The organism is Desulfosarcina sp., from assembly GCF_046496365.1.
Taxonomy (GTDB): domain Bacteria; phylum Desulfobacterota; class Desulfobacteria; order Desulfobacterales; family Desulfosarcinaceae; genus Desulfosarcina.
Genome location: NZ_JAWOHB010000108.1, coordinates 1 through 57671, shown reverse-complemented (window position 1 = coordinate 57671; position 57671 = coordinate 1). Strand labels below are relative to the sequence as shown.

Annotated in this window: 55 protein-coding genes and 1 tRNA gene (1 of these 56 running past the window's edge); 27 read left to right on the top strand and 29 right to left on the bottom strand. The window is 55.8% G+C overall.

Annotated features, from left to right (window positions below; translation table 11 throughout):
• The 5 genes from R6V78_RS09415 to R6V78_RS09395 all read left to right on the top strand — a co-directional run.
• On the top strand, positions 1-2411 hold the 3' portion of the coding sequence (locus R6V78_RS09415) for a response regulator (protein ID WP_410289095.1). Its footprint begins 805 nt before the window's first position; the window shows 2411 of its 3216 coding nt (coding positions 806-3216); the start codon falls outside the window, past its left edge; it ends in the stop codon at positions 2409-2411.
• A 171-nt stretch (positions 2412-2582) separates the two neighbouring features.
• Positions 2583-3440 (top strand): TRAP transporter large permease subunit, encoded by an 858-nt coding sequence (locus tag R6V78_RS09410; protein WP_410289099.1) that lies wholly within the window; start codon positions 2583-2585, stop codon positions 3438-3440.
• 137 nt (positions 3441-3577) lie between these two features.
• Entirely contained in the window at positions 3578-3844 is a 267-nt protein-coding gene (locus R6V78_RS09405) for a CoA transferase (RefSeq protein ID WP_410289098.1), read from the top strand.
• A gap of 4 nt (positions 3845-3848) precedes the next feature.
• Complete coding sequence (locus R6V78_RS09400; protein ID WP_410289097.1) at positions 3849-4253, top strand: CoA transferase; 405 nt, start codon at positions 3849-3851, stop codon at positions 4251-4253.
• Between the two features lie 137 nt (positions 4254-4390).
• Positions 4391-5215: a nuclease-related domain-containing protein gene (locus tag R6V78_RS09395; RefSeq protein ID WP_410289094.1), complete on the top strand. Its 825-nt coding sequence runs from the start codon at positions 4391-4393 to the stop codon at positions 5213-5215.
• Between the two features lie 150 nt (positions 5216-5365).
• Here R6V78_RS09395 and R6V78_RS09390 read toward each other — a convergent pair.
• The 4 genes from R6V78_RS09390 to R6V78_RS09375 form a co-directional block, all read right to left on the bottom strand.
• A tRNA-Glu gene (locus R6V78_RS09390) sits at positions 5366-5440 on the bottom strand.
• A 99-nt stretch (positions 5441-5539) separates the two neighbouring features.
• Positions 5540-5758: a PLDc N-terminal domain-containing protein gene (locus tag R6V78_RS09385; protein WP_410289093.1), complete on the bottom strand. Its 219-nt coding sequence runs from the start codon at positions 5756-5758 to the stop codon at positions 5540-5542.
• A gap of 6 nt (positions 5759-5764) precedes the next feature.
• Positions 5765-6664 (bottom strand): lytic murein transglycosylase, encoded by a 900-nt coding sequence (locus tag R6V78_RS09380; RefSeq protein ID WP_410289092.1) that lies wholly within the window; start codon positions 6662-6664, stop codon positions 5765-5767.
• Positions 6665-6750: 86 nt separating this feature from the next.
• Entirely contained in the window at positions 6751-7539 is a 789-nt protein-coding gene (locus R6V78_RS09375) for a histidinol-phosphatase (protein WP_410289091.1), read from the bottom strand.
• 187 nt (positions 7540-7726) lie between these two features.
• Here R6V78_RS09375 and radA point away from each other — a divergent pair, with 187 nt between their 5' ends.
• The 3 genes from radA to R6V78_RS09360 all read left to right on the top strand — a co-directional run bounded on the left by radA (position 7727) and on the right by R6V78_RS09360 (position 10526).
• Positions 7727-9091, top strand: coding sequence for a DNA repair protein RadA (gene radA, locus R6V78_RS09370; protein ID WP_410289090.1), 1365 nt, complete (start codon positions 7727-7729; stop codon positions 9089-9091).
• Between the two features lie 76 nt (positions 9092-9167).
• The gene (locus tag R6V78_RS09365) at positions 9168-9770 is read left to right on the top strand and encodes an RlmE family RNA methyltransferase (protein ID WP_410289089.1); all 603 of its coding nucleotides are present in this window, start codon (positions 9168-9170) and stop codon (positions 9768-9770) included.
• A gap of 12 nt (positions 9771-9782) precedes the next feature.
• A complete protein-coding gene (locus R6V78_RS09360) occupies positions 9783-10526 on the top strand; it encodes a YebC/PmpR family DNA-binding transcriptional regulator (RefSeq protein ID WP_410289088.1) in 744 nt (247 codons plus the stop codon).
• Between the two features lie 88 nt (positions 10527-10614).
• Here R6V78_RS09360 and nadA read toward each other — a convergent pair whose 3' ends face one another.
• The 7 genes from nadA to R6V78_RS09325 form a co-directional block, all read right to left on the bottom strand.
• A complete protein-coding gene (gene nadA, locus R6V78_RS09355) occupies positions 10615-11511 on the bottom strand; it encodes a quinolinate synthase NadA (protein ID WP_410289087.1) in 897 nt (298 codons plus the stop codon).
• A 54-nt stretch (positions 11512-11565) separates the two neighbouring features.
• The gene (locus R6V78_RS09350) at positions 11566-12258 is read right to left on the bottom strand and encodes a LolA family protein (protein WP_410289086.1); all 693 of its coding nucleotides are present in this window, start codon (positions 12256-12258) and stop codon (positions 11566-11568) included.
• 105 nt (positions 12259-12363) lie between these two features.
• The gene (locus R6V78_RS09345) at positions 12364-13281 is read right to left on the bottom strand and encodes a hypothetical protein (RefSeq protein ID WP_410289085.1); all 918 of its coding nucleotides are present in this window, start codon (positions 13279-13281) and stop codon (positions 12364-12366) included.
• Positions 13262-13630, bottom strand: a complete 369-nt coding sequence (locus tag R6V78_RS09340; protein ID WP_410289084.1) for an Hpt domain-containing protein — start codon at positions 13628-13630, stop codon at positions 13262-13264. Before R6V78_RS09340 ends, R6V78_RS09345 begins: the two co-directional genes overlap by 20 nt.
• Positions 13627-15714 carry a response regulator gene (locus R6V78_RS09335; protein WP_410289083.1) on the bottom strand — a complete coding sequence of 696 codons (2088 nt, stop codon included), beginning with the start codon at positions 15712-15714 and terminating at the stop codon, positions 13627-13629. Before R6V78_RS09335 ends, R6V78_RS09340 begins: the two co-directional genes overlap by 4 nt.
• Positions 15715-16027: 313 nt before the next feature.
• Entirely contained in the window at positions 16028-17395 is a 1368-nt protein-coding gene (locus tag R6V78_RS09330) for a sigma-54-dependent transcriptional regulator (protein ID WP_410289082.1), read from the bottom strand.
• Positions 17395-19131 (bottom strand): ATP-binding protein, encoded by a 1737-nt coding sequence (locus R6V78_RS09325; protein WP_410289081.1) that lies wholly within the window; start codon positions 19129-19131, stop codon positions 17395-17397. The genes R6V78_RS09330 and R6V78_RS09325 overlap by 1 nt, the downstream gene beginning before the upstream one ends.
• Before the next feature lie 377 nt (positions 19132-19508).
• On the opposite strand from R6V78_RS09325, the gene R6V78_RS09320 reads away from it, so the two are divergent.
• Positions 19509-20021, top strand: a complete 513-nt coding sequence (locus R6V78_RS09320) for a Spy/CpxP family protein refolding chaperone (RefSeq protein ID WP_410289080.1) — start codon at positions 19509-19511, stop codon at positions 20019-20021.
• 227 nt (positions 20022-20248) lie between these two features.
• On the opposite strand, the gene R6V78_RS09315 is transcribed toward R6V78_RS09320, so the two are convergent.
• Positions 20249-21943, bottom strand: coding sequence for an acyl-CoA dehydrogenase (locus tag R6V78_RS09315; RefSeq protein ID WP_410289079.1), 1695 nt, complete (start codon positions 21941-21943; stop codon positions 20249-20251).
• A gap of 202 nt (positions 21944-22145) precedes the next feature.
• On the opposite strand from R6V78_RS09315, the gene sfsA reads away from it, so the two are divergent.
• Positions 22146-22889, top strand: coding sequence for a DNA/RNA nuclease SfsA (gene sfsA / locus R6V78_RS09310; protein ID WP_410289078.1), 744 nt, complete (start codon positions 22146-22148; stop codon positions 22887-22889).
• Here the strand turns inward: sfsA and R6V78_RS09305 are convergent.
• Entirely contained in the window at positions 22865-23770 is a 906-nt protein-coding gene (locus tag R6V78_RS09305) for an NAD(P)/FAD-dependent oxidoreductase (protein WP_410289077.1), read from the bottom strand. The two genes, sfsA and R6V78_RS09305, sit on opposite strands and share 25 nt — an antisense overlap.
• 274 nt (positions 23771-24044) lie before the next feature.
• Here R6V78_RS09305 and R6V78_RS09300 point away from each other — a divergent pair, with 274 nt between their 5' ends.
• Positions 24045-24449 carry a response regulator gene (locus R6V78_RS09300; protein WP_410289076.1) on the top strand — a complete coding sequence of 135 codons (405 nt, stop codon included), beginning with the start codon at positions 24045-24047 and terminating at the stop codon, positions 24447-24449.
• 74 nt (positions 24450-24523) lie between these two features.
• On the opposite strand, the gene R6V78_RS09295 is transcribed toward R6V78_RS09300, so the two are convergent.
• The 3 genes from R6V78_RS09295 to R6V78_RS09285 are packed head-to-tail and all read right to left on the bottom strand — an operon-like array spanning position 24524 to position 27333.
• The gene (locus R6V78_RS09295; RefSeq protein ID WP_410289075.1) at positions 24524-25012 is read right to left on the bottom strand and encodes an AsnC family transcriptional regulator; all 489 of its coding nucleotides are present in this window, start codon (positions 25010-25012) and stop codon (positions 24524-24526) included.
• Positions 25013-25017: 5 nt separating this feature from the next.
• Entirely contained in the window at positions 25018-25857 is an 840-nt protein-coding gene (gene ccsB / locus R6V78_RS09290; protein WP_410289074.1) for a c-type cytochrome biogenesis protein CcsB, read from the bottom strand.
• 54 nt (positions 25858-25911) lie between these two features.
• Complete coding sequence (locus R6V78_RS09285) at positions 25912-27333, bottom strand: cytochrome c biogenesis protein ResB (RefSeq protein ID WP_410289073.1); 1422 nt, start codon at positions 27331-27333, stop codon at positions 25912-25914.
• 636 nt (positions 27334-27969) lie between these two features.
• Between R6V78_RS09285 and R6V78_RS09280 the strand changes: the two genes are divergently transcribed.
• Both R6V78_RS09280 and R6V78_RS09275 read left to right on the top strand, forming a co-directional pair.
• The gene (locus R6V78_RS09280; RefSeq protein WP_410289072.1) at positions 27970-28773 is read left to right on the top strand and encodes a 4Fe-4S binding protein; all 804 of its coding nucleotides are present in this window, start codon (positions 27970-27972) and stop codon (positions 28771-28773) included.
• Positions 28774-28991: 218 nt separating this feature from the next.
• Positions 28992-30341 carry a sigma-54 interaction domain-containing protein gene (locus R6V78_RS09275; RefSeq protein ID WP_410289071.1) on the top strand — a complete coding sequence of 450 codons (1350 nt, stop codon included), beginning with the start codon at positions 28992-28994 and terminating at the stop codon, positions 30339-30341.
• 102 nt (positions 30342-30443) lie between these two features.
• On the opposite strand, the gene cooS is transcribed toward R6V78_RS09275, so the two are convergent.
• Complete coding sequence (gene cooS, locus R6V78_RS09270; RefSeq protein ID WP_410289070.1) at positions 30444-32417, bottom strand: anaerobic carbon-monoxide dehydrogenase catalytic subunit; 1974 nt, start codon at positions 32415-32417, stop codon at positions 30444-30446.
• A gap of 413 nt (positions 32418-32830) precedes the next feature.
• On the opposite strand from cooS, the gene R6V78_RS09265 reads away from it, so the two are divergent.
• The 5 genes from R6V78_RS09265 to R6V78_RS09245 all read left to right on the top strand — a co-directional run bounded on the left by R6V78_RS09265 (position 32831) and on the right by R6V78_RS09245 (position 38430).
• Positions 32831-33085, top strand: coding sequence for a glutaredoxin family protein (locus R6V78_RS09265; RefSeq protein WP_410289069.1), 255 nt, complete (start codon positions 32831-32833; stop codon positions 33083-33085).
• On the top strand, positions 33085-33417 hold the full coding sequence (locus R6V78_RS09260; RefSeq protein WP_410289068.1) for a ferredoxin-thioredoxin reductase catalytic domain-containing protein: 333 nt from the start codon (positions 33085-33087) through the stop codon (positions 33415-33417). Before R6V78_RS09265 ends, R6V78_RS09260 begins: the two co-directional genes overlap by 1 nt.
• 250 nt (positions 33418-33667) lie before the next feature.
• Positions 33668-34891 (top strand): alanine racemase, encoded by a 1224-nt coding sequence (locus R6V78_RS09255; RefSeq protein ID WP_410289067.1) that lies wholly within the window; start codon positions 33668-33670, stop codon positions 34889-34891.
• Between the two features lie 183 nt (positions 34892-35074).
• Complete coding sequence (locus tag R6V78_RS09250; protein ID WP_410289066.1) at positions 35075-36487, top strand: GMC family oxidoreductase N-terminal domain-containing protein; 1413 nt, start codon at positions 35075-35077, stop codon at positions 36485-36487.
• A complete protein-coding gene (locus R6V78_RS09245) occupies positions 36484-38430 on the top strand; it encodes an aldehyde dehydrogenase family protein (RefSeq protein ID WP_410289065.1) in 1947 nt (648 codons plus the stop codon). The genes R6V78_RS09250 and R6V78_RS09245 overlap by 4 nt, the downstream gene beginning before the upstream one ends.
• Positions 38431-38525: 95 nt before the next feature.
• Here R6V78_RS09245 and nqrF read toward each other — a convergent pair whose 3' ends face one another.
• The 6 genes from nqrF to R6V78_RS09215 form a co-directional block, all read right to left on the bottom strand.
• Positions 38526-39752, bottom strand: coding sequence for an NADH:ubiquinone reductase (Na(+)-transporting) subunit F (nqrF, locus tag R6V78_RS09240; RefSeq protein ID WP_410289064.1), 1227 nt, complete (start codon positions 39750-39752; stop codon positions 38526-38528).
• A gap of 48 nt (positions 39753-39800) precedes the next feature.
• A complete protein-coding gene (gene nqrE / locus R6V78_RS09235; protein WP_410289063.1) occupies positions 39801-40409 on the bottom strand; it encodes an NADH:ubiquinone reductase (Na(+)-transporting) subunit E in 609 nt (202 codons plus the stop codon).
• Between the two features lie 84 nt (positions 40410-40493).
• Positions 40494-41111: an NADH:ubiquinone reductase (Na(+)-transporting) subunit D gene (locus R6V78_RS09230; protein WP_410289062.1), complete on the bottom strand. Its 618-nt coding sequence runs from the start codon at positions 41109-41111 to the stop codon at positions 40494-40496.
• Between the two features lie 67 nt (positions 41112-41178).
• The gene (locus tag R6V78_RS09225) at positions 41179-41889 is read right to left on the bottom strand and encodes an FMN-binding protein (RefSeq protein WP_410289061.1); all 711 of its coding nucleotides are present in this window, start codon (positions 41887-41889) and stop codon (positions 41179-41181) included.
• Positions 41882-43075: an NADH:ubiquinone reductase (Na(+)-transporting) subunit B gene (locus R6V78_RS09220; RefSeq protein ID WP_410289060.1), complete on the bottom strand. Its 1194-nt coding sequence runs from the start codon at positions 43073-43075 to the stop codon at positions 41882-41884. The genes R6V78_RS09225 and R6V78_RS09220 overlap by 8 nt, the downstream gene beginning before the upstream one ends.
• An 85-nt stretch (positions 43076-43160) precedes the next feature.
• Complete coding sequence (locus R6V78_RS09215; RefSeq protein WP_410289059.1) at positions 43161-44504, bottom strand: 4Fe-4S dicluster domain-containing protein; 1344 nt, start codon at positions 44502-44504, stop codon at positions 43161-43163.
• A 435-nt stretch (positions 44505-44939) separates the two neighbouring features.
• Here R6V78_RS09215 and R6V78_RS09210 point away from each other — a divergent pair, with 435 nt between their 5' ends.
• The 4 genes from R6V78_RS09210 (at position 44940) to R6V78_RS09195 (ending at position 49266) form a co-directional block, all read left to right on the top strand.
• Positions 44940-45365, top strand: coding sequence for a transcriptional repressor (locus R6V78_RS09210; RefSeq protein ID WP_410289058.1), 426 nt, complete (start codon positions 44940-44942; stop codon positions 45363-45365).
• Positions 45366-45655: 290 nt separating this feature from the next.
• Complete coding sequence (locus R6V78_RS09205) at positions 45656-46834, top strand: citrate/2-methylcitrate synthase (protein WP_410289057.1); 1179 nt, start codon at positions 45656-45658, stop codon at positions 46832-46834.
• A gap of 43 nt (positions 46835-46877) precedes the next feature.
• On the top strand, positions 46878-47564 hold the full coding sequence (locus tag R6V78_RS09200; protein WP_410289056.1) for a rubredoxin-like domain-containing protein: 687 nt from the start codon (positions 46878-46880) through the stop codon (positions 47562-47564).
• Positions 47565-47658: 94 nt separating this feature from the next.
• Entirely contained in the window at positions 47659-49266 is a 1608-nt protein-coding gene (locus R6V78_RS09195) for an FAD-dependent oxidoreductase (protein WP_410289055.1), read from the top strand.
• A 57-nt stretch (positions 49267-49323) separates the two neighbouring features.
• Here the strand turns inward: R6V78_RS09195 and R6V78_RS09190 are convergent, their stop codons facing one another.
• The 3 genes from R6V78_RS09190 to R6V78_RS09180 all read right to left on the bottom strand — a co-directional run bounded on the left by R6V78_RS09190 (position 49324) and on the right by R6V78_RS09180 (position 51247).
• The gene (locus R6V78_RS09190; RefSeq protein ID WP_410289054.1) at positions 49324-49818 is read right to left on the bottom strand and encodes a universal stress protein; all 495 of its coding nucleotides are present in this window, start codon (positions 49816-49818) and stop codon (positions 49324-49326) included.
• Positions 49819-49888: 70 nt separating this feature from the next.
• Positions 49889-50701 (bottom strand): ZIP family metal transporter, encoded by an 813-nt coding sequence (locus tag R6V78_RS09185; protein ID WP_410289053.1) that lies wholly within the window; start codon positions 50699-50701, stop codon positions 49889-49891.
• 84 nt (positions 50702-50785) lie between these two features.
• The gene (locus tag R6V78_RS09180; protein ID WP_410289052.1) at positions 50786-51247 is read right to left on the bottom strand and encodes a ferritin-like domain-containing protein; all 462 of its coding nucleotides are present in this window, start codon (positions 51245-51247) and stop codon (positions 50786-50788) included.
• A gap of 337 nt (positions 51248-51584) precedes the next feature.
• Between R6V78_RS09180 and R6V78_RS09175 the strand changes: the two genes are divergently transcribed.
• Positions 51585-51788 (top strand): DUF2892 domain-containing protein, encoded by a 204-nt coding sequence (locus R6V78_RS09175; RefSeq protein ID WP_410289051.1) that lies wholly within the window; start codon positions 51585-51587, stop codon positions 51786-51788.
• Between the two features lie 118 nt (positions 51789-51906).
• Here the strand turns inward: R6V78_RS09175 and R6V78_RS09170 are convergent, their stop codons facing one another.
• Positions 51907-52266, bottom strand: coding sequence for a DVU0772 family protein (locus tag R6V78_RS09170; protein WP_410289050.1), 360 nt, complete (start codon positions 52264-52266; stop codon positions 51907-51909).
• Between the two features lie 501 nt (positions 52267-52767).
• On the opposite strand from R6V78_RS09170, the gene R6V78_RS09165 reads away from it, so the two are divergent.
• From R6V78_RS09165 to R6V78_RS09150, 4 genes are all read left to right on the top strand, one after another.
• On the top strand, positions 52768-53589 hold the full coding sequence (locus R6V78_RS09165; protein WP_410289049.1) for an amino acid ABC transporter permease: 822 nt from the start codon (positions 52768-52770) through the stop codon (positions 53587-53589).
• A 53-nt stretch (positions 53590-53642) separates the two neighbouring features.
• On the top strand, positions 53643-54581 hold the full coding sequence (locus R6V78_RS09160; RefSeq protein WP_410289048.1) for a transporter substrate-binding domain-containing protein: 939 nt from the start codon (positions 53643-53645) through the stop codon (positions 54579-54581).
• On the top strand, positions 54578-55477 hold the full coding sequence (locus R6V78_RS09155; RefSeq protein ID WP_410289047.1) for an amino acid ABC transporter permease: 900 nt from the start codon (positions 54578-54580) through the stop codon (positions 55475-55477). Before R6V78_RS09160 ends, R6V78_RS09155 begins: the two co-directional genes overlap by 4 nt.
• Positions 55478-55692: 215 nt before the next feature.
• A complete protein-coding gene (locus R6V78_RS09150) occupies positions 55693-56055 on the top strand; it encodes an Hsp20/alpha crystallin family protein (protein WP_410289046.1) in 363 nt (120 codons plus the stop codon).
• A 116-nt stretch (positions 56056-56171) separates the two neighbouring features.
• Here R6V78_RS09150 and R6V78_RS09145 read toward each other — a convergent pair whose 3' ends face one another.
• Both R6V78_RS09145 and R6V78_RS09140 read right to left on the bottom strand, forming a co-directional pair.
• Positions 56172-57344 (bottom strand): ABC transporter substrate-binding protein, encoded by a 1173-nt coding sequence (locus R6V78_RS09145; protein ID WP_410289045.1) that lies wholly within the window; start codon positions 57342-57344, stop codon positions 56172-56174.
• Positions 57345-57428: 84 nt separating this feature from the next.
• Positions 57429-57671, bottom strand: a 243-nt coding sequence (locus tag R6V78_RS09140) for a hypothetical protein (protein WP_410289044.1), incomplete at its 5' end; no start/stop codon positions are given.

Genomic DNA, 57671 nt, shown 5'->3' with positions numbered 1-57671 from the left:
AGGCTGAAAGGCTGTCGCATACCGGGGCCTGGGAGTGGGATCTTATTTCTGACCGATGGACTTTTTCCGATGAATGGCTTTCTATTCACGGATGCCCCAGCCGCACCCTGACTCCCGATGAACTTATTTCCATCGCCCATCCCGAGGATCGGGCCGTCGTCGAGCAGGCATTTGCCAATGTGCGCAAGGGCAAAGCACCCTATGATCTCGAGCATCGAATCGTGCGCCTGGACAATGGCAAGGAGCGCATCATCCATGGCCATGGGCGCTGTATCACCGATGCTGAGGGCAGGCCTGCCAAAGTTTATGGGTTTGCCCAGGATATCACCGAGCGCAAACAGGCTGAGCAAGCCCGGTTGGCGAGCGAGCAGCGTTTCCATGATCTTTTTACCAATATGAATGAAGGCTTTGCGTTGGGCCAGGCGCTTTTGGACACCAACGGTGGCGCGTGCGATTTTTGCTTTCTGGTGATGAACGAAGCTTTCGAGCAGCAGTCCGGACTTTCGAGGCAGATCATCGGCCGTCCGATGACCGAGGTTCTGCCCAATTTAGAACAAAATTGGATAGACACTTACTGCGGGGTGGCCATCACAGGAGAGTCGGTCCATTTTCAAAATTACAACCAGGACACGGGCAGGCACTATGACGTCATGTGCTACAGCCCGTCGAAAGGTAGCTTTGCCATTCTGTTTCTGGACATCACTGAGCAGGTGAAAAATGAACAGCTCTTGCGCCAGATGAATGAAAGACTCCAGCAACAGACTGAGGCGCTGCAGGCGCAGTCCAAGGATCTAAGCGCTGCCAATAAAAAGCTTCAGCGTGCACACGGGCTTATCGAAGGTATCACCCGGGGCACCAGCGACCTGATCGCCGCCCAGGACAAGGATTTCCGTTACATTTATTTCAACGAGGCCTACCGGCGCGAATTCACAAAGCTTTGGGGGCTTGAAATAGAGATCGGGACCAATATGGCCGAAGCGCTGTCCCCCTGGCCAGAAGACCAGCGTAAGGCCTGTGATCTTTGGGGCCGTGCGCTGCAGGGAGAATCCTTCGGCATAACGGAGAAATTCGGCCCGGAACCGGAGAACCAGGTCTACCAGCTGCAGTTCAACCCTATATACGACGCCCAAGGTCTGCAGATTGGCGCGGCCCATATCAACCGCAATGTGACCGAACAGGTGCGCGTGCAGGAGGCGCTGCGTAAAAATATCTCTGAACGCGAGAAAGCAGAAGAGAAGCTGCGGAATTTAAATGAAACCCTGGAGCAAAAGGTCACCGAACGAACCCTTCTGGCGGAAAACAGGTCCAGACAGCTTCAAGCCCTGGCGGCGGAGCTAATCGAGGCCGAAGAGCGCGAGCGGCGACGGATTGCCGACCTTCTGCATGACGATCTGCAGCAGATGCTGGCAGCCGCCAGGATGCAGTTGGAATCAGCCTGCCAAAGCCAACCCAATGAACCGAACCTGACAAACGTAAAACAACTGCTTGAAGAATCCATTTTAAAATCGCGCCGGTTGTCACACGAACTTTCCCCACCGGTGCTGCAGCACTCGAATTTGACCGCCGCACTTCAATGGATAAGCCGATATTTCAGCGAGCACTTCGGGCTGCAGGTTGAGCTCCAATTAGAGGAAGCGCATCATCTTGAAGGTGACCAGAACAAGGTGTTTCTGTTCCGCGCTGTGCAGGAGTTGCTCTTCAATGTTGTCAAACATTCTGGGGTGAAAAGAGCTGGCATCACCTTTTCCACCTCAAATGGCTGTCTTGCGGTTATCGTGAGCGATCAGGGCCGAGGGTTCAATCCAGATCTGCTTGATTCCGCAACTGCGTCCGCCGGGTTGGGTTTATTGAGTCTGCGCGAGCGTGCCCGCTACATCGGAGGCAGCCTTGCCATTGAAAGCGCTCCCGGGCTGGGCAGCCGCTTCACGTTGTCCGTTCCTCTCGACTTGTCAAAAACAGACAAAGCTCAGCGGCCTGATGCGAACCTGCAGCCGATAGCATTGACTGAGGGCATCTGCAGGGTTGAGTCAGGCACCACACGGGTGTTATTCGTCGATGATCACAAGGTGATGCGTCAGGGACTGATCAATTTGATCGGCACCCAGCCGGGCATCCATGTGGCGGGAGAGGCGTCCAATGGAAAGGAAGCCATCGACCGGGTGCGGCAACTGAAACCGGATGTGGTCGTGATGGACGTTTCCATGCCGGAGATGGATGGCATCGAGGCCACCCGCCATATCAAGGCTCAATGGCCGGAAGTGCGGGTGATCGCACTTTCAATGGTCGAAGACGAGCATGTGTCCCGGACGATGCGCGAGGCGGGCGCCGAGGCCTTTGTGAGCAAAACGGCCTCCTCGGCTGAACTGCTCAAGGCCATCTTCGGAAGTAATAGGAAACAATCAGAACAATAAAGTTATTCGCATGCGTCACTGAATCTGGAAAACCGGCCAGTTGAAAAACGAAAACATCGGCAGGCTATTTGGGCTGAGCTATTCAGGGGTCAGTCACGCGGTAAAATCAGCAAAACGCAAACTATCAAAAAACAAAAAATTCCAGGCTAAGTTCTATCAACTTGATTCACCATTCAAGCTTTTACCCTGAACATTAGCATCTTTCGCGGCAACTCCCTGCCGACTTCCGCTTTTTTCGGCATGGCGGCCGCTCTGGCTCTATTTCCGTTCACGCGCATACGTGCTTTTTCTGATATGGCCCCGGCCGCCAGGCAATTGCTCAAGGCTTTCCAGGATTCATCCAAAGGCCTTTTGATCATCGGGATTCTTCTGGCCGTTGCCCAGATCATGGTTGCCATGATCAACATGACCGGGCTGGGCATTACCTTTTCTTCGATGGTGATCATCATCGGCGGTGACAATACTTATCTGATCGCCTTCATTGTCGCCTGCGTGTGCATGCTCATGGGCATGGGGATTCCCACGACGGCCGCCTACGTGCTGGTGGCCGCAGCACTTGCTCCGGCGCTCATCAAAATCGGTATCGCGCCGATCGTCGCGCATCTGTTTGTGTTCTATTATGCCACCTTGTCCGTCATCACCCCTCCCGTGTGTATCGCCGTTTTCGTCGGCGCGGGCATCGCGGAGACAAAATGGACGGCGGCTGCAAAGTATGCGCTCAAGCTGGGCGCGGTCACCTATGTCATTCCGTTTTTATTCATCATCTATCCCGGAATGCTCGCCCAGGCCGGGTTCGAGGCGTTTTTGCGGGCCGCTTTCTCCGGGGTTATCTTCATATTCTCTTTCGCCAATCTGTTCGGCGGCTTAAGGGTATCTCGATTCCGTGCGCTGGATGGGATGCTCTGGGTGGTGGTAGCCATTCTGGCCATCCTTCCCGGGCTATGGACCTCCATGGCGGCTTTGGCGATCACTGTCGGCTTATACTTGGCCAAACGGTTTCAATGCCTGCAGGTCAGAACGTCTTTTTAATGCAAAACCTATCTGGAGGTCTCGATGAGCAGTTCCCCAAGGAGTAATGGCGCCCTTTACGGCATCCGCGTGTTGGATCTGTCAAGGGTCTTGGCCGGGCCTTTCTGTAAACTCTTATCGGGTGACATGGGGCTGAAATTATCAAGATCGAGGTTCCCGGGCAAGGGGATGACTCGCGCAAATACCCACCGTTCATCGGCAGCGAGAGCGCCTACTTCATGAACCTCAACCGCAATAAAAAGAGCCTTGTTCTGAACCTGAAGGATCCGCGCGCGAAAGCGCTCTTCCTTGATCTCGTTAAACGGTCCGATGTCGTTTTAGAGAACTTCAGACCGGGCACCATGGAAAAACTGGGCATCGGCCATGAAACCCTGAAGCAGCTCAACCCCCGGCAACCGATATGAATTCATCTATCCCTACGACACCTTTCAGGCCAAGAACGGATGGGTCATCATTGCCGTGGGGAACAACAAATTGTGGGAAGTATTCTGCAACGCCATAGGCCGGAGCGAACTTCTATCCGACGGTACGCTCAAGGACAACTATGACCGGGTCAAAAAACATGCCGAGGTGAAGCAGTTTGTCGAAGCGTGGACCAGAAATAGGGAAGTTAAGGAGATCGTTGATTTTTTGCAGGCCAAACAGATTCCCTGCGCCCCGCTTTACAATGTCAAGGACGTCGTCGAAGATACGTATACCCAATACGCATTCAATATCAACAACGCTTCGTGCGCTAATCAAGGTTTAACCCCTTTATCTCCTATCATTTTTAGCCATAAACCTATGTATTTTCTTGTGTGCTTTTTTTTATAACCAACATTGATGGATTTTGTCACAATTTCCTTGCATCCTCATAGTATCCTTCCCAACCGTCCTACATCAAACAATATAAAGATTATGTCGATTGGTTTGTTTGTTGCATCTAATCAAAATCGAAGCGACATTTACCAATGGAGGACAATATGGGGCCTATGGTAGTTTTCAATGCATTCTTACCAGTAATCTTGATTTCCATGCTCGGCGTTGCCTTCATATGCTTTTTCAAATCACCCTGGTTCAAGGGTTTCGCCGGAGAGATAATGGTTCACATCTCCGCCAGGATCCACCTGAACAGGGATAAATACCATGTCCTTAGAAATGTCACGCTGCCCACCACCGGCGGAACGACCCAGGTTGATCATATCATCGTCTCGGAATACGGCGTGTTCGTCATCGAGACCAAGAATATGAAGGGGTGGATCTTTGGCGGCGCCCATAAGAGAACGTGGACCCAGAAAATATTCAAGCATAAGAAGAAATTTCAAAACCCGCTCCACCAGAACTACAAACACGTAGAAACCTTGAAAGCATTGCTGGAATTGAATGACCGGCAAATTTTCTCGGTTGTCGTTTTTGTGGGCAACAGTACTTTCAAGACCGAAATGCCTGAAAATGTCACCAACGGTACTGAACTGATCAAATACATCAAGTCCAAAGACCAGCGTGTGTTATTCGATGCCGATGTTCAAATGATTCTATCAAAGATTGAAGCGGAGCGCCTGGTGCCATCGAGAGAAATGAACAAGGCACATAGCGAGCATGTCAAAGAAATTGTAAAGGAAAAGCAGAGCAGCCCTTGCATTCCCAAATGCAGAATGACCGCAGCTGCTTCATCGAGTGATGACGGGTGGATCCTGGAATTTGAAACCGAACCGGCGTTTACGGATTCATGGCAAAACAGATCGTGGCGATTTGACGACACCGAACCCACATTTCAGGACAGCGCCGTTCAGTGATACAGCCCTAAAATCCTGATGTAATCTTTCAAGGAAACCTTAATGCCCAAAATATCCAGACGGGAAGTGCCCGCGTAAACAAAAAAGCCGTCTGAGGAGCCGTCAACTCCCCAAGCGGCATTTAGCAGGTTTTGCAACCTATTGATTTTTTGGTGATCCCAGCGGGATTCGAACCCGCGTTACCGGCGTGAGAGGCCGACGTCCTAACCACTAGACGATGGGACCATTAAAAAAACAGTGGCTTGATTATAGAAAAGATGCATCTTTGTCAAATAGAATTTGCCTCCGGCAAATCCATTTTGATTGGAACCACTCGATTTGACGTCAATCCACCGGGGCATCGGCGGCAGGACGCTTGCCTCTTCTGAAACCAAAAACGAAATAAACCAGCACACCGATAAAGGGCAGCATGGCCACGACGAAGGCCCACAGCGCTTTCATCTGGATGGAACCAAAGTCCTTGCGGGCGATGTCTAAAATGGCCACGCAGGTGATCAGGAAAAACACGACGGCGGTGAGAACCACGAACATGCCGGTGCTCATGATGGATCAGCCTTTCAATTTATCCGCGATATCGAGAATGGTGTTCACATAATACTTGCTGTGGTTGTAGTGGTAAACAACCTTGAAGGCCTGCTCCCGGGTGATGCCCGGTTTCCAGCCGTAATGCTTCAGGTAGCTGGCAACGCTGGAAATGGCGTCGGCATGGACAAACAGATCCACCTGACCGTCGGCGTTGCCATCTTTGGCGTAAGGAGCGATGTTGCTGGGCATGAACTGGGAGATCCCCATGGCACCGGCATAGGAGCCCTTGATGGTGGTTGGGTCCATGCCTTCCTTTTCCGTGTAGGCCAGAAATGCTTTGAGTTCACGGTAGGCCCAACTGGCTTTCTGATCCGCTTTTTTTTCAAAATCCTGACGTGACATGCGCCGGTCATCATCGGGCAGGTTGTCCCAGATCGTCTGGCGGGGCTGTTCGTCGGTCATGGCGGACAGGGTGGACAGGGTGTTGATCACCGATTTGTTGCCTGTATAGGCGCCCAGCTTGGTTTCCACCAGAATGATGGCGGTAATCACTTCCTTATCCACACCGAAGGCGCCCTCGGCGAGCGCCAGCGCCTCACGGTGCTCCATGAGGTAAGACTTGGCCGCTGTGATATTCAACGCTTGTGTGAACTGCTGGTAGTTCAGCGTGGCCTCGTTGTGCATGAAATATGCACTGACGCCGCCCTCCTCGAAGGATACAGCAGGGCTGGCGAAGATCTCCTGGATACGGGCGCTGTCGAAGCCGTCTTCAATCAGGCGCTTGGTCAGTGCCTGGAAGGGTCCCGGTGAATCGGCGGCACAGGCTGGCCCAACCAGCCCTGCCAGCAAAACAATCAGGATGGCAATTCCACAGCTCCTGAAGCGTCCGTGGGCGGTCTGCAAAGTGTCGTCGCGTATCACCATTGATCTCCTTAAGTAGTTCCGGATTTTTTAAGCCGGCGGCTTCCCGCGGCAAATCAATCCCATTGCCCCTGTTCGAACCGGCGCCGTCAGAGAGCGACCGATTCCCGTTGCCGATGTGAAAAGCCGGTCAGATACCGATAGCCGGCTTCTTTGAGCAGATCACGAGCCTTATCGAAATCCCTGCCCACCGTTTCGGGGGAGTGGGCATCGGAGCCGGTCACCACGGGAATCCGAAGCTGGGCACACCGGTCGAGCAGCGGCGGTGATGGGAAAGCCTCCCTCACCGGATAGCTAAGCCCGCTGGTGTTCAATTCCACGGCCAGGTTCTTTGCCCCGATCTTTTCCAGAAGGTTCAGAAACCCGTCCACCGCAAATGCCGATGGGTGCCGGCTGTATTTTTTCGGCAGATCGAAATGGCATACCACGTCAAAGTAATCATAATCCAGCATTGATTCCATTACATCCAGATACTTCGCGTAGATTTCGTCGGCGTTGCGTTCGCCGCACCCCCAGGCCGATTGCCGCGTAACCACATCTTCACCGTCGAGAAAATGGACGGAACTGCCCACCACATCCAGATCGAACGCGTTGACGACCTCCCGGCAGCGGTCCACATGCGCCGGTGAAAAGTCGATCTCCAGTCCAACACGGACGCTGATCTGGTCCCGGTACTGCCGGTCCAGCCGGCGGGCCGCATTCACATACATGGGCACTTCCCACGGAAACATGGCATTATAGCGCCCGACCTCCTGGAACGTCAGGTGGTCAAGAAAACAGATCGTGGTCAGGCCCTTGGTAATCGCCGCCCGGACATACTGTTCCATGCTGCCGGTGGCGTGGTTGCAAAGGCTGGTGTGGACGTGGTAGTCGATCATGGATATAATGCAGGCTCCTTTTCCGTCATTATTTGACACGCAGGCGGCTCCCGTGTCAAATCAATAGCCGGAATGGCTCCCTGCCTTTGCACGCAGGCAAAACGGCCGGCAGCGATTTCCAATTTTTAATCTGAGACAACATCCTAACCGCACAATCCAGACCGAATAATAAGCACGGACAATCGAAATGGCCCGAAAACCTGTAAAAACACTGTTTGCCTGCCAATCATGCGGCTATGAATCCGCCAAATGGATGGGCCGCTGCACCGAATGCGGCGCCTGGGACACCTTTGCCGAAGAGGTCAGGCAGCCGCCGGCGGCCGCCCATATGGTCATGAATCACAAGGGCGACCGCCCGGTTCCAATCGACGCCGTCGAAATCATCGACGAAGAACGGATGTCCACCGGCATCGCCGAATTCGACCGGGTGCTGGGCGGGGGGCTGGTGGCCGGCACCCTGGTGTTGATCGGCGGGGACCCAGGCATCGGCAAATCCACAATTATGCTCCAGGCCCTGTACGGCATCGCCACCAGCGGCCGCAAGGTCCTGTACGTTTCCGGTGAAGAATCGGTGCGCCAACTGCGTCTGCGCAGCCGCAGGCTGCAGACTGCATCGCCCAACCTGCTGGTGGTATCGGAGATCGACATCGATGCGATCATGGCCATGGTGTCAAGCGAAGCGCCTGATGTATTGGTGGTTGATTCCATTCAGACCATGTTCAGCCCGGAGATCACATCGGCCCCGGGCAGCGTAAGTCAGGTGCGGGAGTCGACCATGCGGCTGATGCTCATGGCCAAACGGACCGGCGTTCCGACCTTCCTTGTGGGCCACGTGACCAAGGAGGGTGCCATTGCCGGACCCCGGCTGCTGGAACACATGGTGGATACGGTGCTCTATTTCGAAGGCGACCGCAACCACGTTTTCCGCATCCTGCGGGCAGTGAAGAACCGCTTCGGCTCCACCAACGAGATCGGCGTCTTCGAAATGAAAGAGAATGGATTGTGCCAGGTGGGCAACCCCTCGGCCGTATTCCTTTCCGAACGCCCCGAGAATGCACCCGGCTCCGTGGTGACGGCCAGCATGGAAGGCACCCGCCCCATCCTGGTGGAACTTCAGGCACTGGCCTCAAGCACCAGCTTCGGTACGCCGCGGCGGACCATTCTGGGTCTTGACCAGAACCGGGTGGCCCTGCTGGTCGCGGTCATGGAAAAGCAGCTGGGCATGCACCTGATGGGCCACGACATTTTCATGAATGTGGCCGGCGGAGTCAAGATCATGGAACCGGCCGTCGACATGGGCATCGTCTCGGCCATCGCCTCCAGTTTCCTGGACCGGCCCATTCGCAAGGACACCATGGTGATGGGCGAAGTCGGACTGGCCGGCGAGGTGCGGGCCGTGAGCAATGTGGAAATCCGCATCTCCGAAGGCCGCAAAATGGGATTCACCCGCATCCTGGCCCCTGCGGGCAGCCTCAAGCGGATGCAGCGGCCCGATGACATCACCCTGGAAGGGGTGGCGAACGTGGCCGCCGCCGTGGCGCTGCTTTTCTGACAACACACTCATTATATTGAGTATTGAGATCGCTCTACCCCAGCGGTTTGTCTTGACTTGAACAGGACGAAAAGATATGAAGCGATCGTCCCGCAACAAGAACCCGTGGGCGGATCACTATACCCGCCAGGCCAAAAAGGACAACTTTGCGGCCCGCTCGGTTTACAAGCTTCAGGAGATCCAGAAAAAGCACCGCATTCTGCACCGGGGTGCATATATTCTGGACCTGGGTTGTGCACCGGGATCGTGGCTGCAGTTTGCCGCCCGGGAAGTGGGTCCCGAGGGCCGGCTGGTGGGTGTCGACCTGACCCCGGTCGCCATGGGGCTTCCGGAGAACGCAGCGGTGATCGTCGGTGACGTGGCCGACCTGGAGGGCCGCCTGGTTGCGCTGGGGCAGACTCGATTCGACGTGGTGCTCAGCGACATGGCACCGGCCACCACGGGCAATCGGCACGTGGACGAAGCCCGCTCCGTGAGGCTTTGCGAAGCAGCCCTGACCATTGCCGACAAAACCCTGATACCCGGGGGCAGCTTTGTTTGCAAGATCTTTCAGGGAAACGGTTTCAAGGCCTTTGCCGATGCCGTCAAAGCGCGCTTTGACCGTCAGACGGCGTTCAGGCCCCAGAGCACGCGAAAAGCCAGCCGGGAGGTATTTGTGATTGGGCTAAACAAAAAATAACAGGAGGTTTGCATGTCAGGACATAACAAATGGTCTTCCATCAAGCACCGCAAAGGCGCCCAGGACGCCAGACGGGGGAAGATCTTTACCAAACTGATCAAGGAAATCACAGTGGCCGCACGTGCGGGCGGGGGTGACCTGGACGCCAACCCGCGGCTGCGCACTGCCGTGGCGGCGGCCAAAACGGAAAACATGCCCAAGGACAACATCGAACGGGCCATAAAAAAAGGTACCGGCGAACTGGAGGGAGTCAGCTACGAAGAGAGTTCCTATGAAGGCTACGGGCCGGGCGGCGCAGCCATCCTGGTGGAATCACTGACCGACAACAAGAACCGCGCCGTGGCCGAAATCCGCCACATCTTCAACAAATACGGCGGCAACATGGGCGAAAACGGATGTGTGGCCTGGATGTTCGACCACAAAGGTTATTTCAATGTGGCCAAGGCCGCCATCAGTGAAGAAAAGTTGATGGAGGTGGCTCTGGAGGCCGGCGCCGAAGATGTTCGTGAAGACGAAGACAGCTTTGAGGTCATCACCGCACCCGAGGACTTCGATGCAGTCAAAGACGCCCTTGCGGGTGCGGGCATTCCCTTCAGCGACGCCGAAGTGACCATGCTGCCCCAGACCCTCAACCCCCTGACAGGCGCAGAGGCCGAACGTATGCTTAAGCTCATGGACGCCATGGAAGACTGCGACGATGTCCAGAAAGTCCATACCAACGCAGACATTCCTGATGACATTGTCGATGCCATGTAAGGCGGCATGATAATGCTTCCAAAAAACGCCCGGCAACCATATGGACGCGGTTGCCGGGCGTTTTCTATTTCCGGCGGCCCCAACCGCTTTATCTTGAAAGATCGAGCATCCGGGTCACTGCGGCCAGCGCCGGTAGGCGGGTGTTTTCAGGCACCTTCACCACGCCGGTCATTTTCTCCAGGCAGGCGGCCACGTCCGACAAGCCGATGCGTTTCATATTGCGGCAGATCATCTTCTCGGACGCCGGATAAAAGGTTTTGTCTGGATTCTGCTTACGGAGGGGATGCAGCAGCCCGGTTTCCGTGCCGACAATGAACGCCTGATGGGTTGACTGGTGCGCGAAGCGCAGCATGCCCGACGTGCTTTCCACCACATCCGCCAGGGCCAGCACCTCCGGCCGGCATTCCGGGTGGGCCATGAAGATGGCTTCGGGATAGTCGGCTTTGGCCTTGGCGGCATCGGCGGCCGTCAGCCACTCGTGGGTGGGGCAGTACCCATCCCACACGTGGATGGTTTTATCTGTTTTTGACGCCGCGTACATGGCCAGATTGCGGTCAGGAGCCAGCAGCATCTCTTTTTCCGGCAGGCTGTTGACCACCTTGACCACGTTGGCCGAGGTGCAGCAGATGGTCGACAGGGCCTTGACTTCAGCCGTGGAGTTAACATAGGTGACCACCGGCATGGGGGGCAGGGCGGCTTTCCTGGCTTCCAGCGATTCGGCGCTGATCATGTCGGCCATCAGGCAGCCGGCATCGTGGCGCGGCAGCAGCACGATCTTGTCCGGGGAGAGAATCGAGGCGGTTTCGGCCATGAAATGGACCCCGCAGAAGACGATCACATCCGCATCGGTATCCGCGGCCCGGATGCTGAGTTCCAGGGAATCCCCGCAAAGATCAGCCAAGTCCTGAATCTCTGGGGGCTGATAGTTGTGCGCCAGCATAATGGCGTTTTTTTCTTTGAGCAGGGCTCTTATTTTCGCTTGCATGATCGGGTCCTTTCGAAAGGATGCTCGGTGGTGCGGGAAACCAGTTCCGTTTGCTCACTGGTTCATCTGCAGCACGTCGGCACCATCCGGCACGTCGAAACGGAAAAGCGATTCCTGCGGCGGGTTGTCGAAATCGACGTTTTTCAGAACAATGCGGGTTTCGTCACCGTACACGTTGAAGGTGGTGATCTGGATCAGGTCGAAACTCCTTTTGGCAATATCCAGCTGCACTTCCATAAGATCCACCGAGGATCTGTTGGGCACCAGCCTGAGACGATAGCGCTTGGGGTCCGTGGCCGGCTCCAGGGAGACCTGAAATGACCGCCGTATCATCTTGATGTTGGAAAGAAAGCCGGCGCCCTTGCCCTCTCCGAAAAAAGAGGGGGCCTTTCCCACCAGCACCTGGTTTTCCTGGGGTCGGTAGACCCACAGGTCATTGCCGTCGGTAATGATGGTCTGGGGGTCCGGCACCAGATATTCCCAGCGCATCCTGCCCGGCTGCCGGACCATCAGCCTGCCGGATGCCGTGTCGGTAACCGCCATGGCTTTAAGGATGGATTCCTGGTCGAAATCGGCTGTAAATCCCGCGACATTGTAGCGGTTTTCCAGGCCGGCGATAATTGCATCGATGGTCTTGTCGGCTTCCGACGCCGATACCGCCAACGCCGGCGTACAAACGATTGTCATGACGAAAATGGCCATGGTGATGGCAATGGATTTGCGGCCATTGGTTTGCAAGCGGTCCATAGCGCCCCTTTCCTTTTCCTGGCATGGCGCCGGCGGCGCCTGATAAGCGATAGCCTGAGTATCCCATTTCTTCCAGTTTGTAAACATATTGGGTTGGCGGCCGCTTCAGCGCAACAACAAATCCATGGCTGCGGTGGGATTTTCCAGATCCGTGACCTCCCGCAGCGGTTCTTCCGTGGGCAGATCGATGGCTTCGGTTTTACCGAAAACGCCGAAGCAGACCCGATCGATCAGACGCATGTCTCGCATCAGCGCGTCACAGGCAGCATGGGGGGTGCGCACACCCTGAAGCATAAGGGTTTCCATGTTGGAATGGCGCAGCAGGGTTTGAAAGCGCCTGGCCTGCCCAAGGTTGCGGAACAGGGTCTGTTTGTGTGCGATCAACAGGGCGTAGGCATCGCCAGGTTCGCATGTATTATCCAGAATGGACAGCACCAGGTCAAGGCAGGCCAGGAAGTCGGAATCGTTGTCAGCCATGCGTTCAAAAAAGCGGGCCAGGAAATCCTGTCGTCCCGATTCCAGCCGCAGCCCAGCATTTCTGAGCCGCACCTTGACAATAACCCGCCGCGCCGCCGATATCCACTTTTCGATGGCCGCCGCCACCCGGGGATCCATCTGCCAGGCAATGTTCAGCCGCGTCAGGTATTGGGACCGGATGAAATCGGGCACCGGGATGCGGGCCAGTTGTCTGCCGTCGGGCATGCAGATCTGGGCGCTGATCCCCGGAGCCATCAGACGGCCATGCAATGCCTTTTGATCATCGATTGAAAAGCGGGCCAGCTCCAGCAGCGGCTCCAGGTCGATCTGGACCGCCTGGTCCGGATAAAAAATCAGGTCCAGCAGGCTGTCCCGTTCGCTGTTAGTGTCCGCTTTCAGGAAAGCGGCCAGCCGGTCGGGCTCAGGGGGGAAAAGCGTCGCGTGGATGTAGTCAAGGATGGCGTCGGTCAGGCGCCCCCCATGTTTCAACGCGGTGACAATGTGATCGAGAAGCGTGGACTGAAGGTCATTGATTGGCTGGATCATCGGGGGAATATAGCATCAGCTTGGCACGATTGTCGAGGTTGAGGACTCGGGAAAGCGCGTCAAAGCTCCCCTTGAGGAGGTCCATGTCACCGACAACTGAATCCAGCCGGTTTTCAACGACGGCCAGTTCAATCCGTTTGACCATGTCGTGGATATTCATGATACCCAGGTTGCCAGCGGCGCCTTTGATGGTGTGTGCACTGCGAGCCGCCTGCTGCACATCACCCATATCGATCGCGCCTTTCAGGCGATGGAAATCCGCCATGCCGGTTTCCAGAAACAGCTCAGCCAGTTCGCGGTATTCATGTTCGTCAAACCCGATCTTTTCTCCCAATGCTTTTAAATTCATGCGGCCTCCTTATTGAAAACATTCTTTTCGATGATCGCAAATACCGCTTCCCGCTTGATCGGCTTGGTGATGTAGTCGTTCATACCCGCCTCCAGGCACATTTCCCGGTCACCTTTCATGGCATGAGCAGTCATGGCAATGATGGGCACGCGGTGAAATCCTTTTTGCCGGATCGTCCGCGTAGCCTCCTTGCCATCCATTACTGGCATCTGCACATCCATGAAGATCAGATCAAAGGCATCCGGCGTGGCCGTGTACCGTTTCACGGCTTCAACCCCGTTGCCGGCGACCTCAACCAGGTACCCCGCCTTTCCCAGCATGAGCTTGGCCAGCTTCTGGTTGACCGGGTTATCCTCCACCAGAAGGATCCGAACTGAATGTTTCAGATCCTCCCTTACCGAATACTGCGTGTGAATCTTCTCTTTATGGTCGGTTTGGGCGGCAGTTGCCCCCTGGTGGTCCCGAAGCACCCGCCCAATCATTTGAAACAGTTTTTCCCGGCGGACGGGTTTGCTTAAGTATCCGTTGAAACCAGCTTTTTCGCATCGCAGCGCGTCCCGTTCCAGCGAACTGGAAAGGGCGATCAGGGGCATCCTCGAAAAATCGGCATCCGACCATCGAATTTGGGCCGCCACGGCAAATCCGTCGGTATTCGGCATGCAGATGTCCGAAATGCACAGGTGCCAGGGAGCACCTTGCTCCACGGCCGCCTGGAGCATCGGCAGCACGGCATCCCCCCGGTGAACCACAGTGGCGGTCATGCCCGCGGAACTTAAGATCTGCTGCAGAATCTGGGCATTGGCCACGTTGTCATCCACCACCAGCACCCGCAGTCCTTTGAGGGAAACAGATGCCAGCCCATGAACCTGTTTTTCTTCGCATTTGGCCAACCAGGCGGTAAAATGGAAGGTGCTGCCTTCTCCGGGTCGGCTTTCCACCCAGACGTCACCGTCCATCAAATTAGAGATCTGCCGGCAAATTGAAAGTCCCAGACCGGTTCCGCCATATTTGCGTGTGGTCGAACCGTCGGCCTGCTGGAAGGGTTCGAAGATGACCGCATGCTTGTCTGCGGGGATGCCAATGCCCGTATCTCGAATGGCCGTGTGCAGTTTGAAGGCTTCCGATGTCTCCTCCGCCAGACGCATGGAAAGTTCGATTTCACCCGTTTCGGTGAATTTGGGCGCATTGCCCAGCAGGTTGGTGATGACCTGGCGGAACCGCAGGGGATCGCCCTTGACCATAGCCGGCATGTGGTCATCTATCCGACAGAGCAGTTCCACAGGACGGTTGCCAATTTTTGGCCGGATCAAATCGCAGACATCATAGGCCAGCAGCTCCGGGTCAAAGGCGATATTTTCAAAATCGAGTTCACCGGACTCGATCTTCGAGAAGTCGAGGATGTCGTTGATCAAAGAGAGCAGGGCTATACCACTGCGTTTGATGGTCTGGGTATAATCCGCCTGTACGTCGCTCAGCTCGGTATCCAGCAGCAGGTCGGTAAATCCGATCACACCGTTCATGGGTGTACGGATTTCATGGCTCATATTGGCCAGAAATTGGCTCTTGGCCATATTGGCGCTTTCGGCGGCTTCCTTTGCCTTTTTCAACTCCTCTTCGGCCATTTTGCGTTCGGTAATGTCCTCTACGGTCCCGGTATACCGCCCCCCGGCATCGGAGAACACAGGCTCAAAGTGAACATGCACCCATCTGAGATTCCCGTCGGGGCGAACGATTCGGCAGTCCATGGAAAAGGTGCCCATTCCCTTCAGGGCATGCCCCCATTTTTGGGATACCGTTGGGCAGTCGTCGGCATGCACGAATTCACGCCAGTCTCGGGTCAGGCTTTGCACCAGGCTCAGGCCGAAAATCTCTTGGTAGCTGGTATTGGTGTATTGGCAGCTGCCTTTGGCATCAATCTCGAAGACGCCGAAGTGGATGGTTTCTGAAATCAAACGGAAGCGCTCTTCACTGCCGTGAATAACGACCTGCGCTTTGCGATAGCGCTTGTTTTCCTCTTCCAGAACCTTGTTTTTTTTTACCAGTTCCAGAATGGTCGCTGCTCCGGGCATCGGAATCGGTCCCATCTTCAGGCGCTTCTATTGAAAGGGTATTGCATCTGCCGAAAGGGGATCTATTTCACCGGTCAGACGGCAACTGTTCTTTTGAACCCAACGGGCTGAAATCAATTGGCGCTCTGTTTCAGTCGGTGAGATCTATATCGGCAGGCAATCTAGGGACTTTAGTTTTTCAGCGCCCTACTGGCGGTTCCCATGGCCAGGGGCGCGACATCGTTCAAGAAAGACGGAGAATATACCCGCTTCGTGAAAAAAACCGCTGTGCGCGCGACGCGTTCATCAACAATAGATATCCGCCTGGTGTGGGGACCTGATTGGGTCATTAAAGGGGCAGGTTGTATTTTTTGAGCTTTTCCCGCAAGGTCTTGCGCGTAATTCCCAATCGTCTGGCCGCCTCGCTTTTGTTGCCGTCGGCTGATGCCAGGGTATTGATGATGGCTTCCCGCTCGATTTGTTCCAGGGGAATATCGGCCGGAGAAGCGCCGCCGGATAAAGCGGCATCGACTTCGTGCCCGTTCGCGGCCAGTGAGGCGAAATCGCGCTCGTCCAGGCAGGCTGATTTAGCCAGCACCACCGCCCGCTCGATGGTGTTCATCAGTTCACGAACATTTCCCGGCCACGCGTGGCGGATCAACAGATCCATGGCCCGCGGGGAGAACCATTCCACCGATTTGCGGTTTTTTTCGGCAAACCGCGTCAGAAAATAGGCCGCCAGCAGGGGGATGTCTTCCCGGCGCGCCCTCAGGGGCGGCGTTTTCAGCTCGACGACATTCAACCGATAGTAAAGGTCTTCCCTGAAGGCGCCGGCCTTGACCATCTGCGCCAGGTCCTGGTTGGTGGCCACGATGAGACGGACATCCACGGAAATCAGCTGCTCACCGCCCACGCGGGTCAGTTCGCGTTCCTGAAGCACACGCAGCAGCTTCACCTGCATGGAAACAGGCATCTCTCCGACTTCGTCCAGGAACAGGCTGCCCCCGTCGGCCTGGACAAAACGCCCCTCCTTGCGGCGGTCCGCACCGGTGAAGGCCCCCTTCTCATGGCCAAAAAGCTCCGATTCCAGCAGGGTCTCGGTAATGGCGGCACAATTCACTTTGATAAATGGGCCGTTTTTTCTCGGGCTGTTGTGATGGATGGCCGCGGCCACCAGCTCCTTGCCCGTCCCCGATTCGCCGGTCACCATCACCGTGGCCTCGGAAACAGCCACCTGCCCCACGGTCTCCATCAGGCGCATCATGGCCGGACTGCTGCCGATAACATCCGCTGACTGGTAGCCGCCTGCCAGCTGTTGTTTGAGCTGGCGGTTCTCCGTTTTGAGACGGATATGCTCCAGAGCCCGTTGAAGGGTCAAGCGAAGCTTGTCAAAATCCAGGGGTTTAATCAGATAATCGTAAGCGCCCTTCTTGAGCGCATCCACCGCCATCTCCACGGATGCGTATGCAGTCATCAGCACAATGGGAATAACAGGGTTGATCGTCTTGATCTGCTCCAGCGCCTCGATGCCCGATACGCGGACCATGCGGATATCCATCAGTACCAGATCGACGGGCTGATCCTGGACGGCGGCAATGGCCGCCTCACCGTCATCCGCATCCACAATATCATACCCCCATCCGCCCACCAGGGTCCGCAGCATGGTTCGGTGGGCGATATCGTCATCCACAACCAATACCCGATACAATTCCGGCATCATACCTCCTGGACAGCGGGCAGGGTGATCTCGACCGTGGTGCCCGCACCGGTTTGACTGGCCACCACTATGTCACCCTGGTGTGCCTTGACAATGTTGTGTACGATGGCAAGCCCCAACCCGGTCCCGGTTTTCTTGGTGGAAAAATAAGGTTCGAAAATGTGGAATTGGTCCCGGGGATCTATACCCGTGCCCGTGTCGATGACCTGTATAACGACGCTGCCGTTCCCATCGCTGGACACCCGGACCGTCAGGCGACCGCCGGCGGTCATGGCATCCAGGGCGTTGAGCAGGAGATTGAGCATCACCTGGTTCATTTTATCGGCGTCCATAACGGCGCAAATACGTTCATCAGCCATGTCCAGGGCCATACTGACGCCGGCTTGACGGCTCTGACGATCCACTAGCCTGAAGCTGTCCTGGAAAAACGGCTTTAACGCCACCTCTTGAAAATGGAGTCGGATCGGCCGGGAAAATTCAAGCAACTGCCCCACCACCCGATTGAGTCGGTCAACTTCCTGGATCATGATGCCGGCGATCTCCTGATCCCGATCACTATCGCGGTATTTTTCCTTGAAATAGGTGGCAAACCCCTTGATCGAACTCAAAGGATTGCGGATCTCGTGGGCCACGCCGGCGGCCAGGCGGCCCACCAACGCCAGTCTGCGGTTCCTTTCCAACTCTTGGTGGAGTGCGCGAAGCTCGGTGAGGTCCTTGAACAGAATCACCTGACCGAAGCTTTCGCCGTTTTCGTCGGTCAGGGTGGCGGCACTCACATCCATGGGGATCAGACGGCCGTCGGCGAGCGGACAGAGCACTTCCTTTTCCACCAGACGGCGATCATCGGTCAGGCTGTCTGCCAGTATCGCCGGGATAACCGCTCTGGCGGTGGTGCCGATCACTCCGGCGGCTCGGATTCCCAGTGTGGCTTCGGCGACCGAATTCAGGGCGGTCACCCGGTCATCCCGATCCAGGGCCACCAGACCGATGGGCATTCGCGACACCAGGTTGTCGGAAAAGGCCTTTTCCCTGGCCAGGGAGACGCGGGTGGACCGGTAGTTCTGCGCCAGGAAAAGCAGCAGCACGCCGGCGCACCCCACCAGCAGCAGCACCACGGCCATCACCACGGTATGCCTTGCATCGGCGGCATGGGCCGCATCGACGGCATCGGTTCGAAATCCCACGAAAATAACCATGGGCGCAACCTCCCGATCGGGAGAAGACATGTCCCCCATGCGCATCATATCGCCGTGCATGGGTCTATTCGGACGTTTGGCCATTGGCGCAAATTTGCCGAAGACCTCGAAGACCGCCTCACCATCCGGGACCACAGTCCGCCGCCATGCCGGCGCAGTGGCCCTGTAGATGAACTCGAGATCCAGATCGGTGCCATAACGGCTTCCCAGCCGATCCATCTGGTTATGGGCAATCACCGTACCATCGATGTCGACCACCAGCAGATGGGCAATGTCCGGCTGGGCTGCGGTTTCGATCAGCAACCGCTGGAGTTGGAACCCGCTGCCGTGGCCGCCACGCATACCCATTCGCGTGCCGGCTTCAAAGGATCGGATCAGGGCGGCGCCCTTTTCCATCATCAGGCGAATACGCTGCTGCTTTTGACGGTTAATGGTTTCCAGCGTCATCCAAGCTACGAGGGGCAGCATCACCAGAACCGCACCAAGGATGATCCACGGCGAAAAACCCGAGAGGAATATTCTGAATTTATCTTTGTCCATGATCATCCCAACCCAATGAATACAAGATAGCTGCCAGGCTGTCCGATTTTCTATGAGACCGGGCCGGTCCTGTTCGATTTTCAGCCCGCTCCCCATGGCGGTGCAACGATTGCTGACCCAAGCTGGAACCTTTTTACCCGGTTCGACGATCCGGCCTGGTTACTTTCGACCCACCCTGACCCGCTGCTGAACCCGGCAACAGATCCCCCACGGACTTGAACTTATAATTTTAATTATTATATTTAAAAGGTTACGACGTTCTCGGTCAAAAATCAAATGGATTTGGCATCGACATTGCTGAAGTAAGTTGTCGATAATGACAAGCGGATTTCAGTTCACCAGACCCGACATTTTCTAAAACACGAAAGGAGTTCATCATGAAAACAAAAAACCTGCGCAACGGAATGATCACTCTGGCGGCCATAGCCGTCATGGCCGTTGGGGCAACCGCCTTTGCGGGCAAAGGAATGGGCAGTCAGAACGACGGACGGGGATACGGGGGCAGCGGCGACCAGCACCGCCGGGGGGGATGCGCGTGTGGCCAGATGAACGCGGATCTCACACCGGAGCAGCGCGAGCAGATCGAGGCTGAACGCCAGGCATTTTTCAATGCTACCAAGAGTGAACGTCAGGATCTTTATGCCAAAAAGCTGGAGCTGCGCGCCGAGATGGCCAAACGTCAACCGGACCTGCAGAAAGCATCCGCCATGCAGAAAGCGGTTTCTGATCTGCAGGGAAGTCTGGATCAGAAACGCCTGAACCACATCATGGCCATGCGCAAAATCAATCCCGATGCCGGCAGAGAATTCATGCGGGGAGGACAAGGCATGAGCCACCATGGCATGGGTCGGGGCATGGGAGATGGACCGGGCAACTGCCCAAACCAGTAAATCCGTCTATCAAATACCGATGCGCCGGGAGTGCTCCGATCCACCCGGCGCATTTTTCTCCTGACCATAGACCCCTGCGGAAATTATCCCCAAATCACGAAACCGCGCAGCACCTGATCGCATCTCTTTGGGTTGGATTCCCTGAAGAAAACCTGATATGTCCACTTCAGCCTTGAAGGCGCATGGGACCGGCCGCCAACACTCCGAATCCCATATTCTGGACATCCTCAGTCGTTCATGCGGTACTCCCCTTTAAGGGCGTAGACGTGCTTTTCCCAGATCCGGTTGAAACGGTCCGGATCGACCGTCGGTTTTTTTATCATCCGCATGCAAAGGGCCATCTGTTTGTCCGTACTGCCGGTCTTGCTGTAGAGCTGGAGGACGAACTTGGAGAAATCCCGGATCATGAAATCGAAAATTTGATCCATCAATTCGTCCGGCACTGCGTCGGTGGCGGCTTTTTCGATGAGCAGCTGGCCGTATGCAACCAGGCTGAACAGCTCGCCCAGATTGAGCAGGAAGTCGATATCCTTGATCTGATGCTTGTCCGGTGGGGCCGTCATCAGCAATTCCACCAGCAGGGCGATCTGCTGCCTGAATATGCGGATGTTTGGAAGGTCGAGACTGTTGAATGCAATATTGTAGTCGTGGAACTGAATTTTACCCAGCCCCCTGGTCGGCCCCTGCTTGAACAGAAAATCGTCATTGACCGCTGCGTCGACTTTGCCGATCTCCGGGAACTGGCCGGGATTGAAAAAATAGTTGGCCATAAATTTGACGATCAGGGCCATGTTGACGTGGACGGTGCCTTCCAGTTTGGGAAGGGCGCGAATGTCCCGGGCCGCCATCTCGAAATAGGTGTCCTTTTCAAAACCCTTGGCCGCGATCACGTCCCACAGCAGGTTGATCACCTCCTCACCCTGGGTGGTTACCTTCATCTTCACAAGGGGGTTGTAGAGCAGGTAGCGCCGATCATCGGTCGACGCGCTGCGCATGTAGTCCGCCGCCCGCGAAGCAAACATGCGCATGGCACACAGCCGGGTGTAGGCATCCACGAACAGCTGGCGGATATGCGGAAAATCGGTCACGTAATGGTTGAACAGAAACCGACCGGCGGCGTGGTCGATCGCTTCGTAGAAGGCGTGGGTGCATATGCCGATGGAAGCCCAGCCCAAATTATACTTGCCCACATTAATCGTGTTCAGGGAGGAGTCCCAAGCCTCGCTGCCCGTAGTGAGGATGTCGTCGTCAGTCAAGGGGTATCCATGCAGATTGTACTCGGAGACGTACATCTGGGAGTTGACTACATTCTGAACACATTCGTAGCTTTCGTGTTTGGACTCCACCACGAAAAAGACATATTCGTCGGTTTCCGAATTCTTGGCAAAGGTTGCGACCAGGGCCGCTTCGTTGCCGTTGCCGATGTAGTATTTTCCGCCATCGGCCCGGTACTGGCCATCACCCAGGGGGGTCAGGGCCATGTCGCTGGCATACAGGTCCGCGCCGTGTTCTTTTTCCGACAGGCCGAAGGCGAAAATCCCGCCTTCCGCCAGCAGTTGGGCCGTCTTCTGTTTGACCGCTTCGTTCTTTCCCATCCAGATCGGTCCCAATCCCAAAATGGTCACCTGCCAGGTGTACCAGTGGGCCAGGCTATAGAATCCGAGGATTTCATTGAAGTCCATGTTGCGAAAGGTGTCCCACCGGCAGCCCTCGGCGCCGTAGGGGGTCGGGGTCAACAAGGTGGAGAAGATGGCTTCCTTTTTGATGAACCGCAGAAAATCGTCGTACCAGACCCGTTCATGGTCGTCTGCCTTGAGCCGCTTTTTGCCCTTGGTTTCGAAGAAATCAATGGTCTTGCGCATGATTTCCCTGGATCGTGCGTCCAGGTGGCCGAACTGGGCCTTTTTGGGATTAAAAAGCATCCGCAACCCTCCTATTTTTCTGTTTACCGCCCCGATCGGGCCGTGCAAGCGGTGGATCGACCAGCCCGCACCGGTTATGTTGGCAATGTTAACATCATCCCCCTATCCCAGAAAAACCGGTGCTGTCAATGGCGGACTGGTCAAACAGGCGGCCAGCTGTTATTTTAATTGTTTGCCTCTCTTCACAACCGAAAGGCGGTCAATGACCCTGGATATGAAGGATTTCAAAAAGACGGTCGTCCCCTGGCCGAAGTTGATTTCCGGCACGCTGATCCGGCGGTACAAGCGTTTTCTGGTGGATGTCCGCCTGGAGAACGGGGAGACCGTAACCGCCCACTGCCCCAATTCAGGCAGCATGAAAACCTGTTGCCGGCCCGGCAGACCGGTCTATCTCTCCGTCCATGACAACCCCAAACGAAAGCTCAAGTATACCTGGGAATTGATCGAGATGCCCGGTTCGCTGGTGGGCGTCAATACCCAGCTGCCCAACCGGCTCACCGCCCAGGCCATTGCAGCGGGCGATGTAGCCGAATTGAGCGGGTATGAGACGGTCAGACGGGAAGTGAAGGCCGGCGTAAGCTCACGCATCGACATCCTGTTGGAGGCTCCCGACCGCCGTCCCTGCTACGTGGAAGTCAAAAATTGCACCCAGGTGACCGACGGGCTGGCCACCTTTCCCGATGCCGTAACCATTCGGGGCCAGAAACATTTGATCGAACTGCAGGCGCAGGTGGCCGCCGGTTTCCGATGCGCCATGTTCTTCCTGGTTCAGCGTATGGACGCGCGATCGTTTGCACCTGCAGACCACATCGATGCGCAATACGGAAAAACACTGCGCCAGGCCGCTATAAACGGGGTAGAGATCCTGGTATATGATGTCCGCATCGATCTTGCGGGCATCCGGCTTAACGAACGGATACCCTATGATCCTAATTTTTTGGCGTAATCGGCGGCGTTGAGGCCGGCCACACAGCCCTCACCGACGGCCTTGGCCACCTGCCAGGGCGGTCCGCAGATATCGCCGGCGGCAAAGATGCCCGGCACACTGGTGCGCTGACCCTTATCGGTCTTGATAAAACGCATCTCCTCATCCAGGTTCACGCCCAGGGATGTGGCCAGTTCCATGAGTCCTTTGGCACCCAGTTCGATAAACACCCCGCTGGCGGACAAGGTGCTGCCGTCGTCCAATACCAGTTCCCTGACCTGATCATCACCGGCGATTTCCCTGATTCTGGCACCCTGATGGACCACTACCCGGCTGTTTTCCAGTTTGCCAAGCAGTGCATCGGAGATTTTCAGGTCGCTGCAGATCAGATGGACGGTACCGGCAATTTCCGCCAAGGTCAGGGCACCATCCGCGGCGGCACTTTCATCACCTACCACGGCCACTTGCTCGCCCCGATAAAAATTGCCGTCACAGTCCACGCAATAGCTGACTCCTTTGCCCACCAGTTCCTTTTCACCTTTGACCCGCAGCGTGTTGCGAGCAGTGCCGGTGGCCAGAATCAGGGCTTTGCATTGCAGCTCAGACCCGGCCTCGGTCTCGAGTGCGAAGCGGTCGCCATGGGGTTCAATCTTAAGAATATCCGCATCGAGGAACCGGCTGCCGAAATTTTCCGCCTGCCGGCGCCCCGTTTCCAGCATCGTCTGTCCGGTGGCATTGAACAGACAGCACATGTTCTCCACGTGGGCCCGAAACAGGCTGCTTTTGTGCTCCTTGCCCAGCACCACCACCGACACTTTTTTACGGGATGAATGGATGGCCGCCTGAAGCCCCGCAGGTCCGGCCCCCACGATCACCACATCAAATTCCGTTTGGGTTGTCATCGGATCTCCTCCTTTGTTTCGTTCGACGCCCTGTCTGGTTTGGCTGGCAGCGGTTGCCCCGCCAAATCCGTCACCCCGCATCTGATTCTCAATAAACCGAAAAAGCATGAAAAACCAGTTGGGCGGGCACCGGTGTTGGAAAAAAATAGAATTGAAATCTTTGACTTTTTCGACTAATATGGTTCATCGCTGGTGGATGCTGGAAATCAATTTAATTTTCCGGCATGTTTGGTCCCCTCACCCGTGAACATGCTTGTAACACGAGGACGCAGCAATGACTACCGATTCACCCCGCCGCCCTGAGCGAGGCCGCACAGTACTTTTGGTAGACGATGAAAAAATGGTGCTGGAGGTTGGCCAAGCCATTCTCCAGCGACTGGGGCATGCGGTCATTACCGCGACCAGCGGTGAATCGGCATTGGAAAAATTCGACCAGGATCGTGAATCAATCGGTTGCGTGGTACTGGACCTGACCATGCCGGGCATCGACGGCAAAGCAGCTTTTGAGCTGCTGCGGTCGCTTGACCCCAAACTGCCGATAATCATTGCCAGCGGTCTCTCCGCCGACCAGGTCACCAGGCAATTTGGGGACAGACAGCCCACGTCTGTTATCCAGAAGCCCTACCAGGTTGCCGACCTCTCAGCCAAAATTCAAGCCATCCTGACTGGCCGCGCTTAAAAACAGGATCCGCAGTCTCGAAGCCATTCGATCCCTACCTTGGGGATGCAGCGGATAAACCTGCTCAGATCGGTCTACAGATCGAACTTGGCCTTAATTTTAAAAACATGGGTCGCGGGCAGGTTGAGGATTCGCTCGACGCCGGTTTTCTGGGTGATCCGCGCCAGGTTCTCTTTGATTACATCCATGGACGGCGCGATAAAGGTAAACCAGACGTTAAATGAATGATCCCGAAGGTAGTTGTGGGTTACACCGGGAAAGGTGTTCACCGTGCGGGCAAACAGGTCCACCTTTTCTTCGGGTACCTGGGCCGTGCAAAGGGTGCTGACGAAGCCCACCTTGCCCGGTACAAAATTTCCCCCGATCCGCCGGATGATGCCGCTTGCCTTGAGCCGGGATACCCGCGTCAGGACTTCATCCTCGGTGGTGCCCACCTCCCGGGCAATGGATTGGAAGGGCCGGGGAGTCAGGGGAAACCGGGTCTGGATACGATTCAGGATCGCTTTGTCCAGTTCGTCCATCGATGGGTTCACGTCAACACCGCCCCTTTCATGCGTGTGCATCCAGTCTAAACCTTCCCGTAACTATGCAGCCCCGGCAGCAGGTTGACGCCGAAATAGGTGAACAGAACCGCCGCGAATCCAAAGATGGACAGGAAAGCAATCTGCTTTCCCTGCCACCCGCGCATGAGGCGGGCGTGCAGCAAACTGGCATAGATAAACCAGGTGATCAGGGACCAGGTCTCCTTGGGGTCCCATGACCAGTAGCTGCCCCAAGCCGAGTTGGCCCATACCGCGCCAGTGATAATCCCACCGGTGAGGAAAAGGAACCCGAACAGCACCATCCGGTGGGTCAATTCATCCAGGAAGTCCAATCGGGGGATATGCCCAATTATTCCATCGCTCTTTTCAGGGTTGCGCGACTTGACCAGGTACATGAGGCTCATCCCGAAGGCAATGGCAAAGGCTGCATAGCCGAAAAAACAGGTGGCCACATGGGCAATGAGCCAGTTGCTTTTCAATGCCGGCACCAGCGGCTGGATACGGTCGCTGATATTGGGGGACATGGACGCATAGGCCATGGCCAGAAACGCGATGGGTGCCACAAATGCACCGATCAGGGCATTCTTGTACTTAAATTCCACAAACAGGTAGAGCACGCCCGCTGTCCAGGCGAAGAAAACCAGCGACTCATAGAGGTTGGACAATGGGGCATGACCGATACCCATCTGGTAGGATTCCACCCAGCGCAGCAGGATTCCAGCCGTGGTGATCGCCACCGCCGCACCCATGGTCCAACGGGCCGGCAGAGTCAGTTGAGGTTTTCTGAAAATCAGTGCCGCCAGGTAAAAAAACGCTGCCAGGGCAAAAACAAAGGTCGATATGGACAACAAGTGAGAGCTGGTCATGGGGGATATCAAGCTCCTATTTTTCAGTCATACGGCCATTTGCGGCCATTTGGGTTAACACTGGGTCATGGCCGAAAAAATTTTATCGATTGTGTTCTTCATGGACAGTTTGTTTCGATTGGCAATGCCGGCAAATGTCACCCGACTATTTTTGCGCAAATGCTCAACCACAATGCAGACCTGTTGATGGGACAGGTAAAAGGTCACGAAGCAGCCGGCGAGCATCAGGATAAACCCGCTGTAGACCAGCCAAACACCGGGATCGCGAGTCACCTGGAGGCCGGTATAATAGCGGATTTCACCGCCCTTCTGGGGTGAAAAATTCTCCGTCGGCTGATTGGCAACGGCGATGACCACATCACCGCCACGCATTTTATCGAAATTGGCAAATTTCAATGGCAGCAGGATTTCCACCGCCTCCCCTTCAGGAGGAGTCAAAATTCCTTTGAGGGCCGCACCCACATCCATCCCGCGAAAGGTGGTCTCGGTTTCGTAGGCCACGACCACAAACTTTCCCAACCCTTCAGGAATCTCAACGGGATCACCCACCCTCGCCGTCAGGGTGTAGTTCATGCCGGAGGCGCGGCTGGTGAAATTGAGGGTATAGGCGTCAGCCGGGCCGGGTGCGGGCGTCTCCGACCGGGGCATTTTTTCGGGCGGAAGTTTGCCGTAACTGGACTGGAAAATATTGATGCCCCGGTAGCGCAGTGGGTCATTGACGATGATATCCTTCTGTTTCACCGCCTTGCCTCCCTCTAAAATAGTCAGGGAAGATCGGTACTCCTTGGGTGCCCCGGTTTCATAAAGGGCCAGATTAAAGTCGTCGCAACGGATCTGAAAATCAAGGCGTTGAATCTGTCCGGTATTGCGGATGCGAATGGCATCGACGGCTTCACCTTCGGCAATATTGACATAACCTTCAAAACCGAAAAATGAGCCTACCAGGCCTCCAATAAGCAAAAAAATCACGCTCAGGTGAACGATATACACCCCCAGCCGTGACCATCGCCCCTTTTCAGCATAGATAACGACCCCCTCGTCCGACCGGGTGACCTTTAAATAACCGAATCGCCGGGCGAGCAAGGGCTCATAAGCCTTGACCAGTTCCTCGGCACTGCGTTTGTCGGTCAAGGTCCGGGCATCTGATCGCCCGGCGAAGCGCTCGGGTCTGACCGCGGGGGTCCTGGTGAAAATCAGCTTCCAGCTGCCGCTGAGCCGGTCGATGGAACAGATCACGATATTGATGGTCAAAAGCAGAAGCAGTCCCTGGAACCACCAGGCGTGGTACATGTCGAAAATCTCGAGGGCGCTGAGCAGCTGGTATCGGAAGGCACCGTAGGCATGCAGATAGGCATCCGGACTTTCATTTTGGGGAATGACGGTGCCGATGATGGATGTGAGTGCCAGAGAAAGCAGCAGTACAACGGTCAGTTTTACCGAGCAAAAGAATTTCCACACCGGATTCGCGTTCTTCAAAAAAGTTCCTCCTGATCGACAGCGACGGTTCCCATGAGAGACCGCCGGCATCAATGCCGATGGCGGTATCAACACACGATCGAAACAACCGATGCCGGATAGGCTTGCACCCATTGTTCAGGACCAGCGTCAAAATTAATTCCCGAAACCGCCAATGTAAAGCGGCTCAATTCGAGAAAAGCCACTTTGCCAGAAAATGTGAACTTAAAAAAGCACAAATTTGACGGAGTCGTAAAAAGTCGAAATCTCAGATTTATTGTCATCCTCGCGGAGGCGGGGATCCATAAGTTTCAAATAGTTACAGATAGCGCTAAAGGTTCGCTGCGTGCCCCGCCTTCGCGGGGATGACACACCGGGGGCTTTTTACGAGGCCATCAAATTTCGGCATTTGGAAAAAGGCCTGGATAATTCCCTGCGCCGGCCGATGGGCATCTGGGGGAAGGGGTATCTCATCGGGCCAACCCGTGCATTGACCTGAATCAAATATTCGGGATATGGGCCGACGGCATTCAAACCGACGATGGCTTTTCTTTTGACTTGAGTCAAGGCAATCTGTATGAATTTGAACGCGTTGGGTGTGAAGCCGTGGCATCCGGGAGCCATGACCGGCCCGCACAGCCAAAAGGAGAATGATCGATGCTGAAATGGACCCAGGAAGCCGAAACAGCCTTGAAAAAGGTGCCCTTTTTCGTTCGCAAAAAAGTACGCGCCCGCGTGGAGAAGGAAGCTGCCGGGGCCGGTAAATCCAGCGTGAGCCTGTCCGATGTCAAAGCCACCCAAGCGCGCTACCTCAAGAAAATGAGCAGTGAAGTCAAAGGCTACCAGCTGGAAGCCTGCTTCGGCAGCAGCGGATGTCCCCACCGGACCTTGGCCAGCGAGGCCCTGGTCGAAAAAATCGACCGCGTCATGGCCGATGCCGACCTGCTGGGCTTCCTGAAATCGCGGGTTCAGGGCGATCTCAAATTTCATCACGAGTTTCGCATCAGCATCGCCGACTGCCCCAACGCCTGCTCCCAGCCTCAGATAAAGGACGTGGGTATCCTCGGCGCATCGCCACCCGTGTTCACGGATATGCCCTGCACGGCCTGCGGCGCCTGCACCGATGCCTGCAAAGAAGATGCAATTGTATGTTCTGCATCCGGAGAGGCCGCGTCCATTGACGTCAATCGCTGTGTCAATTGTGGCAGCTGCGTGGCCGCGTGTCCCACCGGCACCCTCGAAACCGGTAAAAAAGGGTACCGGGTGCTTATCGGGGGCAAGCTGGGCCGCCATCCGCGACTGGCCCGGGAGCTGCCGGGCATTCATGCTGAGGAGACGGTGATTCGCATGGTCAAAGACTTTTTGACATTCTACAAGGCTCACAGCACCAACGGTCAACGCTTTGCCCAGCTGCTCACCGAAGCTGACCTCGATGCTTTTTCAAAAAAGTATTCGGATTGAAAACTGTTCACCCAACCCAACAGCATGCAGATGCCCGCTGGGGATCCGCCGAGGAAGCCATCCACTCGCCTCGATTACGTGGCGATCCATTCCATTTGGGTTGAACATTTCAAACGTTGGTGCTATCTTACGTGGACTTATCAATGGTGGCCCGATTGTGGGCGGGCGCCGATTCGATTTCCAGCATCCCTTATTCTCCGACTGAATCTTGAGCAAAAATGAACGCCTTGACCATCGACAACATATTGTCCAACCCGAAAAATCTTGAACGGATACTGGATAATATGAAAGATGGCATCATTGCCCACGACCTGAGCAGGCGTATTTTTTACTTCAACCGAAAGGCGGAGGAGATAACCGGATATCGCCGGGAAGCCGTCATCGGCAAAGATTGCCACGAAGCGCTCGGCGGCCCCTTTTGTGGCAGCCGGTGTTCCTTTTGCGACGGGCAGCCCATATTTCTCGACACGGCCGAATACCCGGTCAACATCATTACCCGTGGCGGGGAACCGCGCCGGCTGGAAATGACGGCCACGATGATGCGCGATGAGAATGACACAGAGGTCGGTGTGCTGGCCACCTTCAGGGACGTCACCGACCTGTTCGAACTAAGGGTCAAAGCCAGAGCAATGACCGGATTTTCCAACATCATCGGCTGCGACAACAAGATGGTCGAGGTATTCCGTCAGATCAAGGATGTCTCCGTCTATGATTATCCGGTCCATATTTCCGGTGAAACCGGCACCGGCAAGGAATTGGTGGCCAACGCCATTCACAACGAAAGCCTGCGCGCCGGCAGCCCGTTTGTCCCCATCAACTGCGGCGCGCTGCCCGAAGGCCTCATCGAAAGTGAACTGTTCGGCCATGTGAAAGGGGCATTTTCCGGGGCTATCCGGGACAAGAAGGGCCGCTTCGAGTTGGCCAGCAAGGGCACCATCTTTCTGGATGAAATCGCCGAACTTCCCAAGCTGCTCCAGGTGAAACTGCTGCGGTTTCTCCAGGAAGGAACCTTTGAAAAAGTGGGCGGAGAAAAAACCGCATCAGTGGATGTACGCGTTATCAGCGCCACCAATAAAGATCTGAAAAGAGAGGTCCTGAAAGGAAGCTTCCGCGAGGATCTGTTCTACCGGCTCAATGTCATTCCCATCCACATACCCCCAATCCGCGAACGCAAATCCGACATTCCGCTGCTGGTGGACCACTTCCTTTCCAAAGCACCGGTGGTTCAGGGGCAGCGGCCGGTGCGCATCGCCCAGGAAGCCTTGAATATGCTCATGGACTACAGCTGGCCGGGCAACGTGCGTGAACTTCAAAACGCCGTTCAATTTGCCATCGTTCGCTGCAAGGGAAAAGTGATCCGACCCGAAGACCTGCCCCTCGAACTGAAAAAAGTCGTCTTCGAAAAGCCCAAGCGGGGCCCACTGCGCAAACTGGAGGCCGAGATGGTCAAAACGGCGCTGACCAAGACCGGCGGCAACAAGGCCCGGGCCGCCAAGGTGCTTGGCGTGGGCCGTGCCACGTTGTACCGGTTTCTGGGGGATCATCCCCAGGTGCTCGCTGACGGGTAGCGCCTTGCGCGCGAAGCCCGGCTCTTAAAAAGAACCGATGAATCTATAAAAGAAGGGGCGCGATATCGAGCCCCTTCTTTTTGTTTCAAATGGAGTCGACAGTTAAGCAGCTTCGATCTCCCGCCGGTCGGACATATCCATGAGCACGCGCTCTCTGGCTTTGTCGATACCCAGGGCTTTGCGCTTCTTGTCGATGTGGGCGATCATCATCTTGGCCATCTCGTAAGGGTCGGCGCTAAACCCCCACTTGCCCAAGCCCTGTTGTTCCAGGCCTTCGAACAACAGCTTGTGGAATTTGGTCTCCTTGACAATCGGGAAGGTAACACCGAATACGGTAAAAACACCGGAAGCGACAAAGTACTGCCCAATCGATATGGCTTTTTCACTCATCCATTCCGGGGCAGCACCGACCGCCGGCAAATCGGCGATGCTCGTTCCAAGTCCACCCACCCTAACCATTTCAGAAGCCGCAATAAGGATTCGGCTGTTGTCCACACAGGATCCCATGCCCAGCACCGGTGGCATCCCCACGGTTTCGCAAACCTCCCGCAATCCAGGTCCGGCCAGGTAGGACGCCTCGGGCGTACACAAGCCTTCTTTTGCCAAGGAAATTTGGGAACACCCGGTCTGAAGCACAAGGACATCATTTTTGATGAGCTCCTTAACCAGCTCCACATGGGCCCAATCCTGCTTAATTCTCGGGTTGGTGCAACCTACGACACCGGCCACACCACGAATGCGGCCGTTGATGATATTTTCGTTCAACGGGGTATAGGAACCCCTAAAGGACCCACCCAGCATGTAATTGATGTATTCATGGGAGAACCCGTGAATTCCCGTGTTGCGAATATTGGGAATTTCAATTGCCATTGACCGGTTTTTAAACCGGTTGATCGCTTTGATAACCACCTCATCGGTACATTTCTGAGGATCATGATCGTTAAATTCAATATGGGTGGCTCCCTCAATATGGGCCCGGGTGTTGGTGGTAATTAGCGGCGTACCGTAACAGTCGGCCACGCTCACCAACCCTTGCTTAATGCACTGGATGTCCACACACATGACATCAACCGCCCCTGTCACCAAGATCGCTTCTGTGGACATGAAGTTGCCGGCATGGGGTACGCCGTGCCGTGACATCATCTCGGCACCTGAACAACACATTCCCACGAGATTTATCCCTTGGGCACCAGCCTCTTTGGCAGCCTGGACAAGGGTGGGCTCATTGACCGAGACCAGCATGGATTCAAACATGTTAGGCTCATGACCGTGAATGATAACATTGACATGGTCCTCTTTAAGAACGCCCATGTTGACATCCACCGCCACCGGGGTGGGGGTTCCAAAAAGGATGTCTGAAATCTCGGTTGCCACCATGGAGCCGCCCCAACCATCCGCCAGCGCGGTACGGCTGCTCTGTTTGGTAATATTTTCGTAGTGCTGATCCACACCTATGTGCGTGCGATGCATCAACTCCATGATTTCACGCATGGCGCCGCGGGGAACGATGTCGAGTTTTCGCCAGGTTTCCAGGGTCTTTTCAGGCACCCGTTTAGCAAAGGGGATTTCTCCCTCCACCTGGGTATAGGTCCGCTCCAATTCCTTGTATAGATCGGTGGCGATCTCCTTTACACTCCGGTTTTCAGTCGCAATGCCAATGGATTGGGCGACGGCTTCTAGTTTGCCGACATCCTTAATGCGGTATTCCGTGATATGACCATTGACGACCTCACGAAAAAGATCAACCATGGCCATCCCATGATCGGTGTGAGCTGCAGCCCCGGTTGCCACCATGCGGGCAAAATTACGGGCCTGGATCGTATCAATGGTGGCCCCACATACCCCAACCTTGCCATAAGGGTCCTTTGAACTAAGTCGGCAGGGGCCCATTGCGCAGTGTTTGCAGCAAGCTGATTCCGCCCCTATGGGACAGGCTTTCATATTGGCGGCTCTATCAAATGCCGTTTCAACACCATCGCGGCGGGCTTTTTCAAGCATCTGCTGAGTAGCATCGCAGATCGTAACGTCCTTGATTTCAAATTCTTTTTCCGTTTTTACCGTTTTCTTCTCGACCATGTTCCCTCCTTCGTGGAAAGGTTATCCGGGGGTTGTTGAATTGCAATTACGAACGGTTTTTTAAATCATCCATAATCGGAAACGCCAATAAGGATGTGAAATGTAGGTATACGATCATCCCTATCCTTACCAGGAATGATTACTGTTCCAATTAAATAAAATTGCACCCGTTGTCAAGCACTGTTTCATTTTTCCATGCATGCCTTGTCACTTAGATGGGGAACAGTGGCAGAATTCATGCTGAACCGATTGTCGTTGAGCTGCCACCGACCGGAGGATCCCACTGTGACCCAATTGCATTGATTTTCCTTGACCGGTCCCCGGCAGACCTTTAATGTAGGGGCTCTCACCCACTCATTCGATGGATAGGGACTGGGACGCAAGCCTCAGGCACCTACGGAAAGGATACGGTCATGTCAAAAAAACCGGTAAAGGTCTTCTCTCTAAGTACTTGCAGTCATTGCAAATCGACCAAGCGTTTGCTGGACGAATGCACCATCAAATATGAATTTGTGGATGTGGATCTTTTGGACGGGGATGAACGCAAGGCGATTCTTGCCGATGTGAAAAAATTCAACCCCCGTTGCTCATTTCCCACCGTCATTATCGGTGAACAGGTAATCATTGGTTACAAGGAAGACAAAATCAAGGAGGCGCTGGGGCTTTGATGGATGCCAAGGAGCTTTACGAAAAACTTAAAAAAGTGCAGGAGCCCAAAGGGTATTATTTCAGCAACGACCATGCGCAGGTCATGGAACTGATCGAAGCGCTGCTCGTCAACAAGACGCGCTACGGCTACATGGTCTGCCCCTGCCGGCTGGCCTCCGGCGACCGGGCCAATGACCGGGACATCATCTGCCCGTGCGTCTACCGGGAGCCCGATGTGGCCGAATTTGGCTCTTGCTACTGCAACCTCTACGTGTCCAAAGCATGGAACGAAGGGAAAATCGAAAAACAATACGTGCCCGAACGCCGGCCACCCGAAAAGATGTTTTCTTAAAGGAATTTCTGACCGGTCGAGGCCTATTCGTCTGCACACCGCATCAACCTGGCTGTTAATTGAGCCAACAGCGCCTTTTTGACGAAGCCCATCGTTCCCCGAACGATTTTCTCATCATCCAAAAGGGCATCGGGGCCATTGAACCGCGATAGCGAGTGCATTCCCCGCGGCTTGCCGTGGGGAGGGTTCCGTATTTTCATCCTCTCCTTGAAGTAATCGGAGGTGTATGAATCGTCTATCAGGAGAGTGAATGATGACCGGGAACCCCACCCGTGACTATCTTTTCTATCGCAACCTCATCAAAGGCCAGCGCCTTCCTCTCGCTTTGATCGACCTTGACTGTTTTGACGCCAACGTGGCCTATGTGGCCGGCACCCAGAAACACAGCGGCAAAACCATCCGGGTGGCCTCGAAATCCATCCGCTGCCTGGATCTGATTCGACGGGTATTTGAAAAAGGGGGCAGTGCCTTCAAGGGAATTCTGGCCTTCACCGTCGAAGAAGGCGCCTTTCTGGCCGACCACGGTTTCGACGACATTATCGTGGCCTACCCCACCGTCCAGCCGTCTGACATGGAGCTGATGGCGGAAGTCACCCGCAAAGGGATCCGGATGGTTCTGGTGGTCGACTCCCTGGAACACCTGCGCCGCCTCGCGGAGGCCGGTCAGCGATCGGGAGTGGTTCTGAAGGCCTGTCTGGAAATCGACATGTCCTTCCGCCCTGTCGGTCGAGCCATTCACCTTGGCGTCCGACGAAGCCCGTTGCGCCAGGCCGACCAGGCCGTAGCCCTGGCCCGCCGGGCGGCCGGTCTCGAAGGCGTCAAGGTCACGGCCGTCATGGGGTACGAGGCGCAGATTGCCTCGGTAAACGACAGTGTCCCCGGCCAGGGGCTTAAAAACGCCCTTCTGCGCAAAATAAAGCAACGCTCCATGGCGGAATTGATGGCGCGGCGGAAAGGCATCATTCGTGCCCTAAAGACATCCGGTTGTGCCATTGACATCGTCAACGGCGGCGGCAGCGGCAGCCTCAAGGCAACGGCCAAGGACGGCTCCGTGACGGAAGTCACCGCCGGCTCTGCGTTTTTCGCGCCCGGCCTGTTCCGGCATTTTCACGAGGTTACCTTCCAGCCGGCGGCCTTTTTCGCCCTTCAGGTGGTCCGTACGCCGGCACCGGGAATGGTCACTTGCCTGGGCGGAGGCTACGTGGCCTCCGGTGAGATCGGCCGCAATAAACTGCCTTGGCCGGTGATGCCCCCAGGGCTGAGATACATCGGCATCGAAGGCGCCGGCGAGGTGCAGACCCCGCTGAAACTGGCCACCGGAACCCCGCCGCCCGACATCGGCGACCCTGTCTTTTTTCAGCACGCCAAAGCCGGCGAGCTGTGCGAGCGCTTCAACCATCTAATCCTGATCAAAGACGACAGGATTATTGACAGGGTGCCGACATACCGGGGTCAGGGCTATGCCTTTCTCTAATCGGGCAGACTTATCCAATCCGCAATAGGGGTCAAATTACGGAGGATACCACAGGAAAGAAGGTCTGTTTGCGCGATTCCTTCAACAATTCATCGAGCTGCAGGAAGAAGACGGCAACTTGGAAAATTGGAAGACCGAAACTCGAATCCTCGAACCCTTTAAATATTTCGGAAGGACGCCACCGTGACCCCCGATCACTCACCTTTTTATGACTATATCCTTGTCGGCGCCGGAATCTCGGGCCCCTTTATCGCCCACGAATTGTGCCGGGCCGGCGCCAGATGCCTGATGGTCGAGGCGGGTAAACAGTACACCCGCAGAACCTATCCCCGCAATGACCTGGACGGCACCGCCCAGCTCTACTGGTCAGGAGGACTGGAACTGGGTACGGATGCCAGACTGGTATTTTTGCGCCCCAAGGTGGTGGGCGGCGGATCCGTAGTCAATCAGGCCCTGGTGGACCGGTTTGACGAGGATGCCTTTGACAGCTGGCGCAGAGACTCGGGGGTCGACAGCTTCAATGAGAGGGCCATGGCGCCCTGGTACGAGAAGGCCGAAGCGGAAATTGCCATCCAGACCATCCCCAGCGAGTACCGTAACCGCAACGCGGACGTTTTCGAACAGGGCTTTCAGCGCCTGGGGTACCAGCTGGCCCCTCTGCGGCGGGCCCAAAAGGATTGCAATTACGAGGCTGGCAATTGCTGCATCGAATGTCTCAACGGCTGCCGCATCGGCAGTAAACAGAGCACCCCGGAAACCGTACTGAAAAAAGCGTTGGAACTGGGGCTCGAGCTTCGGGCGGAAACCGAAGCCCTGAAAATCGATTCGTCAGCCAACGCGATCAGCGTCACCTGCCAGACACCCGACGGCGGCGTCACCACCTTCCGGGCCCGCAACCTGGTCCTGGCCTCCGGAGCTATCGGTAACAGCCGTTTACTGCTGAACTCCGGTTTAGGCAAACGACTGCCTGCTCTGGGCCATCACTTCTTCTGTCACCCTCAGTACATGAATTTCGGTATCTACGACCAACCGGTCATGTCTCATCTGGGGGCATTTCAGGCCTTCAAGTCAGATGACGCGGGCTTCAGGAAAAACGGCTTCAAACTGGAGAACGTCTACGCCGGGCCGGCAGTCATCGCATTGCTCCTCAGCGGATTCGGCCGGCAGCATCACCGAACCATGGAGCGGCTGTCCCATTTCGCCTGCATCGAGGTGTGCACCCGAGATACCCAGCCCGGTCGCATCAGGGTCAACCGCAAGGGCAAGACAATCATCGTCAAACGGCAAAATAAGGAAGATCTGAGACGCTATCACAAAGGCCTGGCCGTCATCGATGAAATCTTTAATGCCACCGGGGCCAAGGAAGTGATCCACGGCTCCATGGGCATCGGCCTTCATCTGATGGGCGGGTGCGGCATGGGAACGGACCCGATACGCTCGGTCGTGGATCCCGATTTTCGCCTCCACGGGTTTAAAAACATCTTTTGTGCAGACTCCAGCATCTTCCCCAACGCTCCGGGCATCAACCCATCACTGACCATCATGGCCCTCTCCAAGAAGGCAGCCGCACAATTGTTAAAGGATGCCAACCGATGAAAATATCTAAATACTTCAATCCGCAGCAGCTTCGTGGACTGATCAAGGCGGGGGACGTGATCCTGCCGGGCACGGATGCCTCCCCGTCATTTTCCCGCACCGGATGCATCGACCATGTGGACCGCATGGCGTCATACCTGACCAGCGATGATTTAGGCGGATTGCGGTTTCTCCTGGGACTATTCCGGTTTTCCCCCAACTGGCTGATCCGGCTCCTGATGACCGCCTGCGCGAAAAATTCACTCGCTCCCGGCTTTCTGGGCAGCGCTTTGAGAACCATCGACCTCGGCATCAAAGGCATGGTCATGAGCCTTTACTACTCCAACCTGACCGGCAAAGAATACCAGGGCAAGAAGATATTCGCTATTATCGGATGGAACACCCGACTGGTAATGCCCCATGAGGATCCACCGTCGGAAACCCAACAACCGGATATCGCTTACGAGAATCCCGAAGAATCGGATGTCGCAAGGATATTGGCCCGCGCGCGGCAGGCTCAGCCTGAGATTCTGTCCTGGGGCGTGAAGAAGCGGCTGGAATTCATCACCCGGCTGAAAGCGATCATCATCGCCCGCCAGGCCGATATTCTGGATCGCATCCAGGCGGATACCGGAAAATCACGCACCGATGCCCTTACCGCTGAAATTTTCGGCACGCTGGACCATCTGGATTATTTGGAGAAAAATGCCGTCAAGGTGCTCAAGGATCGAAAGGTGCCCACCCCATTCGCCCTGATGGGCAAGCAATCGAAAATCTACTTCGAGCCCGTGGGCACCACGCTGATCATCTCCCCCTGGAACTACCCCTTCTATCAGGCCATCGTTCCCATCACCCTTGCTTTCCTGGTGGGCAACGCAATCATTTACAAACCCTCCAGCGCCACCCCGCTGAAAGGGCTGGTGGAAGATCTGCTCGCGGAAACCGGGTTCGACCCCGCCTGGGTCCAGGTGGTATACGGTCCCGGGAAAAAACTGGGCCGGATGCTCATCGACCAGCGCCCGGACAAGATCTTCTTCATCGGCAGCCAGCGTGCCGGTCGCCAGATCATGACCCAGGCAGCGGAGCAGCTGATTCCAGTGGAACTGGAAATGGGGGGCAAAGACCCCATGATCGTATTCGAGGACGCCAATCTGGATCGGGCGGCGGCTGGGGCCATCTGGGGCGCCTTCACCAATACCGGCCAGTCCTGCACCTCCGTGGAGAAGCTCTACGTCCAGGGCAGCATCTACGATGCGTTCAAGGCCATCCTGGTGCGCGAAACCCTGAAAATGACCCGGGGAACCGACAGCGACGGTGGATCGGACATCGGCCCCATGACCACGAGCGCCCAGGTCAAGGTGATTGCCGCGCAGATTGAAGATGCCCGGGAAAAGGGGGCGACCCTGCTGACCGGCGGGGATTGGGACGGCGCTTCGGCGGCCATCCCGCCGATCGTGGTGGAAGGCAGCAGCGATGATATGCTGCTCAACCAGGAGGAAACCTTCGGCCCGGTCCTGCCCATCTTTGCTTTTCACGATGAAGCCGAAGCCGTCCGCCGGGCCAACAACGATGACTTCGGCCTGTCTGCCAGCGTCTGGTCGGCGGATCGGCAGCGGGCGGACCGGGTGGCCCGGGCCATCGTGACGGGCAACGTCTCCATCAACAACGTCATGCTCACTGAAGGCAACCACGCCCTGCCCTTCGGCGGATCCAAGAAAAGCGGCATTGGACGGTATAAAGGAGAATTCGGGTTCTACTGCTTTGCCAACATCAAATCGATCCTCGTGGACAAAAACAGCGGTAAGATGGAGGCAAACTGGTTCCCCTACACCCAACGCAAATTTCAGCTGTTCACCGAATTGACCACCCATATCTACTCACCGGGGGTCTGGTCATTCTTCAAAGCCGCCGTCAGCGGTATCAAGCTGGAGGGATACGTTAAGAAGTTGGGGAAGAAGGGTTAGTCCGCCGCCAGATAGGACATCTCAATTGGTTTTCAGAATGCTACCCAGGAGATGCGATCAACACCGATGGGGATCGAATACGAAATTGAACCCCATCAGGAAAATTTATCATAGGCGATCATCTCCGGCTCAACACCCAGGCTGTCCAGCATATCCTCAACGGCCTGGACCATCAGGGGCGGCCCGCAGAGGTAATACTCGATCTCCGTCGGATCCCTGTGTTTGGCCAGGTAGGTGTCATGCAGCTTCTGGTGAATGTAGCCCGTCATCCCCTGCCAGTTATCTTCGGGCATGGGGTTTGACAGGGCCACGTGGTAGGAAAAGTTGGGGTAGCGCTCCGCCAGACCACTGAACTCATCATCGAAGAAAAGCTCCAGCTTGGACCTGGCGCCATACCAGAAAGACAGCGTGCGGTCGGTTTTCACACGCAGCAGCTGATCCAGGATCTGACTGCGCAGGGGTGCCATGCCGGCGCCACCGCCCACGAAGCACATCTCCCGGTGGGTTCCCTTGACCGCAAACTCACCGAAAGGCCCGCTCAGGGTGATCTTGTCGCCGGGCCGGAGGTTGAATATGTAAGTGGAGCCGGTTCCCGGTGGCAGATTCTGAGCACCCGGGGGCGGCGTGGCGATGCGGATCGTAAAACGAAGCCGGGTGGGTTCCGTCGGTGGGTTGGCCAACGAATAGGCCCGGAATACCGGCGCCAGGTTCTTGCCCCGCAGGCCCCACAGGTCGAAGCGGTCCCAGTCGGGGCGGTACCGTTCGGCCACCCGAATCCGAAAATGCTCAAAGGGGATCTCGTATTCCGGAATATCGATCTGAATGTAGGCGCCGGCCGTAAATTGGAGCTGTTCATCGTCGTCCAGTTCCAGCACCAGGTCTTTGATGAAGGTGGCCACATTCTCGTTGGAAATCACCGTGGCCGTATACTTTTTGACGGAAAGAATCTCATCGGGAATCCGGATTTTCAGATCTTCCTTGACCTTCAATTGACAGGCCAGACGGATATTGTTTTTCCTTTCATTACGGGACAGGTGAGCCAGTTCAGTCGGAAGTACTCCCCGGGAACCTTCCTCCACCTTGCACTTGCACATGCCGCAGGCCCCCCCGCCCCCGCAGCCGGAAGGGATGAAGATGCCGTTGGCCGACAGGGCCGACAGGAGGGTTTTGCCCGACGGTGCATCGATGCTCTTCTCCTCGTCGTTGTTGATGACGACCCGGTTGTTCCCCTTCTGGACCACCCTGGCCTCCACAAAGAGCAACAGCCCCACGAGGACCAAAATCACCGAAAGAAAAACAGCCGTTCCCACAAGATATATCAAAGCGGACTCCTTGGTTGCATCCGTCCCGGATTTGCATCTTGATGATTCTTAAAGGGTTATGCCCGAAAAAAGCATGAAACCCATGGCCATCAGCCCGGTGACGATCATGGTGATGCCGAAACCCTCCAGCCCCTTGGGCACGTTGGCATAGCGCAGCTTGATCCGGATGGCGGCCATGGAGACGATGGCCATGAGCCAACCCACGCCCGAGCCGAATCCGAAAACCACGGTTTCGATAAAGGTGTAATCGCGCTCCACCATGAAGAGCGATGTGCCCAAAATGGCGCAGTTCACCGCAATCAAGGGCAAAAATACACCCAAGGCCATGTACAAGGTCGGTGAATAGCGGTCAATCACCATTTCGACCATCTGGACGATGGCGGCAATAACGGCAATAAAGGTGATAAATTTCAAAAAGCTCAAATCGATGGATTCCAAGCCGGCCCAGCGAAGGGCTCCGGGAGACAGCAGATACTGGAATACCAGCCAGTTGACCGGTGCGGTGATGGCAAGTACGAACACCACGGCAAATCCGAGCCCAATGGCCGTGTCCATGTTTTTGGATACCGCCACAAAAGAGCACATCCCCAGAAAATAGGACAGCAGGATGTTGCCCACGAACACGGAATTGAGAAAAAGGCCGATCAGATTTTCCATAGGTGTCCTTCTCCGGCCCCCGATGGCCGTCTATGCTTTGCTTTTTCAACCACGCCTCCGCCTGATCCCATTGAGCCTGTCAATCTAACCCTTCATGAGGCTCTTCTGCAGCCATACCAGCAGTCCGATGATGATGAACGCTGCCGGGGCCAGCTGCATGAATCCCATATTCATGTAGCCAAAATCATAAAAGGCCTGGGGAACCACGGGAAAACCGAAGAGTCTGCCGGCACCGAAAAGCTCGCGGATAAATGCGACGGCCAGGAGCACCGATCCGTACCCCGCACCGTTGCCGAGGCCGTCCATGAAGGACTGCGCCGGTGGATTGCCCAACGCGTAAGTTTCCGCCCGGCCCATGACAATGCAGTTGGTGATGATGAGTCCGACAAACACGGAAAGCTGCTTGCTGATGTCGTAAAAAAAAGCCCGCAGCACTTCGTCGGCCAGAATCACCAGCGAGGCAATCACCGCCAGTTCAACGATCATGCGCACGTTCCTGGGTATCACGTTGCGCATGGTGGATATGATCAGGCTGGAAAAAGCCGTGACGAAGGTCATGGCCAGCGCCATGACGATGGCGGTGTTCAGCTGTACGGTGACGGCCAGCGCCGAGCAGATGCCCAGACTCTGGATGAACACCGGGTTGTTCTTGACCACCGGCTCGGAAAAAGCCTTGAATGTCTGTGATTGAATCAATTTCATGGCGATGAATTTCACTTGTTGGCAGCAGTGCATGGGTTTATCAACTGCCGGGTTGTAGGCCTGTATATCACCCGCCCGTCGGCAGGGAAACCTGACCATCCCTGAATTGGCTGGACAACGCTTCGTAATCCAGCAGAACATCCCGCAGGCCGCCGGTGAGAAATTTGCCAGTGAGCGTGGCCCCGGAGATGCCATCCACATAGTTGGCCTGCCGATCGGGAGGGATGGCGTCGGCCACCTTGCCTTTGGCGATGCCCACGCCTGCAAATTCTCCAGTCGCATCCACAATCCGTTTGCCCAGGAAATTCTTCTGGAACCACGGCTTTTCGATTTCACCGCCGAGACCCGGTGTTTCATTGTGGCTGTACACGGAAAAACCGGCCACGGTCCGGCCGTCGTTTTCAATGGCCATGTAACCGTGAATTTTGCCCCACAGACCGCGCGAATCCACCGGCAGGATATAGGCCGCCGGCTGGTTGTCCTTGACGTAAAAGCACACCGGCAGGGCATCTGAATCCGCATTGCCCGCTTCGATCCGGCCGCTTTCCGCCAGGACGTAGCAGCGGATGTTATCCTGGTAGAGCCGTTCGATTTGGGGGATGGTCGGCTGCCCGCCGGGATCGATAAGCCCCACGGCCTTCAGAATGTTTTTCTGGCGGTCCACGGCCACATTGCGCAGTTTCCGGTCCTTGAGACCGGTGGCGGCACCGGTCAGCAGCAGGCTGCACACCAGGGCAACAATGGCGGTAAAGGCGATGGATTTTAATGGATCAGACATTGGGCACCCTTTTTCTCAGCCGCGCCTTGATCACGAAATGGTCAATCAGGGGTGCAAAGATGTTCATGAACAGGATGGCCAGCATCACCCCCTCCGGGTAGGCGGGGTTAAAAACCCGGATCATTACCGTCAATGCACCGATGGCAAAGCCGAAAATCCAGCGCGAGAGGTTCATGCCCGGTGCCGACACCGGATCCGTAGCCATGTAGACGATGCCGAAGGCAAAACTGCCCATGACCAAATGCCAGACCGGGTGCACCGAAAACATGCGGGCCGCCTCGCCACCGGAGGAAAGGTTGACCAGATAGCCGGGATAAGCCACCGCCAGGACACCCAGGACGCCCCCGACCATGATCCGGTAATTGCCCACACCCGTCAGCACCAGAAAAACTGCCCCCAGCAGGATCATCAGGGCTGAGGTTTCGCCTATGCTGCCTGGTATGCTGCCGATGAACAATCGCTGAAAAGTATAGCCGCCATCGGCCAGGATGCTGGACACCGACGCTCCGGAGGCGGCTAAAGACGCCAGAGCGAGCGGCGTAGCCGCCGTGACCGCGTCCACCGCCTGCTGGCCGGTCTGCTGGACAGCAGTCCAGACCCGGTCACCGGACATATTGGCTGGATAAGCGAAAAAAAGAAATGCCCGGCCGGTCAGCGCCGGGTTGAGGATATTTCTGCCCGTGCCGCCAAAAATCTCCTTGCCGATTACCACCCCGAAGGAAATGCCTGCGGCCACCTGCCACAGTGGGGTGGTTGGAGGCAGGGTCATGGGAAAGAGCAGGCCGGTGACCAGGAAGCCCTCGCTGATATTGTGTTTGCGCACCGAGGCGAAGAGAATTTCCCAGAAGAGGCCCACGGCGTAGGATACGACGAGCATGGGTAAAACCACCCGAGCGCCCAGCAGCACCACCGAAAAAATTCCCAGATCCATTCCCGAAGCCGCAGCTGCCTGATGGCCGGTGTTGTAGATGCCATAAAAAAATGGCGGCATCAGCGCAATGATCACAAAGGTCATGAACCGCTTGAGGTCCAGACTGTCGCGCACGTGGGCATCGGCTGTGGTGGTCAAGGCAGGGGTGAAGGCCACCGTCTCAATGGCATCGAACAGAGGATGAAGTTTTTCCAGCCTGCCGCCGGATGCAAAATAGGGCCGAGTGGTGTTGAACACACGCTTAAGGGTTTTCATTATTTTGGCGTCTACCTGTTCAATTGAGCCGGACGTTGACAAGCACGCGGGTAAACGATCATCTCCTCAAGGAGAATGCCGGCTGTCAGGCGATCTCCTTGTAATATTGGACTTTGGCCGCTCGAAGCACCTCGCGCAGTTGGATCTTGGAGGGGCAGGCATAGGTGCACAACCCACATTCGGCGCAGTCCAGTAGTCCATGGGCCAGGGCCTCCTCCACCTCGTCGGCCACCAGGCACTTCATGGTAAACTGGGGCAGAATATCCACGGGGCAGATGGTGGCGCAGGTGCCGCAGTTCACGCAGGCACGCACTTCGCCATGCTGCCCGCAATCCATGGGAAATGGCTTGCGCTGAAAGGTGGACAAAAAGGCCGTGGAGTAGGAGGGTTTGCGGTAGCCTGGACGGATGAATCCGAATGGCTCTTCCCGATCGCCGTCGTCGATCAGATTGAGGGCATTTTGATAAAAACCCATGAAGCCGTCTGGGTCTCCGGTATACCCGGTGAACAATCCTCCCACGATGGGCCGGGCGGCCGGCCGTCCCCCAAGGCCACCGCTGAACAGCATCCGCAATGGCACACCCGCCCGGGTCGATACATGTTCGGCGGCAGGTGCAAGGCTTCCGCCAACGGACATGATCCGGTGCACAGGATAACGGCCGGTGCGCAAAAATTCCCCCAGCAGAATCACATCCTGCCCATCGATGAACCAAGAGCGGTTCTGGCCCGGTTCGGTCCGGGTCCGGTATACTTGAACACTGGGATTGCCTGACGGGTAGCAACCTGTAAAGTGCTGGACGACGGTCTGTCCGGCAAGGTCCGCCAGAATGGACGCGTCACCCACAAGGTTAATCACCACCCGTTCACAGAGCTTTCTGAGCACAGCGATTCCGATGGCAAACAGTGCCTGTCTCGCTTGCAGGTACACCGCCGGATCCGGGCAAAAGGGTTCGTCATCGCCCAGACGTACGATAATGGCCGGTGGATTGGTATCGGGGTCGGCCAGATCCATGAATGGCAATGCTCTTAGAAACGGCCACATCCCACCACGAAGCAACGTATCCACGACTACCGTTCGCGGGATCGCATTCAGCTGTTCGACCGTCGGTACATCGAAGACCCGGCAGGGTTCATCCTTGTCCACGGCAATGACAATCTGGTGGATAACTCGCCGGGGACCAAAGGCGATTCGCGTGATCCGACCGCCTCCGGGGGAGAGAAACCGGATGCGCGGATTGCGTTTGTCTTCGAAAAGGGGGCTGCCGATGGAAACCGAATCGCCCTCTTCCACCAGCAGCCTCGGCTTGACAAAGGGGATCTGTGCGGGAGCCATGCCCACATGGCGGGGGAGATCCAACAGCCGCAGCTGCCGTTCAGGAAGTCCGGCGATTCGCGGGGAAAACCCCTTTTTCAGGTGTATGGTATGCATCCATTTACCTTGATTGTTGCCCACAGGGTTCAATTTTGGATCATTTTCCGATCAGACCGGCGGTTGCACTGCGACGGATGCAGGTTGGGAATCCCGACAGCACGTTGTTGCCGCGATGAACCGCCGACGAATTCACCCAGCCCAAAGCAAAATCCATACCGTAAAGACTGGAATGCGATCATGAACGGTGGCCCGTCAGTTCTCGGAATTGCCGGCCAGCATTCTGAGTTGGCATTTTGACATGTTTTCCTGAGATCTGCAAGCCGCGAACCCTTGTAAAAACCTTACGGGGCCACGAAAATAGGTCTTGGGCTCACCGCGGTGACGCAGGAGGTTCGGGACAGGACATTGACGGGGTCCTGCTGATCGACCCCACGCCTCTTGACATATGCTCGATTTCATTTTAGGAAAAGATCAGACCCCACTTTGGAGATCATGGCAGTGCAATTTGAAAAGAAGACAAGAATGACCCCACAGCGGCGGGTTATCCTGGATGAGCTTCGCAGAACCAATAACCATCCTGCCGCTGACGAAATATACGAACGGGTGCGAAAACGGCTGCCGAAAATCAGTCTGGGCACCGTTTATCGGAACCTCGATGTGCTTTGCGAATTGGGGGAAATCCAGCGCCTGGAACTCTCCGGCGCCATGAAACACTACGACGGCATACCCAAGAAACATTACCATATCCGCTGTGTCTGCTGTGAACGTGTCGACGATGCACCCATCGCACCTCTCAATGAACTGGAAGATGACCTCTACAGCACCACCGTCTTTGAAATCATCGGCCACAATCTGGAATTCACCGGGCTGTGCCCGCAATGCGCCAGGCAACGGAATCAGCAGCAGGCGACCGGCTAACCCGGATCCACGCAGCATAATATCCCATTTATTCCAGTCGGTTGTATTATGATACAGTCGTGTATCACCTGATACATGAGACAACGTTCACATCAGATGCCCATGGGGGCGGGGACACCAGCGGCCTTGAACACGCGCCGCCAGACCGGCAAGGCAGCCTGGCAGGATAAGGCGGGCACAAAAAAGGTTGGATTGTATTCTGGCATACAATTTGAATAATTCTTTAAATGCACTTGGCCGGATATTTCGGGCCAACGGTCTATCACCCCAGAAAAAAGAAGAGGTGACCCATGGAAGCGTGCAAACCGGTTCTCAACACAGGATTGAGGGGCGTAACCATCGCCAGTACCAAGATCAGCGATGTCAAAGGTGCCGAGGGCAAGCTGGTCTACCGGGGATACCGGGTCAGGGACTTGGCCGGCAAAACCGCATTCGAGGAGGTGGTTTACCTGTTGCTGTTCGAGCGCCTTCCCGACCGCCAGGCGCTGGCGGATTTCAGGCGGCAGCTTGCCGAACAGCGGGCGGTGCCAGAAGACATTCTCACGGCCATGAAGGCCATGCCCAAAGATGCATTGCCCATGGATGTGCTCCAGGCCGCCGTCCCCATGATGGCCAACCATGACGCCGAAATCCGCAATACGGACATCGACAGCACCACCCGCATGGCCGTTCGCCTGATCGCCAGGTTTGCAACCATTGTTGCGGCATGGGACCGGATCCGCAACGGCAACGATCCCATAACTCCGGACCCAAGCCTGAGCCATGCGGCCAACTTTCTTTACATGCTAAATGGCGAGGTTCCCGATGATGAACTGGCCGGCTATTTCGACACCTGCCTGGTGCTCCACGCCGAACATTCCTTCAACGCATCCACCTTTGCCGCACGCGAAGTGGCCTCGACCAGAGCCCACCTGTACGCGGCGGTAGCTGCCGGCGTCGGCTCCCTCTCCGGCCCCCTCCACGGCGGTGCGAACACACGCGTGATGCAGATGCTGCTGGAGATCGATGAGGTGGGCAACGTCGACGACTACGTTGCCAACATCCTCGACACCGGTGGGGTGATCATGGGGCTGGGTCATGCCGTCTACCAGGTGGACGACCCCCGGGCGCACATTATCGCCCCCATGTCCCTCGCTTTGGGAAAACGGGCCGGCGACACCCGCTGGTACGATCTTTCCAGAGCGCTCGAACTCAAGGGCAAGGCCGCTTTCAAAAAGAAAAAGGGCAAGGACATATTCGTCAATGTCGATTTTTACAGCGCCTCCCTGTATTACTATATGGGGATTGCCGTAGATCTGTTCACCACCATTTTCGCCATCTCACGCATTGCCGGATGGTCGGCCCATGTGATTGAAGAGCAGTTCGGCGGAGCCGCGGCAAAACCCACCCTGTACCGGCCTGAGTCCGACTATATCGGCGACTATTGCGGACCCCAAGAATGTGCCTTTGTTCCCATGGATCAGCGCTGATGCACCCATACCCACCCTAACCCGAAGAGGCGATAGACCAAAGATGAAAAAATGGAAATGCACGGTTTGCGGCTACATTCACACCGGCGATGAGCCCCCGGAAATTTGCCCGGTCTGCGGGGCCCCCAAGAGCATGTTCATCGATGTCACTGAACCCCAGGACACCTCACCACAACAGGCGCCATCAACCGCTCCTGAAATCAAACCGGCCGTGGATTCATCGCAAACAGCCGCACCGGCTGCGACGACCAAATCTGCCCGATCCGAACCCGGCTCCCCCTTCAGGCATTCCCGCTACCGCCGGCTGTTCGATATGATGACCAAGTACCACGGGCATCCCGTCAGCGTTCATATTCCCAACGGCCTGCTTCCCGTCGTTGTCCTTTTCCTTTTCCTATCGGCCCTTTTCAGCATCAAGGGAATGGCCATTGCAGCGACCTACAACCTGGGCGTGGTGGCCCTTGCCATGCCGCTGGTGCTCTTCTCTGGATGGGTGGACTGGCAGAACCGTTTTAACGGCGCGATCACCCATGTATTCAGCGTCAAAATCGCCTGCGGCATCATCGTCACCGTCACGGCCTGGTTCCTGTTTATCTGGCTGCTGTTCAATCCTGAGGTGATTACCACCCCCCAGCCCTCCCGGGTTGCCTTTTTCCTGATCAACCTTATTATGCTGGGTGCTGCTACCACAGCGGGCTGGTACGGCGGCAAGCTGGTTTTCAGAGACTGATTTCAAGTTGCATACAAGATGATCACGAGGCGTCAAAAGTGGCCGGAACAGGCAGCGCTTGAATTCGAAAGGCAGGCATAAGGAGAACGATTCAATGAACCAAGCACACGATATCGACGAAGCGCAGATGCGTCAGGTCCAGATGGAACTGGCCCGAATTCTAAGCGGCCTCAAGTATGAAATTCCTGTCTTCTTGTACACACAGGGTGGGAAAAACGATGTATTCAACGACGCCGCCCGGCAGGCACTTAGATTTTTCAGGCAATTGACCGACAAAATCGTCCTGAAGGAATTCGACCTCAACCATGAAAAGGCCCGACAAATGGGCATCGACCATTCGCCCACGCTGGTCTTCGACCCAGAGCGGTACAACATCCGCTGGCTGGGCGCCCCTTTAGGAGAGGAAGGACGCATCTTCCTGGAAGTCCTGCTGCGCATCGGCACGGGCAAGAGCGACCTGAACGAAGCGGCCCTGGGTGTGCTGAAAAAAATTGACCAGCCCCGTCATGTGAAGGTCTTCGTCAGCGCCGCCTGCCCCTACTGCCCCCAGCAGGCATTGAATGCCCTCAAGGCCGCCGTGGCCAGGCCTGAGATGGTTTCCCTGGAGATCATCGACATTCAGGCCAACGCGGATCTGGCCGACCAGTACGGCGCCCATTCAGTCCCCCAGACCTTTGCCAACGATGTGCTCACCGCCCTGGGCGCCCAGACGGAAGAGCTGTTCATGGCCTCCCTGGAAAAGATGGAGCAGCAGACCATTTTCATCCCCGAAAGCGACGCGGAGGAAGTCGCGTGCCAACTGGTTATCATCGGCGGAGGCCCGGCCGGCCTCACGGCGGGAATTTATGCGGCCCGCAGCGGCTTGAAGTCCGTGGTCGTGGAAAAAGGGGTGCTGGGCGGACAGGTGGCCCTTACCCCAGTGGTGGAGAATTACCCCGGTATGAAGGAGGTGGGCGGCAAGACCCTGGTGGACATCATGGTCACCCACGCCTTGGAGTATGTACAGATTTTCCCCGGCGAGGAAGTTGTCGACATTATCCCCGGTGAGCCCCACATCGTGCAGACCTCACGCAGAAAGTTCAAGACCCAGGCTGTGCTCATCGCCACCGGCGCCTCCCACCGACACCTTGGCGTCCCCGGTGAACAGCGCTTTTCCGGCCGCGGGGTCAGCTACTGCGCCACCTGTGACGGCCCCCTGTTTAAGGGCAAGCGGGTGTTCATGGTGGGCGGCGGAAACAGTGCCGCCACCGAGGCCCTGCACCTGCACAATATGGGTGTAGCCGTCACCCTGGTCCATCGACGGGATCGCCTCAAGGCCCAGGAGGTTTTGGTCAAACAGCTGATTGACAACGCCATTCCCATCCTGTTCAACACCGAGGTCAAGGAGATCCGCGGTGAGAATCGGGTCACGGAGGTCGTCCTGCTGAACAACACCACCGGTCAAACCGCCACCAAAGCGGCCGACGGCGTCTTCATGGCCATCGGCTACGATCCGGCTGTCGACCTGGCCAAAAAAGTGGGGCTGGAGCTAAACGAGGAAGGCTATATCCGGCACAAGGCGTTTCGCACCAATATCCCGGGCATTTACGTGGCCGGCGATGTGGCCGGCGGCTTCAAACAGATTGTCACCGCCGCGGGCTACGGATCCGAAGCAGCCCTGGCCATTTTCGAGGACATCATTAATCCCTACTGGAAAAAATAATGGCCAGGAAAAAGCCGGGTCAATTGGGCATGCATTCATTCAGCTCAGCAGAGCAGACTACATTTTTTCTGGCAGCCTGATCACCATCACCGGGATGATGCTTTTCCTCACCACCCGCCTGGCCGTACCACCCATTAGCGCCTCCTTGAACATGCCGAACCCGTGCGTTCCCATGACAATGATATCCGCGTCGTTGAGTTCGGCCTGATGAAGGATCTCTTCAGCGGCGATGCCCTCTTTCACGATGATCTTGTCGACCTGGAAGGTGCAGGCATCCACTTCACTGCTGATCTCATCACAGAAGTTGCTCAACCGCCCTTTAATGGTGGAAATGAAGTCAGCCTGTTTCTCTTGCTGAAGCTGTTTCCACTTCTCTTCACCCACATACCCTTCAATCTGTAAAAATGTTTCCGTGGAGAGCTTTTCGATGACGTGGAGAATGGTGATGCGCGCTTTGTATTCCTGGGCCAGGCTTGCTGCGTAATTGTAAGCATGACGCGCATTGTCGGAAAGATCAGTGGCATAGAGAATATTTTTGATTTGAGGCAGCATAGTCACTCCTGTTCAGATGTCATCGCCGATCCACCGGCGGGTTGCAAATCTTATGGCATTGAAGCTTGATTTACCCCAAAGCCACATCCAGGACCATCATGGTGGTAAATCCCAACACGGTACCAATGCTGGCGATATCTCCGTTATTGCCCCGCTGGGACTCGGGAATCACCTCTTCGATCACCACGAAAATCATGGCACCGGCGGCAAAGGCCAATGCATAGGGAAGGATCGGCAAAAAAAACATCACCGCCGCCGCTCCCAACACGCCGGCCACCGGTTCCACCATACCGGACAACTGACCGTACCAAAGGGCTTTGCCCCGGGACATGCCTTCCCGTCTCAGGGGAAGCGACACCGCCATTCCCTCGGGAAAATTCTGCAGACCGATGCCGATGGCCAGAGCCACGGCGGCGCCCAATGTGGCCGAGCCCACACCGGACACCACCGCACCAAAAGCGACACCCACCGCCAACCCTTCCGGGATGTTGTGCAGCGTGATGGCCGTCACCAGCAGCGTCGACCGCTGCCAGGAGGTCTTCGGCCCCTCGGCTTCGCTGGTGGGAAGCCCCAGGTGCAGATGGGGCAGCAGCATGTCCACGAGGCGCATGAACAGGGCCCCGCCTAAAAAGCCGACGGCTGCCGGCAGCCATGGAATCGTGCCGGCCTCCTCGGCCATCTCGATGGCCGGAGCCAGCAGAGACCAATAGCTGGCGGCAATCATTACACCTCCGGCAAACCCCAAGGAGGTTTCCATCAGCAGCGGGCTGATCCGCTTGGTGAACACGACGATGGCGGCACCCAGGGACGTCACGCCCCAGGTGAACAAGGTGGCCAGCAGGGCCTGGGTAATGGGGCTGAACTGAGAAACGTATTCGATCATTTCGTGCCTTCGAAAAGCGAGCCAGCCGCCATCTCAGCCTGGCCCCGGACGCGCGACGGGATTCCCCGATGGGCGTACCTTCCGTCAATCCCCCAGCTTGGCCATGTGGTCGTCATATAAGATTTCGAAAGTCCGTTTATGCCTGGCCTCTTCCTGGGCCAGCAATTTGAACAGCTTGATGCAACCCGCATCGTCGGTCTTGGTTGCCAGCGTGTTGTAAAGTCGCAGGGCTTTCTCCTCACGCTTCATGGCCAGTCTGAGAATTTCAGCAAAGTCCATTCCGGGTTCATACTGCATATCGACCATGTAATCGCTGCGTTTGATATCCGGAATCCAGACGTAGTCGTATTCCACCACGGACCGGTTGCCTTTCTTGAATTCCTCCAGCAGAACCTGGTGTTTTCTCTCCTCTTCGACAAACTCGGCAAGGGTCTGTCTGGATGCCGGAAAGGTTTCCCTATCCACCAGTTTCTGGTAAAAGTTGACAGCCTGTTTTTCTCTTTCGATGGCGAAATCGAGAATCTCTTCAAAGGAATTGAAATTCATGGTAACCCCTCGCTGCTGGAAATGGTAATCGGTGAAAATGGGAACACGTTGCCGGCTTTTTTTCAAGTACGCGAGTGCCGCGTGGCGATCAAACTGGGATTTGTCCATCAACATACTAAAAAAGCAACTAACATGCCATTGGTTTTTTGATAAGCGGTTTATTCTGCGGGGGTAACTGCAGGCAGGCTCGGCGTCGATCCGGCCGGGGGGGGGCCGAAGGCCGAATCACCTGACCCGTGCGGACAGATAGGATTTAAAAAATTGTAACCTTGCGGACCCATGGGTCTCTATAGCGTTGATAATGAGACCGTTAAACCAAACCTGGTGGAGATATATAATGAATATTGACCGCATGATTCTCGCTTTTGCCGGCTCAATGATCCTGGTCACCGTGCTTTTGTCACAGGTTCACAGCCTCTACTGGCTGTGGCTCACCGCATTTGTGGGTGCCAACCTGCTGCAGTCCAGCTTCACGGGGCTCTGTCCACTGGTGAAGATTCTCAAGCCGTTGGGTTTCAAGCCAGGCAAAGCCTTCGAGTGAAATCCAGCTCAAGTTGGCCGCCTGTTGACCCCGGCAATGCCGGAGGGCAACCGATAGCGTTGATCCTCGAACGGCTTTCGAGAAAAAAACGGTTTACAAAAAAACACCTGCCAAGAAGCTAATTCACACTGAGTTTTTGTTGGAGCCAGGATTTAACCTCGCCTTCAAGCGCCCAAACACCCTTGTGCCTGCCTTGGGAATGCAGATACCGTTTTTTGAGTGCTGCCGGCATCTTGATTTTTGCCAACTCAACCGCTTCGTCGCTGTTCCTGCGAATAAAATAAATTACCGGCTCATCCTTCCAGGTATTGACCACAAAATAGTGGGAGACATCATCCTTGGACCGGATCACATAATTCCCGCGTGCCCAATTGTTGCCCCACTCCAAATATAAACGAACCGCCTCTTCCGGCGTCATCTCCCAATCAATGGAATTAACCAGATCCCTGTTGCTTTTGATATCCTCTATATTCATCATGCTCACGCTCCCGGTCGTTTCTTCTTTCCGGCATGGGGCCGGCGAGATTTAGGTTGTGATTCTGATTCCACTTGAGTAGACTTCAGCCAGAATCATGCCAACAGACACGTTCTTGACCCCGCTCACACAACCTTTTGAATCATTAAGGTTTAAGAAGCGATACAATCCAATTGGGGTCGGAATTGATCAAGGCAATTGCCGCCAAGAACGACAGGTTAAACTGCCATACACTCAAAACGATACATTTATGTATCGTATAAAGTAATGCATGATACAAATTTTTCAAGGCATGGGTCGCCGCACCTTTTTTTGGCATATAATCATAAATGATCCGCAAAAACTTGCATTTTGTACAAGCTGGCGCATCTTGTGATGGCAACGTCACGACGCAAGAAACCACACCCGCGCATCGCGTGGCGAGAAGAGATACATGGTGCCGGGTGAAGGGTGTCCCTTGGGTTTACTATGATCGGTTCGACGCACTGAAAAACGCATTCATCCATGAAAGCTTGTGAGCTCGTCATTTCGGGAGACAGCCTCCGGTCCAGCCGCAGGAAATTGGCCCTGGATTGGCTGAAGGTGATGGCCACCGCCGGCCTGCTCGTCTGGCTGGTCTACGCAGGCGGCGCAGAACTGGGATACAACTGGCAATGGTACCGGGTGCCGCCATATCTGTACACCTTTGCGGAAGGTCATTTTGCAGCCGGCCCGCTGCTCAAGGGGCTGGTGGTTACCTTGAAGGTTTCCGCCATATCCCTGATGCTCTCCAGTCTGTTGGGTTTGGTCACGGCGGTCTGCCGGCTGTCCGGATCTTTTGCCGCCCGGGCGATTGCACGCATCTACCTGGAATTGATTCGCAACACACCACTGCTGGTGCAGCTTTTTTTTATCTATTTCGTCTTTTCGCCCATGGTGGATCTCGGCCGCTTTGCCTCCGCAGTCCTGGCGTTGAGCCTGTTCGAAGGGGCCTATGCCTCAGAGATCATCCGCGCCGGCATCCTGGCCGTTCCACAGGGTCAATGGGAAGCGGCCCAAAGCATCGGATTGGCACGCTATCGCACCTACCTGCATGTGGTGCTGCCCCAGGCGCTCCGGCACATGACCCCTCCCCTGGTGAGCCAGGCGGTCTCCCTGATCAAAGATTCAGCCCTGGTGAGCACCATCGCCATTTATGATCTGACCATGAAGGGACAAGAGATTATTGCGGAGACGTACCTTGTGTTTGAATTATGGTTCACCATCGCGGCCATCTATCTGATATTGACCTTGTCCCTGTCATTGGTCACCCAGGCGATGGAAAGACGGCTGGCTCTGGTGGATTGACGATTTCAACGTAACACCGAAAATAATTGATCATCGACGAAAGGAGCACATGCATGAGAATCATGACGCGTAGGATTGGATCCTCCCCGCGGCAAGCCGCGGGGAATCTTCACCGTAAGGATGAAAATCGATTTCCCGTTCGCTCGCTAACCCCGCCGCAAGCAGCGGGGCATGCGCTCGCTATCGCGGTTCGAATCTTTATCGTGGCTGTTTTGGCTTTCAGCCTGGCCGGCGTTCCGGTGGCGGTCGCCGTCGACAGCGGGGAGAGCGTCGTTGAACAGGTGATCCAGCGGGGGGTATTGCGGGTGGGCATGTCCACCTTCGTGCCCTGGGCCATGAAGGACAAAACCGGCAGGCTCATCGGTTTTGAAATTGACGTGGCCACCCGCCTGGCCGAAGACATGGGCGTCAAGGTCGAATTTGTTCCCACCAAGTGGTCCGGCATCATCCCGGCGCTGCTCACCGGCAAGTTCGACGTCATTATCGGCGGTATGGGCATCCTGCCCAGCCGGAACCTCAAGGTCAATTTCACAGACCCCTATGATTTCACAGGCATGTCCGTGGTGGCCAGCAAAAAGATGGCCGAGGGCATGATGGGCATCGAAGCTTTCAACAAACCCGGCATCGTTATCGCAGCCCGCCTGGGTTCCACCGCGGTTACCGCCACCAAAAAATACCTGCCCGAGGCGGAAATCCGCATGTTCGACGACGAGGCCCAGGCTTACCAGGAGTTGATCAACGGCCGCGTGCATGCTGTGGTCGGTTCAGCCCCCACACCGGCCTTCCAGGTCATCAAATACCCGGACAAGCTTTTCCTGCCCGTCGAGGGTACGTTCACGCGGGAGCCCATTGGCTTTGCCCTGCGCAAGGGGGATATTGACACCCTGAATTTTTTCAACAACTGGATTGGTTATGTAAATGCCGAAGGCTGGCTAAAGGAACGCAAAACATACTGGTTTGAAACCAAAGACTGGGAATCACAGATTCAGTGATCGCCAATAAGGCCAGAATCACCACCAGGGATCTGATCATGTTGGCCGGCGTCGGCGTGGCAGCCATGTGGCTGCTTTACCAGGCCACGCTGCAGGCCCAGTATCAATGGAACTGGCAAGCCATTCCCCAGTACCTGCTGCGCCTGGATGAAAAAAGCGGCCGATGGGTACCCGGTTTGATTCTCCAGGGCGTTCTGGTCACCTTGCGGTTGAGCATCTGGTCTACGGCAATCGCACTTTTCATCGGTACGGTCATGGGGCTGTTCCGGATCAGTTGCAGTCGCTATCGCCAGATGATCGGGACCGGCTATGTGGAGATCATCCGTAATATCCCGGTGCTGGTGTGGGTCTTTATTTTCTACTATTTCATCGGCGACCGGCTCCTGCCCGCCATCGGCATCAGCCGATCGACATTCACGGACGAGGGACCGCTGTCCGGCATCCTGCGCCTTCTCGTGGCCGAGCCCTCACAGGTATCCATTTTCATCTCCGGGGCATTGGCGTTGGGCGTTTACGAAGGGGCCTACATCACTGAAATCACCCGGGCCGGGATCCAATCCATCGACAAGGGCCAATGGGAAGCGTCATCGGGCCTGGGCTTCACACGCATCCAGCAGCTGCGCTACGTCATCTTCCCCCAGGCCCTGCGCCGGGTGATGCCGCCCCTGGCAGGCCAGTTCATCTCCACGATCAAGGATTCAGCCATCGTATCGATAATTTCCATTCAGGAGCTGACCTTTCAGGGCATGGAACTAATGGCCGCCACCTTCCTAACCTTCGAGGTGTGGATTACCATCCTGGCCATTTACTTCGTGATCTGTCTGACCTGCTCCCTGCTGGTGGAGCGGTTTGAACTGCACCTGAAAAAAGAATCCCGACCTTGGCAAGCCAATTAAATTACTAAATTTTTATAATTTATTTAATAATGGTTTTTCTCAATGCTGTTATGTCGGACTCAAAACTGGCGGGCTAAAAACTGTTTTCCGTTTATATATCAGATTTATACCCTCCTTCCATCCAGCCTGTTGCCTTCATAGGATCATAAAATCCGGCGTACATTCAATTCTGCTGTTTCAACCTGATTTATTTTCAGGTAAAGGCAAAACAAGAGGTGGCCAGCCCTGCCGAACCAACCAGACCCGGCATGGCCTTCACCCCCGATGTGGATATCTTTGAAAACGAACGGAAGATCACCCTGCTGGCGGATATGCCCGGCGTAGCCCCCGACGATGTCAAGATCGACTTGAAAGACAACGTACTGAGCATTTCCGGTGAAGTCAGGCCGTTTGATGAAAAAGATGAGGCGGATGTGCTTATCGAATTTGAAATCGGCAGATATTACCGGCAGTTCAACCTTTCCGAAGTCGTCGATCAAAATAAAATCGAAGCCAAGCTCGAAGACGGGGTCCTGCGCCTGACCCTGCCCAAGGCGGAAAAAGCCATACCCCGTCAGATCACGGTAGCCGCCGGATAATTTGGTTCGATCCGGAGACCCGGGCAGACACTGGCACCGGGTCTCCGCAAGGGTCGTTCTTAACCGGAAAAGCGCATGCGCGCCACAGGTGGTTAAACCGGGACTACCCGACGAATCTAATCTGCCATCACGAATTTACCCTCCCGGACCTGCACGATCACCATGGAGTCCACATCCAACCCGTTGTGGTCTTCCTGTGTAAGGTTGAATACACCCGAGATGCCAACGTAGCCCTTGGTCTGCTCGATAGCGGCACGCAGGTCGTTGGGCTGGGTACCGACCCGTTTCATGGCATCGGCCACGATCATAATGGCATCCCAGGCATACCCTGAATGCGTGTTGACAGGAAACTGCTTGTGGAAGCCGTATACCTCCGTGTAAAGCCGGATAAATTCTTCGATGACCGGCTTTTGGGGGTCGCTGTCGGGCAGCGCATCGGCGACCATCAATTTGGTGGCCGGCATGCGGTCGCCTTCGGAGGCTTTGCCGGCCAGCTCAATGTACTTGGGATCCGGAAGGCCGTGGCATTGAAACAGAGGCAGATCGATGCCCAGCTGGGCTTTGTTTTTGGATACAATGGATCCGGCCGGACCGATGGTCCAGACCACCAGGGCCTGCGGCTTGGCATTTTTGGCATTGGTCAGCTGGGCGGTCATGTCGGTGTCCTTGGGGCCAAATGCCTCCTGAGACACCACCTCGAGACCGAATTCAGGCGCCAGCGTGGTGAGCCAGTGCACGCCGTCCTTGCCGAATCCATCCGACGCGGTGAGCAGGGCAATTCTGGTAAGCCGCTTCTCTTTGAGATACATGTAGAGGCGCTTGACGGCCACCGACGAACGCTGGGGCGATTTGAAAATCCAGTCGAAGGGACCCAGCTTCTCTCCGCCCATGATCACCGGATCCCCGCCCACGGTCATGAAAGCCGGTACCTGGCCGCCCTGGATGATTTTTTTGACCGCCATGCCGGTTCCGGTCCGCGTGGGGCCTATGATGGCAGCCACCTTGTCCTTGTAGATGAATTTCTTGGCGATGTTTACGGCTTTGGCCGGGTCGCCCTCGGTATCGCCGATGATCAGCTCTATGGTCTTGCCGTTGACACCGCCCTCCTTGTTGATTTTATCCACCACCATGTCGGCCACCAGCTTGGTGGGCGTGCCGATAAAGGCCGCCGGACCGGACAGGTCGAAAAACGCGCCGATCTTGATGGGTTCTTGCGCTGCAGTGCTCCCCCCGGCCAGGACCAGCATCAAAGCCAAGGCCACAACCGCCAGTCGATTCATCGGTTTCATCTTCTCCTCCTTCTTCTATGTCATTCAGTTTTTGTGAGAACGCCGAGCCGGACCGGGCCGCAAAGTGCCACTTAAAAACGGACATCAGACGATTTCGTCTGTTATTCTCGAGTCAAACACCCGCTGGCTTTTGCGCTCGAGTTGGTTGTTGGCATATATGCTTCCGAGGGGCGCGAAGGTGAACACTCCACCGATGTCAGAGTGTATCTTGCGGAGCCTGCGATTCGCGATGATATTATGAGTACGAATGAGTTTACCGAGCTTTGGCGCAAAGCGGTTGGCCCGATTCCCGGTGCTGAGCGAATTCGGTTTGAATCCGATTCGGGC

Coding starts and splice junctions, on each gene's coding strand:
- R6V78_RS09340 (WP_410289084.1), bottom strand. CDS start 13,630: ATGAATTTAAAAGCATTGGGAGAAAAGATCGGGTTTGACGAACATGAA.
- R6V78_RS09265 (WP_410289069.1), top strand. CDS start 32,831: ATGTCAAAAAAACCGGTAAAGGTCTTCTCTCTAAGTACTTGCAGTCAT.
- R6V78_RS09145 (WP_410289045.1), bottom strand. CDS start 57,344: ATGAAACCGATGAATCGACTGGCGGTTGTGGCCTTGGCTTTGATGCTG.
- R6V78_RS09180 (WP_410289052.1), bottom strand. CDS start 51,247: ATGAATTTCAATTCCTTTGAAGAGATTCTCGATTTCGCCATCGAAAGA.
- R6V78_RS09345 (WP_410289085.1), bottom strand. CDS start 13,281: ATGATCCAGCCAATCAATGACCTTCAGTCCACGCTTCTCGATCACATT.
- R6V78_RS09395 (WP_410289094.1), top strand. CDS start 4,391: ATGGAGGACAATATGGGGCCTATGGTAGTTTTCAATGCATTCTTACCA.
- R6V78_RS09315 (WP_410289079.1), bottom strand. CDS start 21,943: ATGCTTTTTAATCCCAAAAAGGCCCAGTTCGGCCACCTGGACGCACGA.
- nqrE (WP_410289063.1), bottom strand. CDS start 40,409: ATGGAAAATCTGATCGGCCTTTTTCTCAATTCCGTGTTCGTGGGCAAC.
- R6V78_RS09365 (WP_410289089.1), top strand. CDS start 9,168: ATGAAGCGATCGTCCCGCAACAAGAACCCGTGGGCGGATCACTATACC.
- R6V78_RS09380 (WP_410289092.1), bottom strand. CDS start 6,664: ATGGTGATACGCGACGACACTTTGCAGACCGCCCACGGACGCTTCAGG.
- R6V78_RS09330 (WP_410289082.1), bottom strand. CDS start 17,395: ATGCCGGAATTGTATCGGGTATTGGTTGTGGATGACGATATCGCCCAC.
- R6V78_RS09190 (WP_410289054.1), bottom strand. CDS start 49,818: ATGCTGCCTCAAATCAAAAATATTCTCTATGCCACTGATCTTTCCGAC.
- R6V78_RS09335 (WP_410289083.1), bottom strand. CDS start 15,714: ATGGGACCGATTCCGATGCCCGGAGCAGCGACCATTCTGGAACTGGTA.
- R6V78_RS09275 (WP_410289071.1), top strand. CDS start 28,992: ATGAACGCCTTGACCATCGACAACATATTGTCCAACCCGAAAAATCTT.
- R6V78_RS09325 (WP_410289081.1), bottom strand. CDS start 19,131: ATGGACAAAGATAAATTCAGAATATTCCTCTCGGGTTTTTCGCCGTGG.
- R6V78_RS09170 (WP_410289050.1), bottom strand. CDS start 52,266: ATGATGAATATAGAGGATATCAAAAGCAACAGGGATCTGGTTAATTCC.
- R6V78_RS09300 (WP_410289076.1), top strand. CDS start 24,045: ATGACTACCGATTCACCCCGCCGCCCTGAGCGAGGCCGCACAGTACTT.
- R6V78_RS09360 (WP_410289088.1), top strand. CDS start 9,783: ATGTCAGGACATAACAAATGGTCTTCCATCAAGCACCGCAAAGGCGCC.
- R6V78_RS09200 (WP_410289056.1), top strand. CDS start 46,878: ATGAAAAAATGGAAATGCACGGTTTGCGGCTACATTCACACCGGCGAT.
- R6V78_RS09165 (WP_410289049.1), top strand. CDS start 52,768: ATGAAAGCTTGTGAGCTCGTCATTTCGGGAGACAGCCTCCGGTCCAGC.
- R6V78_RS09175 (WP_410289051.1), top strand. CDS start 51,585: ATGAATATTGACCGCATGATTCTCGCTTTTGCCGGCTCAATGATCCTG.
- R6V78_RS09220 (WP_410289060.1), bottom strand. CDS start 43,075: ATGAAAACCCTTAAGCGTGTGTTCAACACCACTCGGCCCTATTTTGCA.
- R6V78_RS09210 (WP_410289058.1), top strand. CDS start 44,940: ATGGCAGTGCAATTTGAAAAGAAGACAAGAATGACCCCACAGCGGCGG.
- R6V78_RS09295 (WP_410289075.1), bottom strand. CDS start 25,012: ATGCACACGCATGAAAGGGGCGGTGTTGACGTGAACCCATCGATGGAC.
- ccsB (WP_410289074.1), bottom strand. CDS start 25,857: ATGACCAGCTCTCACTTGTTGTCCATATCGACCTTTGTTTTTGCCCTG.
- radA (WP_410289090.1), top strand. CDS start 7,727: ATGGCCCGAAAACCTGTAAAAACACTGTTTGCCTGCCAATCATGCGGC.
- R6V78_RS09320 (WP_410289080.1), top strand. CDS start 19,509: ATGAAAACAAAAAACCTGCGCAACGGAATGATCACTCTGGCGGCCATA.
- cooS (WP_410289070.1), bottom strand. CDS start 32,417: ATGGTCGAGAAGAAAACGGTAAAAACGGAAAAAGAATTTGAAATCAAG.
- R6V78_RS09385 (WP_410289093.1), bottom strand. CDS start 5,758: ATGAGCACCGGCATGTTCGTGGTTCTCACCGCCGTCGTGTTTTTCCTG.
- nadA (WP_410289087.1), bottom strand. CDS start 11,511: ATGCAAGCGAAAATAAGAGCCCTGCTCAAAGAAAAAAACGCCATTATG.
- R6V78_RS09160 (WP_410289048.1), top strand. CDS start 53,643: ATGAGAATCATGACGCGTAGGATTGGATCCTCCCCGCGGCAAGCCGCG.
- R6V78_RS09280 (WP_410289072.1), top strand. CDS start 27,970: ATGCTGAAATGGACCCAGGAAGCCGAAACAGCCTTGAAAAAGGTGCCC.
- R6V78_RS09230 (WP_410289062.1), bottom strand. CDS start 41,111: ATGAAATTGATTCAATCACAGACATTCAAGGCTTTTTCCGAGCCGGTG.
- R6V78_RS09375 (WP_410289091.1), bottom strand. CDS start 7,539: ATGATCGACTACCACGTCCACACCAGCCTTTGCAACCACGCCACCGGC.
- R6V78_RS09195 (WP_410289055.1), top strand. CDS start 47,659: ATGAACCAAGCACACGATATCGACGAAGCGCAGATGCGTCAGGTCCAG.
- R6V78_RS09305 (WP_410289077.1), bottom strand. CDS start 23,770: ATGACAACCCAAACGGAATTTGATGTGGTGATCGTGGGGGCCGGACCT.
- R6V78_RS09245 (WP_410289065.1), top strand. CDS start 36,484: ATGAAAATATCTAAATACTTCAATCCGCAGCAGCTTCGTGGACTGATC.
- R6V78_RS09255 (WP_410289067.1), top strand. CDS start 33,668: ATGATGACCGGGAACCCCACCCGTGACTATCTTTTCTATCGCAACCTC.
- R6V78_RS09205 (WP_410289057.1), top strand. CDS start 45,656: ATGGAAGCGTGCAAACCGGTTCTCAACACAGGATTGAGGGGCGTAACC.
- R6V78_RS09350 (WP_410289086.1), bottom strand. CDS start 12,258: ATGGACCGCTTGCAAACCAATGGCCGCAAATCCATTGCCATCACCATG.
- R6V78_RS09185 (WP_410289053.1), bottom strand. CDS start 50,701: ATGATCGAATACGTTTCTCAGTTCAGCCCCATTACCCAGGCCCTGCTG.
- R6V78_RS09260 (WP_410289068.1), top strand. CDS start 33,085: ATGGATGCCAAGGAGCTTTACGAAAAACTTAAAAAAGTGCAGGAGCCC.
- R6V78_RS09215 (WP_410289059.1), bottom strand. CDS start 44,504: ATGCATACCATACACCTGAAAAAGGGGTTTTCCCCGCGAATCGCCGGA.
- R6V78_RS09225 (WP_410289061.1), bottom strand. CDS start 41,889: ATGTCTGATCCATTAAAATCCATCGCCTTTACCGCCATTGTTGCCCTG.
- sfsA (WP_410289078.1), top strand. CDS start 22,146: ATGACCCTGGATATGAAGGATTTCAAAAAGACGGTCGTCCCCTGGCCG.